41 protein-coding genes, 3 tRNA genes and 1 riboswitch are annotated in these 57024 nt (G+C 58.8%); of the genes, 28 read left to right on the top strand and 16 right to left on the bottom strand.

Annotation, left to right across the window (positions count from 1 at the left end; genetic code table 11):
- Window positions 1-25: 25 nt before the first annotated feature.
- On the top strand, window positions 26-1111 hold the full coding sequence (locus C1719_RS14860) for a CapA family protein (RefSeq protein ID WP_102375803.1): 1086 nt from the start codon (window positions 26-28) through the stop codon (window positions 1109-1111).
- Window positions 1112-1760: 649 nt separating this feature from the next.
- Window positions 1761-2708 carry a LysR family transcriptional regulator gene (locus C1719_RS14855; protein ID WP_102375802.1) on the top strand — a complete coding sequence of 316 codons (948 nt, stop codon included), beginning with the start codon at window positions 1761-1763 and terminating at the stop codon, window positions 2706-2708.
- A 57-nt stretch (window positions 2709-2765) separates the two neighbouring features.
- Here C1719_RS14855 and C1719_RS14850 read toward each other — a convergent pair whose 3' ends face one another.
- The 6 genes from C1719_RS14850 to C1719_RS14820 form a co-directional block, all read right to left on the bottom strand.
- The gene (locus tag C1719_RS14850) at window positions 2766-4610 is read right to left on the bottom strand and encodes an FAD-dependent oxidoreductase (RefSeq protein ID WP_102375801.1); all 1845 of its coding nucleotides are present in this window, start codon (window positions 4608-4610) and stop codon (window positions 2766-2768) included.
- Between the two features lie 384 nt (window positions 4611-4994).
- Window positions 4995-5082, bottom strand: a tRNA-Ser gene (locus C1719_RS14845).
- A gap of 286 nt (window positions 5083-5368) precedes the next feature.
- Entirely contained in the window at window positions 5369-6178 is an 810-nt protein-coding gene (locus C1719_RS14840; RefSeq protein WP_219717878.1) for a response regulator, read from the bottom strand.
- On the bottom strand, window positions 6171-7508 hold the full coding sequence (locus tag C1719_RS14835) for a sensor histidine kinase (RefSeq protein ID WP_180963647.1): 1338 nt from the start codon (window positions 7506-7508) through the stop codon (window positions 6171-6173). The genes C1719_RS14840 and C1719_RS14835 overlap by 8 nt, the downstream gene beginning before the upstream one ends.
- 161 nt (window positions 7509-7669) lie before the next feature.
- Window positions 7670-11614, bottom strand: coding sequence for a S8 family serine peptidase (locus C1719_RS14830; protein ID WP_102375799.1), 3945 nt, complete (start codon window positions 11612-11614; stop codon window positions 7670-7672).
- Window positions 11615-12473: 859 nt separating this feature from the next.
- Window positions 12474-14057, bottom strand: a complete 1584-nt coding sequence (locus C1719_RS14820; RefSeq protein WP_102375797.1) for an FAD-dependent oxidoreductase — start codon at window positions 14055-14057, stop codon at window positions 12474-12476.
- 307 nt (window positions 14058-14364) lie between these two features.
- Here C1719_RS14820 and C1719_RS14815 point away from each other — a divergent pair, with 307 nt between their 5' ends.
- The 8 genes from C1719_RS14815 to C1719_RS14780 all read left to right on the top strand — a co-directional run bounded on the left by C1719_RS14815 (window position 14365) and on the right by C1719_RS14780 (window position 21698).
- Window positions 14365-15348 (top strand): LysR family transcriptional regulator, encoded by a 984-nt coding sequence (locus C1719_RS14815; protein WP_245874563.1) that lies wholly within the window; start codon window positions 14365-14367, stop codon window positions 15346-15348.
- Entirely contained in the window at window positions 15341-15838 is a 498-nt protein-coding gene (locus C1719_RS14810; RefSeq protein ID WP_102375796.1) for a nucleoside deaminase, read from the top strand. The genes C1719_RS14815 and C1719_RS14810 overlap by 8 nt, the downstream gene beginning before the upstream one ends.
- Window positions 15835-16794 (top strand): 4-(cytidine 5'-diphospho)-2-C-methyl-D-erythritol kinase, encoded by a 960-nt coding sequence (gene ispE / locus C1719_RS14805; protein WP_102375795.1) that lies wholly within the window; start codon window positions 15835-15837, stop codon window positions 16792-16794. The genes C1719_RS14810 and ispE overlap by 4 nt, the downstream gene beginning before the upstream one ends.
- A 630-nt stretch (window positions 16795-17424) precedes the next feature.
- A complete protein-coding gene (gene rd / locus C1719_RS14800) occupies window positions 17425-17583 on the top strand; it encodes a rubredoxin (protein ID WP_102375794.1) in 159 nt (52 codons plus the stop codon).
- A gap of 23 nt (window positions 17584-17606) precedes the next feature.
- Window positions 17607-18065, top strand: coding sequence for a rubredoxin-like domain-containing protein (locus tag C1719_RS14795; RefSeq protein ID WP_102375793.1), 459 nt, complete (start codon window positions 17607-17609; stop codon window positions 18063-18065).
- Between the two features lie 2 nt (window positions 18066-18067).
- Entirely contained in the window at window positions 18068-18565 is a 498-nt protein-coding gene (locus C1719_RS16235; protein WP_102375792.1) for a 4Fe-4S dicluster domain-containing protein, read from the top strand.
- Window positions 18566-18728: 163 nt separating this feature from the next.
- Entirely contained in the window at window positions 18729-19283 is a 555-nt protein-coding gene (locus C1719_RS14785; RefSeq protein ID WP_102375791.1) for a LemA family protein, read from the top strand.
- Between the two features lie 138 nt (window positions 19284-19421).
- A complete protein-coding gene (locus C1719_RS14780; RefSeq protein WP_102375790.1) occupies window positions 19422-21698 on the top strand; it encodes a response regulator in 2277 nt (758 codons plus the stop codon).
- A gap of 134 nt (window positions 21699-21832) precedes the next feature.
- On the opposite strand, the gene C1719_RS14775 is transcribed toward C1719_RS14780, so the two are convergent.
- The 3 genes from C1719_RS14775 to C1719_RS14765 all read right to left on the bottom strand — a co-directional run bounded on the left by C1719_RS14775 (window position 21833) and on the right by C1719_RS14765 (window position 24515).
- Complete coding sequence (locus tag C1719_RS14775) at window positions 21833-22819, bottom strand: NADPH:quinone reductase (protein WP_245874562.1); 987 nt, start codon at window positions 22817-22819, stop codon at window positions 21833-21835.
- A 129-nt stretch (window positions 22820-22948) separates the two neighbouring features.
- Complete coding sequence (locus C1719_RS14770) at window positions 22949-24127, bottom strand: GGDEF domain-containing protein (RefSeq protein ID WP_102375789.1); 1179 nt, start codon at window positions 24125-24127, stop codon at window positions 22949-22951.
- Between the two features lie 297 nt (window positions 24128-24424).
- Window positions 24425-24515 (bottom strand) — tRNA-Ser (locus C1719_RS14765).
- A 72-nt stretch (window positions 24516-24587) separates the two neighbouring features.
- Between C1719_RS14765 and C1719_RS14760 the strand changes: the two genes are divergently transcribed.
- The 7 genes from C1719_RS14760 to C1719_RS14730 all read left to right on the top strand — a co-directional run bounded on the left by C1719_RS14760 (window position 24588) and on the right by C1719_RS14730 (window position 31707).
- On the top strand, window positions 24588-26582 hold the full coding sequence (locus tag C1719_RS14760; protein WP_245874584.1) for a DUF2207 domain-containing protein: 1995 nt from the start codon (window positions 24588-24590) through the stop codon (window positions 26580-26582).
- Between the two features lie 357 nt (window positions 26583-26939).
- A complete protein-coding gene (locus tag C1719_RS14755) occupies window positions 26940-28043 on the top strand; it encodes a M23 family metallopeptidase (RefSeq protein ID WP_102375787.1) in 1104 nt (367 codons plus the stop codon).
- 153 nt (window positions 28044-28196) lie between these two features.
- Window positions 28197-28826, top strand: a complete 630-nt coding sequence (locus C1719_RS14750; protein WP_102375786.1) for a TetR/AcrR family transcriptional regulator — start codon at window positions 28197-28199, stop codon at window positions 28824-28826.
- The gene (locus C1719_RS14745) at window positions 28823-29725 is read left to right on the top strand and encodes an ABC transporter ATP-binding protein (RefSeq protein ID WP_102375785.1); all 903 of its coding nucleotides are present in this window, start codon (window positions 28823-28825) and stop codon (window positions 29723-29725) included. Before C1719_RS14750 ends, C1719_RS14745 begins: the two co-directional genes overlap by 4 nt.
- A complete protein-coding gene (locus tag C1719_RS14740) occupies window positions 29718-30515 on the top strand; it encodes a hypothetical protein (protein WP_102375784.1) in 798 nt (265 codons plus the stop codon). Before C1719_RS14745 ends, C1719_RS14740 begins: the two co-directional genes overlap by 8 nt.
- A gap of 251 nt (window positions 30516-30766) precedes the next feature.
- The gene (locus tag C1719_RS14735; protein WP_102376115.1) at window positions 30767-31282 is read left to right on the top strand and encodes a shikimate kinase; all 516 of its coding nucleotides are present in this window, start codon (window positions 30767-30769) and stop codon (window positions 31280-31282) included.
- A 56-nt stretch (window positions 31283-31338) separates the two neighbouring features.
- Window positions 31339-31707 carry a tRNA-binding protein gene (locus tag C1719_RS14730; protein WP_102376114.1) on the top strand — a complete coding sequence of 123 codons (369 nt, stop codon included), beginning with the start codon at window positions 31339-31341 and terminating at the stop codon, window positions 31705-31707.
- A 137-nt stretch (window positions 31708-31844) separates the two neighbouring features.
- On the opposite strand, the gene C1719_RS14725 is transcribed toward C1719_RS14730, so the two are convergent.
- Window positions 31845-32456 (bottom strand): cytidylate kinase-like family protein, encoded by a 612-nt coding sequence (locus C1719_RS14725; protein WP_102375783.1) that lies wholly within the window; start codon window positions 32454-32456, stop codon window positions 31845-31847.
- A gap of 249 nt (window positions 32457-32705) precedes the next feature.
- On the opposite strand from C1719_RS14725, the gene C1719_RS14720 reads away from it, so the two are divergent.
- The 6 genes from C1719_RS14720 to C1719_RS14695 all read left to right on the top strand — a co-directional run bounded on the left by C1719_RS14720 (window position 32706) and on the right by C1719_RS14695 (window position 41086).
- The gene (locus C1719_RS14720) at window positions 32706-34148 is read left to right on the top strand and encodes an MATE family efflux transporter (protein WP_102375782.1); all 1443 of its coding nucleotides are present in this window, start codon (window positions 32706-32708) and stop codon (window positions 34146-34148) included.
- A 475-nt stretch (window positions 34149-34623) separates the two neighbouring features.
- Window positions 34624-37254 carry a molybdopterin-dependent oxidoreductase gene (locus C1719_RS14715; RefSeq protein ID WP_102375781.1) on the top strand — a complete coding sequence of 877 codons (2631 nt, stop codon included), beginning with the start codon at window positions 34624-34626 and terminating at the stop codon, window positions 37252-37254.
- A gap of 17 nt (window positions 37255-37271) precedes the next feature.
- On the top strand, window positions 37272-37832 hold the full coding sequence (locus tag C1719_RS14710; RefSeq protein WP_102375780.1) for a 4Fe-4S dicluster domain-containing protein: 561 nt from the start codon (window positions 37272-37274) through the stop codon (window positions 37830-37832).
- A gap of 135 nt (window positions 37833-37967) precedes the next feature.
- The gene (locus C1719_RS14705; protein ID WP_102375779.1) at window positions 37968-38663 is read left to right on the top strand and encodes a TorD/DmsD family molecular chaperone; all 696 of its coding nucleotides are present in this window, start codon (window positions 37968-37970) and stop codon (window positions 38661-38663) included.
- 73 nt (window positions 38664-38736) lie between these two features.
- Window positions 38737-40392: an ATP-binding protein gene (locus C1719_RS14700; RefSeq protein ID WP_102375778.1), complete on the top strand. Its 1656-nt coding sequence runs from the start codon at window positions 38737-38739 to the stop codon at window positions 40390-40392.
- A gap of 7 nt (window positions 40393-40399) precedes the next feature.
- Window positions 40400-41086, top strand: coding sequence for a response regulator transcription factor (locus tag C1719_RS14695; protein ID WP_219717876.1), 687 nt, complete (start codon window positions 40400-40402; stop codon window positions 41084-41086).
- A 74-nt stretch (window positions 41087-41160) separates the two neighbouring features.
- Here C1719_RS14695 and C1719_RS14690 read toward each other — a convergent pair whose 3' ends face one another.
- Entirely contained in the window at window positions 41161-42663 is a 1503-nt protein-coding gene (locus C1719_RS14690) for an alanine/glycine:cation symporter family protein (RefSeq protein ID WP_281255985.1), read from the bottom strand.
- Between the two features lie 128 nt (window positions 42664-42791).
- Window positions 42792-42887: riboswitch (glycine riboswitch) on the bottom strand.
- 233 nt (window positions 42888-43120) lie between these two features.
- Between C1719_RS14690 and C1719_RS14685 the strand changes: the two genes are divergently transcribed.
- Together C1719_RS14685 and C1719_RS14680 are read left to right on the top strand one after the other, a co-directional pair.
- Complete coding sequence (locus C1719_RS14685; protein ID WP_102376111.1) at window positions 43121-44398, top strand: radical SAM protein; 1278 nt, start codon at window positions 43121-43123, stop codon at window positions 44396-44398.
- A 381-nt stretch (window positions 44399-44779) separates the two neighbouring features.
- On the top strand, window positions 44780-45061 hold the full coding sequence (locus C1719_RS14680; RefSeq protein ID WP_102375777.1) for a twin-arginine translocase TatA/TatE family subunit: 282 nt from the start codon (window positions 44780-44782) through the stop codon (window positions 45059-45061).
- A gap of 115 nt (window positions 45062-45176) precedes the next feature.
- On the opposite strand, the gene C1719_RS15805 is transcribed toward C1719_RS14680, so the two are convergent.
- Window positions 45177-45338 carry a hypothetical protein gene (locus C1719_RS15805; protein ID WP_180963646.1) on the bottom strand — a complete coding sequence of 54 codons (162 nt, stop codon included), beginning with the start codon at window positions 45336-45338 and terminating at the stop codon, window positions 45177-45179.
- Between the two features lie 296 nt (window positions 45339-45634).
- Between C1719_RS15805 and C1719_RS14675 the strand changes: the two genes are divergently transcribed.
- Window positions 45635-47062 carry an MDR family MFS transporter gene (locus C1719_RS14675; RefSeq protein ID WP_102375776.1) on the top strand — a complete coding sequence of 476 codons (1428 nt, stop codon included), beginning with the start codon at window positions 45635-45637 and terminating at the stop codon, window positions 47060-47062.
- Between the two features lie 152 nt (window positions 47063-47214).
- Here C1719_RS14675 and C1719_RS14670 read toward each other — a convergent pair whose 3' ends face one another.
- Complete coding sequence (locus tag C1719_RS14670) at window positions 47215-48822, bottom strand: FAD-dependent oxidoreductase (RefSeq protein ID WP_180963645.1); 1608 nt, start codon at window positions 48820-48822, stop codon at window positions 47215-47217.
- 178 nt (window positions 48823-49000) lie between these two features.
- Here C1719_RS14670 and C1719_RS14665 point away from each other — a divergent pair, with 178 nt between their 5' ends.
- Window positions 49001-50482 (top strand): helix-turn-helix transcriptional regulator, encoded by a 1482-nt coding sequence (locus tag C1719_RS14665; protein ID WP_102375774.1) that lies wholly within the window; start codon window positions 49001-49003, stop codon window positions 50480-50482.
- Between the two features lie 218 nt (window positions 50483-50700).
- The gene (locus tag C1719_RS14660; protein WP_102376110.1) at window positions 50701-52125 is read left to right on the top strand and encodes a helix-turn-helix transcriptional regulator; all 1425 of its coding nucleotides are present in this window, start codon (window positions 50701-50703) and stop codon (window positions 52123-52125) included.
- Between the two features lie 588 nt (window positions 52126-52713).
- On the opposite strand, the gene C1719_RS14655 is transcribed toward C1719_RS14660, so the two are convergent.
- The 3 genes from C1719_RS14655 to C1719_RS14640 form a co-directional block, all read right to left on the bottom strand.
- A tRNA-Arg gene (locus tag C1719_RS14655) sits at window positions 52714-52789 on the bottom strand.
- Between the two features lie 304 nt (window positions 52790-53093).
- Window positions 53094-55121, bottom strand: coding sequence for a Stk1 family PASTA domain-containing Ser/Thr kinase (pknB, locus tag C1719_RS14645; protein WP_102376109.1), 2028 nt, complete (start codon window positions 55119-55121; stop codon window positions 53094-53096).
- Window positions 55122-55199: 78 nt separating this feature from the next.
- Window positions 55200-57024: penicillin-binding transpeptidase domain-containing protein (locus C1719_RS14640; protein WP_180963644.1), on the bottom strand; the 1825-nt coding region annotated here is incomplete at its 5' end.

The raw sequence follows: 57024 nt of genomic DNA, 5'->3' as shown, positions 1-57024 counted from the left end.
AGGGTGTGTATAAGAGACAGGCCCCATGCTGATCGCGCTTGCCGTGCTGCTCGCGCTGGTCGCTGGGGGAGTGGCGGGCGCGTATGCGCTGGTTCAGAGCGCCTCGCCTCAATCGGGTGCGCCTGCAGGAGGCGATTCGCTCGCCGTTTCGGAAGGCTCCTTCGAGCCGCCTGCTGCCTCTGAGGAAGAACCGACGGGCATAACCATCACGTTCGCAGGCGATTGCACGCTCGGAACCGAAGAGAGCTTCGACTACGAGTCGAGCTTCACGGGCTATTACGATGCGCAGGGCCCCGACTATTTCTTCGCCAACGTGAAGAGCATCTTCGAGGCCGACGATCTTACGGTGTCGAACTGCGAGGGTGTGCTCACCGAGGCCACGACGCGCGAAGACAAGGAATATGCCTACAAAGGCGCGCCGCTGTATGCGGAGATCTTCGCGCGCAGCAGCGTGGAGGCGACCACCGTTTCGAACAATCACATCTACGATTACGGATGGAACAGCCGAGGCGACACGCTTGCTGCCCTCGATGCTGCGGGCGTGACCGCTTTCGGTGACGAGATCGTCGCCTATCGGGATGTGAAGGGCGTCAAAGTGGCACTCATCGGCGCGAACATGCTGAGTTTGGGGCTCGGTATCCAAGATCAGGTGGTGGCGAACATCCAAACTGCGCAGAACGAGGGCGCCCAGATCATCATCGTGTTCATGCATTGGGGCGTCATGCGAGAATACAATCCAACTGACGATCAGATAGCCCTTGCGCATAGCGCCATCGACGCGGGCGCCACGGTGGTGGTCGGCTCTCACCAGCACGTTTTACAGGGGTACGAGAAGTACAACGGGCGCTACATCATCTATGGGTTGGGGAACTTCTGCTACGGGGGCAGCCGCACGCTGTTCGACCCCGATTGCTATATCTTCCAGCAGACGTTCACGGTGGCCGAAGGCGGGATCGAGACCGACGATGCGGTCGAAATCATCCCCTGCCTGATCTCGTCGAACAGCGAGCGCAACAACTACCAGCCCACGATCGCCGAGGGCGCCGACAAAGAGCGCATCGAAGCGAAGATCGCCGACAGCAACGCGAGCATCGCCTCGCGGGCAGAGTAGGGCAGCGGCTGGCTACGGCTGGCGCGCCCGATGGCCCTGAGGAGAAAGTCGCGTCGCCTACCGGCGAGTGCCTGGGCGCCGTCTGTCCCGATTGCTGCCGAGCCTTCGATCCTCTGCAGGCGCTTCCCCGAGCTGCGCTGGGCACGCTTGGCGGCGCAATCGTGCGTTCTCGTGAGAAAAACCTTGACTTGGGTACAGGTTTTTTCGGTTTTGTATGCTGTTTCCTGCCTCCGCGGATTGGGATTTTGCTTCGCGAGGACACGCCGATCGGTAATGCCAGAAGAATCCCAGGTCGAAAGCCGGTCGTTTTTTGCCGCCCGAAGTCTCCGAATGCAGCTGAGAACTTCGAGCGTACAAAACCGAAATTATCCGTCCCCAGGTGCCCCTTTTGCTCACGAGCGTCGTTTGGCGAGCGCCTCGGAGTGCCGTTCGCAAAGCGTGCGTATCTGCACCTGGGAGCTCCGTTTCCTGCGTGAGTCGTTTTGGTTTGCGGATGGGCGAAGGAGCGCCGATATTTCTTGACGCTCGCAGCTTGGCGGGTACCAGATAGTTGGTTGAGGTTTGCTCTGGCGAGAAGAAACCCATGCAGTGAGACCCTTTCTCGTATATGATGAACTAGGGGATGTAATCGGCGTTCTTATGGGGAGCTATGGAGACTGCGCATCTTGTAGAGTTCATCGCGTTTACCGACACGCTCAACTATACAAAAGCGGCCGAAGACCTTTTCATTTCTCAGCCTGCCTTGCGTTCGCACGTCAAGGCACTTGAGAGCGAGGTAGGCATCTCGTTCGTTATCAAGAGAAACGGGGTTCTCGAGCTGACGCCTGGCGGCAAGCTGTTCTTGAAGCATGCGCGCGAAATAGTGAAGATGGCGGATACGGCTCTTCTCGAGTGTCGAGCCCTTTCCCAAAATTCGACGGCGCTCTTGGTTGGAACGCTCGGTTATCCGGTGCTCGAGGAGCATATCGGAGCTGCTCGCGATAGCTTGCGTTCCAGATACCCCGAAGCTCAGGTCGACATACGCTTCGGTTATTCGACGCATGCCAATTTGGCGGCTATTGTCGAGGGAAAGGTCGATATGACCATGTATCCTCGGATTAGGGGCGTCGACGAATCGTGCGTTCCAGATGATTTCGGCTTTCCTTCGGAGGTCGAGGTGTTGCGTCTCGGCACCGAGAAGATATATTTCTGGGTCACGAAGAATAATCCGCTTTTTGAAAAACCCGAGATTACCGCCGAAGATCTGCGAGGCCAATCGCTTCTTCTCGGCAATACTGACAACATGGTATCCGCCGGGGGCAAGTTCGTTGATTACTTCAAGGTTGCGGGGGTTGATATCAAGGTCGATCATCAGCCGTTTGCAACTTATACCGACTATATGTTCTCCACTCCTCACAATGGGTTCGGGATGGTCGTGGAGGCTTTGCATCCGACGTTTCGGTCGCGTAAGGATTTCAGGATGTTTTCCGTCGAAGAGTTCACGGTGGCAGCAGATATGCTGCTCATATATGATCCGAGCGCTTTCGATGATATCGGGCAAATGTATGTGAGTGAGTTGGTGCGGCGAATCCAAAGCAGCGAGCTCTGTTCTCGATAAGACGCACCCCGCTCGATGAGGGGGTGCGTCCTTGCGTGCATTTGGAGCGACCGTCAGCTACGAAGCGTCTTTTCCGTCTGCGGTTATGATGGAGCCTGCGGCTATGTATCCTCCGACGAACGATTGGCAAACGTCACCGTACATTCCGCCGAACGGCTTTCCTGCGATATTGCTTTCTCCGTTGGCGCCGCCAGCCGTATGCCATCCCGCATACAGGCCGGGGATGACTTCGCCTTCGACGTTGATGACCTGCATTTTATCGTTGATGCGCAGACCGCATTTTGTCGTGAAGATGTTTCCGCCGATCGCGGCGCCGTAATACGGCGGCTCGTTGATGGGGATCATCCAGCTCGGGTCGTATTTGAAGGTAGGCATGTTGTCTTCCCCCGCGTCGCACGCTTCGTTCCAGGATTTAACGGCGTTGACGAGCAGCCCCTTGTCGAGCCCGAGCGCTTCTTCGAGCTCCTCGACCGTGTCGCATTTCTTGACGGCCCCGTCTTCCACCATCATCTCGAACCCAGTGCGCCAGTCGCGTTGCCACTCGGGTACGCGATCGATGAGCGGGTCGTCGTCTGGAATGATCTTGCCGACCCTGCAAACTCCCTGCTTGAAATAGTTTTCGGAGACGAGATCCTCGTACTTCGAATCAAAACATACGAAGGTGCGGTTGCCTGGCTGCATCATTTCGACAACGGCTTGGTCGGTCAGGCCGAACACATAGGGCGATCCGGATGGGGCGTAGGGGTAGGGTTGATAGGTTGTTCCCAGGTATGGAACGCGGTCGCCCGAACTGTTGAGAAGGAGCCAGGGCTGGCGCACGGCTTGATTCCCATCCTTGTTGACGTGCGCTGTCATCCGGGTTTCGTATTGATCGTAATCCTTCCACCAGACGCCGCCGTCGTAGCAATGCGAAGAATCGTATCCGGACATATCGGCGCCAGCGCCGATGCCCATGCGGATGCATTCACCGGTGTTGCACGGCGGGCAGGGTACGTTTGCGAAGCCGTCGAAGCTCGATGGCAGGTACTTCTTCAGCATGGCGCGGTTCATCTCGAAACCGCCCGCGGTGAGCACGACGGCCTTTCCGGCGTGAAGATAGGATTCACCGTCGGCTGCGGCGACTTTTACGCCGACAACCGCTCCCTGGTCGACGACCAGCGCTTTCGCCTCGGTGCCCAGTCGAATATCGACGCCCTGTTCGGTAGCGAAGTCGGTGAGGTAGTTGAACGTGTGGTCGTTGATCTTGATGGCATTGGTTTTGGTGATCTGACCGTCCCAATGGAGGCTGCGCATGCCCGACGGGGTGCTGTCGGCGGGCGCCCAGGGCACGCCGAGCGTATCGGCCATCCAATCGATGCAGTGCGGCCCCTCGACCGCTTGCACGCGAAGCAAGGCAGGATCGGCGCTTTGCTGCCAAAGGTCGTTCAGATATTCGACGATGGCGTCGGGGTCATAGGGGTAGCTCGGGTACGCCCATTGAGCCTCTTCGGCCAGTTTGTGCCCGCCGAAGTTGACGAAATGGCCCGAATACCGCGAGGCACCACCCGTAGTCTGGTCCTTTTCGAGCATGATGACATCGTATCCATCCATTGCCAGGCGAATGGCAGACGCCATGCCGCCGCCGCCCGAACCGACGACGATCACATCGGCTTCTCCGTCCCATGAGGCCGGGGGCTCAACGGGGTCGATCGGTGCGGCCTCGGCTTCGAATGCCGCTTTTGCGCTGTCTTCTTTGTCGGAGGCTGGAGTCGAATCGGTTTTGTTCGGCGAGGAGCATCCTGCGAACACGGCGCTTGCCGCCGCTAGCGCTCCTGTTGCAGCCGCTCCTTTGAGAAATCCGCGCCTCGATAAAGCGTGGTGGCTGTCGCTTTGCCCGGTACCCTCGTATTCGTTCTCTTTCATGGTGGAACTCCCTTCCTTTTGAGTGCATCCATCCCGGGATGATATTCATGCTACCCGCCAGATAGCGTGTAGAAAGAGAGGGTTGCGGAAGGGTGGAGCGCGGTTTGCGCGCAGGACGACGAAAATCGAAAGGGGGTGAAGGGTTTTCAACCAGGGGCGCTTGCGGCTCTTGGGCTATAATGCGGCTTCGTTAACGCCGTCTTTATGCCGAATGCGGTTTGATTGTTTTCGCCATAGCTGCTGCGACGTAGCCCAGGTTTTGCGACGAACCCATGAGGGCAGCTGCCCATGCGAGACGCCGGCCATCGAAGTTTCGTCTTGGCTAAGACTGCGCAATAACCGCCCTGCAACAAAAAAACGCCCGTGCGGGCGTTATCGTTTTTATGGCGGAGGAAGTAGGATTTGAACCCACGAACGCGTGAACGTTAACAGTTTTCAAGACTGCCGCCTTCAACCACTCGGCCATTCCTCCGTGTTGCCGTCGACTTCCGATTCCATCGTTTGCGGTGCGATTCCCGAAAGGGTTTCGCGCCGATGCTTCGTTGATATCGGATTGCCAAAGCACGTGTAAAGGATGTTAGCGGATTGCCGTGCAGATGGCAATGTTCTTCCGCCGTTCGGACGGGAGGACCCGGGATGCAGCGCGCGGGTTTTCGCCTATGGGCTCGCCGTGAAATTCGGCTGGCATGCGAGTGCGATGGCGGCTCGCTGGGAAGGGGGCGCCGCCGCGGGATCTTTGGCGCCGTATGCCGTTGCAATTACCGCCGCCGCAAGCCCTCTTCCTCGATTCGCCCGATGGAGAATTCGGCCCAGGAGTATGCGGGAAGGTAGTCGTGGCGGTATTCGTTCACGGCGATCGGATCGCCTGCGAGAAATCGGTAGAGGTCGCAGTCAACTGCTTCGGGGTCGATGGCCAGGCTGTTCCAGCTTTTGACCAGGACATCTTCTGCACCCGCCGCCGCAAGCGCGGCACGCAGATCGGCCACGGCTGTTTGGTAGTAGCTGCGCTGGGTGGCTCCATAGGGCTCGTCCTCCCAAAGCGCCGCGCATGCCTCGCGACTCGATATGCCTGCTCCGCGGCGATCGATCAAAAGCGCCATCAGCTCTTTTGCTTTCGACCGCTTGAACGCGAGCGGCTTGCCGTCGACTTTCACTTCGAAGCCGCCGAAGGTGCGCGCCTGTATGCGCGCATGGGCGTGCGGGTGCCGTTCGTAGATGAAGGTGAGCTCGCGGCGAAGCTCTTCCGCGTCGACGGGCTTGAGCAGGTATCCCGTTGCGTGGAGGGCGAAAGCGTCGAGTGCGTAATTCTCGAAGCTCGTCACGAATACGATGTGGACTTCGGGATGCAGGTCTTTGAGGCTTTTGGCGAAGGCGAGGCCGTTTATACCCGGCATCTCGATATCACAGAACGCGACGTCGATCGTATGCGATCGGGCGTAATCGAGGGCTTCGACGGGGGAGAGGAAGCTCTGAAGGCTGCAATCGTCCACCTCGGCTTCGATCGCTCGGGTGAGATCGCCGAGTGCGAGTGGCTCGTCATCGACGGCCATCATGCGCAGGTTAGTCATGGAATGCTCCCGTCAACGGTATGATGATATGGGCGACGGTTCCTTTGCCCGGGTTGCTGGTGATGCGCAGCGAGCCGTTGCAGGTTGCGGCAAGGCGCGTGCGCACGTTGGCGATCCCCACATGCTGTCTCTCGCTTTGGCCGGGCACGAACGTGCCGTTGCCGAGGAAGACATCCGTGTCCTGCTCGTGGTCAAGAGCGAAGCCCACGCCGTCGTCCTCTACGGTTACAACGTAGGAGTTCGGGAGTTTCGTTGTGGAGATGCGGATGGTGCCGCCTTCGGTACGTTTGGTTACGCCGTGCCGGACCGCATTTTCTGCGAGCGGTTGCACGACGAGCGGCGGCAGGGAGAAATCTGTGGGGCCGATGGCGTACTCCACGCGCAGTCGATCGCCGAAGCGCCGCTGTTCGAGTTCGAGATACGTCTGCACGTGGCGAAGCTCGCGTTCGAAGGGAATGGGGTTTTTACTGGTGAGCGATGCCATGTTTTCCCGCAGGAACCGCGAAAAGCTCGTGACCGCACGGGCCGCTTCGGTCGAATCGGTTAGGCAGAGCTCTCGGATGGCGGTAAGCGTGTTGTAGAGGAAGTGCGGCTGTATTTGACTCAGCATGATGTCGCCGCGCGCTTCGGCAAGCTGACGGCTGCGCTCGGCGAGTTCGGCGCGATGCGCGGCTTGGATGTTCATGAACACGATGGTTGTGGCAAGGGCAACGGCGGTGTTCATGAGCGCAAGGCCGAAGATGGCGACCTGTGCTGCTTCGGCAATAAGGGGCAGAAAAACGTATACGGAGAAGGAAAGGAGCTCCTTGGTGCTCAGATGGGATCGATAGCGAAAAACGATCCATGCGTTGCGTGCGTGAAGCACGATAGGTATCACCTGTCCGAACCAGAACCAATCGCCGCGCACGTATCCTGCTTCCGGCGTGACGCTGAAGAACATGCCGTTGACGAGCGAGGCGACGCATCCCGCAAGGTAGACGATGAACAGCGCCGCGGAAAATCGCAGATAGCCGGCGGGTACCGTGGTTCGCCGCCGCAGAAACGAAACGATGTAGCCCGTGAAGCATAAAAACATGGGAGCGGGCATGACCCAGAAGATAAAGTTTCCGATCGTGAGAACGGAAACTTCGACTGCGTCGAGCGGCGGTGCCCACAGCCATGTCGTCATGTCGCCGATTGCCATGACGACGTTCGCAAAGCAGATTCCCGCAAAGCATTGGTTTACCCGATCGCGCCGGTTATCGACGAGCAGCACGTAAATCGCCATCATCGCGCAGAGGACGGCGCTGTATCCGTCAAGCGTGAGGTTGAGCAGCTCCATGCCCTGCATCGCAATCCATCCTTGTCGTAGTTTTTCGCTCCTGACGTAGCGCCGACATGATAGGGAGGTAGGTGCAACAAGAATACAACAAATGCAAACGAAAAGCCCCTGGCGCATCGCTGAGCGCGCCAGGGGCTGGGTTCGTACCCGAGCCTTTGCTCGGTACCTGTTTATCGGTTCATGCGGCGTCGCACGAGGAGCGCTGCGATTCCCGCCAGTGCGGCTAGGCCTGCGCCAGCCAGTGCGAACGCGGCCAAAGAAGCGGTGTCGTCGCCGGTTTTGGCCAGGTCGTAGGTTTTGTTTGCGTCGGGCGTGTCGAGGTCGGTCGGACCGCCGGTTTGGCCGCCTTCCTTTTCGACAAGCCCTTCGATGGCAAGCTTGAGATCGGCTGCCGCTTCATCCACGGCTGCCTGCTCGTCGATGGTGGGGTTGGATTCGAGCAGCGCTTGTGCGCGCAGGTAGGCCTGGTAGAAAACCTCAGCCGATTCTTCGGTGTACTTCGACATGTCTACGGCGCGCGCCTGCTCGTACCAGTACCGCAGGCCTTCGGTGTCGGCGGCATCTCCTGCGGCCTCGTTCGTTTCCGCACCTGTTGCCACGAACGCGTAGCCGTTGTTCTCGGTTGATCCCTGAAGCTTCGAAAGCACATAGAACGTGCCTTTGTAGGCGAGTGCGGACGGTGCGAGAAGAGCCAGATCGGACGCGCGCTTATCGAATGCGGTGGCGGCGTTGGCAAGCGTGCTTCCGAGAACGTAGGTGTCGGCTGAACCGTCGTCGCTTTCGGGGCCGACGAGCATGAATCCGCCTTTGATCGCGCCCGACGCCACGGGCTGGGCTCCCGATCCTGTGTAGAGCTGCGAGAGGTCGAGCACGGTTTCCTCCATGTTTCCGTCGGCATCGATTTCGATGCACTCGGCACCTGATTGCAGCGCACCCTGGTCATTCGAGTTGTAGCCGCTCGATACGAGGAACATGCCGTCGCTGTAGCTGACTTCGGGCGAGAACGCGGTACGCGAAAGGTCGCCGAGATACTCCCATTCGCTCGCGCCATCGAAGCGGAGAACCGACAAGGTGTCTCCGTTGTCTTCGGAGCCGCCGAACGAGTACAGGTACGTGCCGTCGCTTGCGAGCGTGCCGTACGAGGCCCATTCCGTAGTTGCATCGTCCGATGCCGCCCAGATGCAGTTCCATGCTCCGCTCTGATCGAGCGTCCACAGCGCTTCTTTTTCGCCTGTAACGAGTAGGGCAAGCTTGCCGTCGTATGGCGTGGCGGACATGCCGTGCACCCCATCTGCCCCAGGGTTGACCGAATCGATCACCTCTTGGGGCAGATCGATGGTGGTCCAGGAATCGTCATCGATGCTGTAGCGCTCGAACGACGGGTATATTTCGTTCATACGGAACATGCTGACCTGCGGCATGGCGTAGATATCGCCGTTGTAGCCGACGAGTCGCGCCTTGTCCCACTTTTCGATCGCGTGGGGGAGGGCGAGGTTTTTCTCGTAGTAGGTCGTGGTCGCGCTGCGACCGAGCACGGGGAACTCGCGGGCGTATTCGCCGGTGTCGGTGTTGCGCACGCGAACTTCCACCTGGCCTCCCGTGAAATCGCTCGGGAGCTCGGCGGTGATAACCATCTGGCCGCCTTCGCCCGAGTCGACTTTCGTGACGACGGCGGGCGATCCGTCGACTGCTACCTCGAGCTTATCGACGTCGTGGAACCAGTATCCCCAGATTAAAATTGATTTTCCATCTTGGGAACGCTCGATTCCCGTGATGGCGGGCCCGGGATTGTCGATGCCCTTCTGCACGTCGATCGTGCCGTTGGAAAGGCAGAGTCCTTCTTCGAGGTTTGCCGAGGGGCTTGCGGCGGCGCGCACGCGTGCGGCAAGCTCGATGCCGCGCGAGGTGCTGTTCTCGGCGATCACGGCGGCAGCGCCGGTTACCTCGGGGGCTGCCATCGAGGTGCCCTGGGTGTAGGCGTAGGGCGCGGTCGTTGAGCCGATACCTATGGAATCGACGAGGACACTTTCCCCGATAACGCTGGTCAGGCGTTTGCCGGCAGTCATATCGACGTCCATGCAAGTACCCGTGATTATGAGCTGGAAGTTCTCGTAGTCGATCTCGCGCTCGACGCCGTCTGCGCCGACGACGCTGTCGGGAAGCTTGAAGGTCATGCCTCCCCAGCTTCCGTCGACTGCCATGAAGGAGTTGGCAACCTGCGAGAGCATGGCGGCCTGCTTGCCCGCCCCGTCGTCTTTGGTGAATACTCCGATCGAGATTTGAGCCGAGCGATCCTTCCCCTTTTCGAAGGGGGTGGCGAATCGAATGCTCAAATACTCGGCACTGCCTGCTTCGCGAGCGGCGCTGATGTTGATCGCATCGCTCATGACCATCTGGGTTACGGGGTTGCCCACCGCGTTGGTATCGCCAGTGTATTCGAGCATGAGGCTCGTATCGCCGTCGAAAGAGCGCTCGTCGGTCGTCGACGCCGGGTCGCTCGGCTGCTCGTAGGATCCGTCGGGCCTTTGCTTGCATACCTTGAAATTGAGGTCGACTCCCGTGGCTGCATCGCTTTGCGAATCGAAGCTCTCGTAGAGCGTTGGCGCTGAATCGAGTTCGCCGTTGTAGACCTGCTGTGAAACGGGATAGGTCGAGAGGCTCGTTGATCCGGGGGCGGCGAGGTCGGTGGTCTTTTCGCCGTAGTTGCTGTACAACGAGATGTCTCCGTTCGCGTCGATCGAGTTGACCTCGATCACGTAGGGGTTTTCGGAAAGGAGCGATCCCGAGTAAAAGGTCTTGTCGACATCGGTGTGGGAATTGCCGGTTGCAAAGATCGAGATAGCGCCCTTCTGGTCCTTCTTGGCGCCTAAGCCCACTTCAGTGATGGCGGTGTCGACGATGGTGGACGCGCCGCCGCCGATGGCGAACGAGCAGTTGATGGCTACGAGCGGAACGCCTGCGTTCTGGGCGGCTGCTGCGTAGGCGAAGCATGCGACGATGCTGAGGGTGTCGTCGTGGTGCCTGAGCGCCATGATGCGCGCGTTCTGGGATACGCCCGACGTGCCTTCGCCGTTCCACTCCGCAGCGATGATGCCGGCAACGTGCGTGCCGTGGGAGCTGTCGCTGGCGGCTACGGTGGTGCTGTTGCGCTCCCTGGCGGAGAATCCGTGCGCATCGCCGCCGGGGTAGTTTGCGAGCTCGGGGTAGGCGCTGCTGTCCCAGAGTTTGTTTTCGAGGTCGGGGTTGCTGCCGTCGACGCCGGAGTCGAGCACGGCGATGATCGGGCCGGAGCCGCCAACGCCGGCTTGCTGGTTCCAAGCGGGGTAGTTGATGTCTTCGCCTGCGTAGGCGCTTCCGGCCAGTCGGCCGTCGTTGCGTTTGCCCCATTGAAACTCCGTGGCGTCGACGACGCTGCCTACCGCGCGCACGGCGGCCTCCGGGACGGGGGTATCGGCGGCGTCGGCGGCAAGCGGCGCGATTCTGTTGGCGGGGCCGATGTCGTTCGAATTCGCGTCGTCGGAGGAGCCTTCGTCGGTGGTTGCCGAACCGCCGTTGGGATTGGTCATTGCGCCGGCGCCGCCTTCGCCGGCGTTGTCGGCGCTCTCCACGAGGTAGTTGGGCTCGGCCACGAGAACGCCTTCGGTTGCAAGCAGCTCTTCGATCAGCTGCTCGGTGCTTTTCGATTCGTCGCGCACGCAGATGATGACGGCGGACGGTGTGCTTGCTTCATCATCTGCGGAGAATGTGCTGATTCCCGCGGAAGCATTTCTCATCTCGGCGGGTGCGTCTGCCTTGCCGGCAACCTCCGCAACGGCTTCGGATGAAACATCCATGACCGTTTCGGCGCTTGAGAGCATGCTCATAGCATCGTTGGTGGGCGCGGCAATGTCCGACCGCACAAGAGCGAGCGCCTCGTGTTCGATATAGTCGCCCTGGTTGAGCATTTCTCGAATGCGTTCTGGCTGGGTGGCTGCTGTGCTATCGGCACTTGGCGTCGTGTCGCCGAGCGCTACGATGGGCGTCTGGCCCGCCGCGAGAACAAGCGAGAGCCCCAAGCAGATGGCGATTTGCGCGAATCGACCCGATCTGAACGGCCTGTTCGGATTTTTTCCCATAATCCTTGTTCCTTACTGTCTGCCAACTCGATTGATGCATGCGTGCTTTTCGGAGCACATGCAGCGTCATGGAGCCGAGTATAGGGAAGAAGGTGCATCAAACCTGCAACAGCGGGCGGGGGAAGGGCTGCGGTTGCGGTGCGAACTCGCTGATGCGCGGGCATGGCGGCGCATTGCATTCGAGATAGGTGCGCGCACCGGCGGCCTCGCCCCCCCCGGTAGCCTTGCGCACCCTGGGCAGTCTTGCGAACCCCCGGCAGTCTTGCGCGCCCCGGGCAGCCCCGGGAACCTCGCGCATTCCGAACAGCCCCTGGAGCCTTGCCTCTGGGAACATCGTGCCTTCGGGAGCCTTGTCCACGGAGGCATGATGTTCCCGGGTGAGAGGTTCCCGGGTATTGGAGTCCAGCCCGAACCGTGCACCAAATCCTATTTTTTCGCCGTAAACGATCGATCTGAAGGGATTTTGGCGGCTTTCGGGGCTTTTCGGAGGCGTTGTCGAATGGCCGTTTGGCAAGAAGGTTTCGGGCGCTGCTGTGAGCTGGGGTTTCTCGTGCTCCGCAGGGGACGTTTTCTCTGCGGTTTGGGAGGGTTCCTTCAGATCGGTTCTTTTCGGCGAAAAATCGCACTTTGGCGTGCAGCGTGGCCGGTTCGCCATCGAGCATGAAGCGATGCAGCGCTCTCGAGTGTCAGGCGGTGCTCTCGAGTGTCGGGCGACAATCTGGACTTCGGGCCGTCGAGGAAGCGCTCAGGTGAGCCGATTCGACGCTGAGAGCGGATTCCTTCAGATGCAAACCGTCATAGCGTTCGAGAAGTGCGGATCGCCGATCGCTTGGTCGGTGATCCGCACGGGGCTGTTCGTCTACTTGTAGGCGTCGATATCGCTCTTGGTCCACTCGGTAAGCGTTGCCGACTCGCGGTCTTCGGTTGCGGCGGCCGCGCCGGCGATCTTGCCGAACACGAGCGCTTGAATGAGGCCGTTGCCGCTCATGTAGGCCGCACCTCCGCGCGAAGAGAATCCCTCGGTGCATCCGCCTGCGGCGTACAAACCTTTGATGAGGCTTTTATCCGTGCGCAGCACATGCCCCGCCACGTCGGTTGCCATGCCGCCTTGCGTGTGGCGAATCTCACCGGTGATCTTAAGCGCGTAGTACGGCGCATCGAAGCCGGCGGGCAGGTGGGCGCGGTTGAACTTGTCTTCGCCCTTTTCAATTGCCTCCTGGTATTCCGCGATCGTCTTTTCGAGCGTAGCCGCATCCGCTCCGATCGCCGCTGCGAGTTCGGCGGCGCTTCCGGCTTTCATAACGATGCCGGCTTCTTCCCACTCGGGAAATTTCACGCTCTTCTCGACCTGGGTGTCGGTGAAGCAGAGATAGGCGATGTGATCGGTTTGGGCGAGCACGTGCGGAGAGAGTTCGGAATATCCGCCGTACTCGCTCATGAAGCGGTTGCCTTCCTGGTTCACGATGATGCCGCCGTTGTTGGCAATTCCCTGTTCAAGCGTCTGGTCGTTGTCAACGCCATGGAATGCATGTCCTTGGTAGGCTCCCATGTTTTGAAGTTCGGCGCCAAGTTCCTGCGCCCAAAGGATGCCCTCGCCCGTGGCTCCGGGGGCAACCATCTTGAAGGCGTCGACTGCTTCGGGACAGTACTGTGCGAGCATGTCGGGGTTGTTGGCGAATCCGCTTGATGCCAAAACGGTGTTCTTCGCAATGAAGGCGACCTCGTCCCTGCCGTTTTTACCGTACGCTCCTACGACGGCGTCCTCGTCATCGGCGAGCACGAGGCCGAGGATCTCGCAGGAGAGCATTTGGGTGATGGCGCTGTTTTCGCCCATGCTTGCGATCAGGGCATCGGTGAGGCCTTTTCCGGCATCGTTGGTCGTATGCATGCGATGGGCGGTTTGCCCGTAGTACAGTGCGGCATCGATGGTCCATACAGCGCCGTGCGATTCAGTCCACTCGACGATGTCTTTCGACTGCTCGGTCACGGTGTATACGAGATCGGGGCGCACGCTGTAGTTGTTCGGGCGCATGATGTCCATGACGCAGGCGCCGATGCTGTCGCTTTCGCCCATGTCGGTTTGCTGCTTGGTTCCGACTGCGGGAATCTTGCCGCTCGAGAGCATGGTGGCGCCGCCGAGCACGCTCATCTTCTCGCAAAGTACGACGTTTGCACCCTGTTCGGCCGCGCTGAGCGCCGCGCAGATGCCCGCGCCGCCTCCGCCGATCACGAGTACGTCGGTTTCGGTCTGCTGCATGTTTGCGACATCGCTTTGGCGCTTGGCGTATTTATATGCTGCGGATTCCTGCGATGAGCCGGCCGCGGGTTTTTCTCCGGCCTCCTTATCCGATGGGGCGCATGACGAAAGTGCTCCGGCGGATGCGACGGTTACCGATCCGATGGCCAATCCCTTGAGCAGGTCCCTACGAGTAAGATTTCCCATGGCAATCTCCCTTCCTTGTGCGTTGTTGTGCGGTGCGAGTTCCTCGGCTCGCGTTATTCGGCACTATACGTTCGGAGAATCGAAGCGAAAAGAAACTCTTTGGCGCCTCTATACGTCAACTCGGAATTTACGTTTCGGTATAAGGCCACGTCAGGAGATCTGTTCCGGGTATCGTTCTCGACATGCGTCCTTGTGCATCAGACATGTGGTCTTGTGAATGCAGGCGTTTTGCCTATACTGAGCCCATGGGATGGCCGCACGGCAGTTCGTTTCGGCTGGCTTGCGGCAATGGGATGAACCGATGGCCATGGGGGTGGAAACTGTGGCGAAGTTCCGTATGGATACCGATCAGAAACGCTACTTTTGCACGCTTAGCTCTGCCGGCAATATCACGCAGGCGGCGAACGCGCTGTATTTGTCACGGCAGGGCCTCTCGAAAAGCATGAGGGCCCTTGAGGCGCAGATCGGCGCGCAGCTGTTTGTTCGGGGGAAGAAGGGCGTCGAGCTGACGGAGGCGGGCCGCATCCTTTTGCGCTACCTTCGCGAGGAAGACCGGCTGTGGGATGCGTGCGTTGCAGATGTTCGGGATGCCGAAAAGACGGCGCCTGAGCTGGTGCGGGTTGGGTTGCTCAGCATGTACGTCGGCTACGATCAGAAGCGCGATCTCCTGGCAAGCTTTCAGGGCGATGCGAGCATCAGAATCGAAATCGTCGACGGGGATCACGATGCCTTTTGGGATGCCATTGCCGAGGGCGAGATGGAGTTCGCTTTCACCGTCAAGCCGCCTGATGACTTCGGCCTTCCGACAATCAAGCTTTGCGACGACAGCCTTTCCGTCCTGCTGAGCGTGAACGATCCGCTCGCTCGGAAGAAGTGCATCGATTTCGAGACCGATTTGCGGGGTAAAACCGTAATCCAGACGAGCCCCTATAAGGGTCGGCTGTACGAAACGGCGTTCAGGAATCACGGCATTAAGTGCGAGTTGCTGTTGCACGATAAGAACCTGATGCTTGCACAGGTATCTACAAGCGAGGATTGCTTCATCATCCAAACGCACTATGCAAAAGCGCTGGTAACCGATCAGGTGTGCATGCGCCTGCTCGTGAATGCCCCGATCGAGATGGATTCGATGTTCGTGTTCAGGCCCGACTTGAGCGAAACGGGGCGGGTCGTGGCAAGACGGCTGCTCGAGCGGTATGGCAAGGAAGCGGAGCTCGATGCGTTCTTCGAGACGGGCGAAGAGCAGGCAGAGTGCGGGCGGGAGATCGTCTATAATAGTTGCCATGACTGACGAAGAGTACATGGGGCTTGCGATCGAGCAGGCCCGCAAGGCCGAAAGCCTCGACGAGGTTCCGATCGGGGCCATCGTCGTCTACCACCCCATCGATCCTGCCACGCGCAAGCCGCTGGCCGAACCGCGCGTGATCGCTTCGGCGTGCAATCTTCGCGAAAGCACGCAGGATCCCGCAGGTCATGCGGAGTTCTTGGCCATGAAAGCGGCGGCGGAAGAGCTTGGCGTGTGGAGGCTCACCGGCTGCACCGTGTACGTGACGCTTGAGCCGTGCATCATGTGCGCGGGGCTCATGCATCAAGCCAGAATCGACCGTTGCGTGTTCGGCGCGCCCGATCCGAAGGCGGGGGCTGTGGGAACGTTGTATCGAATCAACGAAGACGAGCGTCTCAACCACGTCTTCGAAGTTTTAGCGGGGGTCCGTGAAGAGGAATGCGCGGATCTGTTGAGCACGTTTTTTTCAAACAAAAGGAAGAAAAAGAAAGCATGAACGAAAACGCACCCATGGTAGTGTCCGATCCGCTGGCCGCTTTCGAGCGCGAGGGTATGGTGAAGCTCGTCGCGCCGGCGAAAACCAACTTGTTTCTCAATATCGGAGAGAAGCGTCCCGATGGATACCACGAGGCCACGACGGTCATGCATGCGCTCACGCTGCACGACGTGCTCCATATGGACTGCATCGCGCAAGGTGGTGGAGGTTTGCAGATCGAGGTATCTTGCCACGCGCGCGAGGGTTTGGAGCAGTTGAGCATCGCTTCAGAGGACAACATCGTGCACAAGGCGATCGCTCTGCTTGCCTGCAAGCTCGGCCGCTCGGAAAACGAATTGATTTCCGTGCGCATCGAAAAGCACATTCCCCACGAGGCGGGGTTAGGCGGGGGATCGTCCGATGCCGCCGCCGCCTTGGTCGGCGCCGCAAAGCTCTGGGGCGTCGATGCCGATGCGCCGGAAATTCGCGAGGCCGCATGCGAGCTGGGTGCCGATGTGGCGTTCTTCCTTCACGGAGGATGCGCGTGTCTGACGGGTGCGGGAGAGGTGTTTCACCATACGCTCGATCCCATGAAAAAAGCTGCGGTTCTCGTGAAGCCCGAAGGCGGCGTGTCTACTTCGGCGGCGTATATCGCGTTCGATGCCGATCCTGTTGCACTTGATGCTGCAGACCAAGAGGCCGCGCTTGCGGCGGTTTGCGCTGAAGACGTCCCGCTGCGCAACAACCTTGCGGCCGCTTCGGAATCCCTTTTGCCCGGGCTTGCGGAGATGCTTGCGTGGTTGGCCGATCAGGAGGGCGTCGAGGGCTCGCTCATGTCGGGAAGCGGGTCGGCTGCATTCGCCGTTTGCGCAACGTTCGACGATGCATGTCGAATCGTCGCCGCAGCGCGCAATCGCGGGTGGTGGGCGCGAACGACCGCATTCAGCTCGGCGCGTGCGGCGGTGATCCCCCGGTAGCGAGCGTTTGGCTTCGTTGCGGGCCCGCCCCGAACTCGGCCGACCTGCGGCCGCTCCTCGTTTGGACGGGTTGATACACCAACGTTCGGGATGCTGCCTCGGCGGCGCTTGTTTGGGATGAGTTTGACGATCGATGCGCCTGAATTGCACAGTTTTTGCCAGATTCATACATGCCTGTTGGGGGACGTTCTTCCGAATTGGCGCTCGAAGCTTTTTGATCAGGCGAAACGGTTTCCTCCCAATTCCGTGAATGCGAATCGGAGGACATTTCGGCGCTAGGTGCCACCGCAAATGTATGAATCTGGCAAAAACTGTGCAGATCGGACTCGTTTTGTCGCTAAACCAGGATTGACCCGCCTTCGGAGACAGGTGCCAGGATTGGTCCGCCTTCGGGGGGTAATCGCCAGGATCGGCCCGCCCTTGCGAGGCGGACGCCGGGATCGGCATGGCCCCGTGAAGCAGACGTTCTGCGCTGCTGGATCGCCCGTAAAAGGCATTCTTTCCTTATTGATATTAATTCTCAATAAGCCTATAATGGGCAAATCGGTAAATGCGTGAGGAAGTTCGCCTGCGAAGAGGTTCGCTCCGCGCCCGTGCGGGCGGCGCGCAATGAGGACGAGAGAGGTTCACATGAAAAGATACGTTTGCTCTGTTTGCGGATACGTGTACGACGAGGAAGCGGGCGATCCCGATAACGGCATTGCTCCCGGCACGAAGTGGGAAGATCTGCCCGAGGATTGGGCATGCCCCCTGTGCGGCGCCGGTAAGGAAAATTTCGAGGAAGAATAAACTCACCCGATCAGGAGATCATCATGGATGCTATGAAGGAGCTCTCCCGAGGGGAGCTGAGTTCTCTATGCTCTAATCTTGCAAAAGCCTGCGAAAAACAGCAGCTTTTCGACCAGCAGAAGCAGTTCCTCGAGCTAGCCGATTACTATGCGAAGCATGCCGAGCCCGCTGATGCGGCGAATATGGAGGCGATCGAGGCCATCGTGCGCGGGGATCTCGATTCGGGGTTCGGCCCCGCTTTCGAGCAAGCCCACGCCGACCATGACCGCGGTGCACTCCGAGCGCTCACCTGGTCGCAGAAAGCGACGACGCTGCTCGATTCGCTGCTGAAGCGATATGCGAGCAAAGGCGACGCTCTCATCGAGGGTACGAGCGTATGGGTGTGCGAGATCTGCGGGTTCATTTTCGTAGGCGACAATCCGCCTGACGTGTGCCCCATCTGCAAAGTGCCCAAATCGAAAATCGTGAAAGTCAGGGGGTAGTCATGTACGCACCTGAAACCTATGCTTCGCGCAACATCAAGCTGTGCACCAAGGATTGCCTGTGCCTGTTCGTTTGCCCGACTGGGGCAACCGACACCGAAAACGGGCAGGTCGATGCTTCGAAATGCCTCAGCGGGTGCCGCTTGTGCGTGGATGCGTGCCCCTCGCATGCGCTTTCTCTCATGTATCGGAGCTATCCGACGCCGCAAGAGAAGACCGATGCGGTCGTCGGGCAGCTCAAGGGGATTGCCAAAAGCAAGACCGAACTTGAGGCTGCGGCGAAAGCCCTTGCCGAATCGGCGGAAAGCTCCGAGCAGCGCGCGCTTGCAAAAGCCATTGCGATGTCGGCTCGCATTTCAGCCGAAGACCTCTATCGGGAATCGCGCTATATGATTCCCCAGGGCGATGAAGCGAAAGCGCTTCTTGCGGGAATGCTTGCAGAAGAGCAGGGCGAAGACTTTCTGCGGGAGACCGTCGAAAAGCTGCTCGAGACGCTGTAGATCGATCGGTCCGAACGGCGGGAAGCCCGCGCAAGCCGCGACGGGCGAACGCCTAGGTTACGGGAGGTTGACGAATTTCTCCCAGACGCGCTTGAGCTCTGTGCGTCTGGGAAGGTGGTTGCGTGCATGCTAAAATAGTGCCACCCAACCATTAAGGAGAACCATGGAAATCGCATTGATCATCATTTTGGCGATCGTCGTCATCCTCGTGATCGCGGTTATCGCCCTGTACAACAACCTCGTGAAGCTGCGCAACATGGTTGACAACGCATGGGCGCAGATCGACGTTCAGCTGCAGCGAAGGCTCGATCTCATTCCCAATCTCGTCGAAACGGTCAAAGGCTACGCATCGCACGAGCAGGGAACGCTCGAGCAGGTTACCGCCGCGCGCAGCGCCGTCATGAGCGCGACGAGCCGCGAGGGAAAGATGCAGGCCGACAACATGCTGACCGGCGCGCTGAAGAGCCTGTTTGCCGTTGCCGAGGCCTATCCCGACCTCAAGGCGAACGTCAACTTCCAGCAGCTGCAAAGCGAGCTTTCGAACACCGAGGACAAGATTTCGTACATGCGTCAAAGCTACAACGATACGGTGATGAAGTACAACACGTCCATCCAGACGTTCCCGGCCGTCCTCTTCGCTGGGATGATGGGCTTCAGCGCCCGCGATAGCTTCGATGCCGTTGCAGGCGCCGAGACCGCTCCGCAGGTTCGATTCTAAGCCTGCAGGGAACAACCAGCGGCTGCTTTCATCGAATGACCTGATCCGTGCAGGTAACGGATACGATTCGTTACCTCGATTGCCTGATTAACGAGGTATTATATTCAGAAAAGTCAGAGATGAAAGCAGCCGCATCGCATGGAGCATTTCACCGGTTCTCGCACGTCGGATGAGCGTTGGGAGATATCCAGAACGCTTTCCGCCATCACCGCCGTCCTTCTCGCCCTTCTGCTTGTTGGGTTTTACGGTATGACTCTATTCAACATGCGGGAGATCGGAAAGCAGATCGTCCTGATCAAAGAGCACCCCTACCCGGTCACCGTAGCTGCGGGGCAGGTTGAGACCGCGCTCATGCAGTTGCAGACCATTTCGGAGCGCGTGAAATACGTGAGAACCGATCAAGCCATCGCCGGGGTGGAAAGCTCGTATGAAACCATCGATAGCCGCATCAGAGACAAGCTGCAGCTCATTTCCGATAAAGCCCTCTTTACTGACAATGATGTCGAAGCGATGCAGGGGGAATACGAAGAGCTCGTCCTGCTCAAAAACGAGCTCCTTGCCATGTCGGGCAATTCTGAGATCTCGGATTCGGATATTGCCACGTATGTCGACGAGCAGATAAACCCGCTGATCAATCAGCTTCTGCGGCAAAACGATGCGATTCTCGACAATGCATCGCAATCGTTCGATACGCTGTACGAAGTAGCCGATCAGGTGATCTTCAGAACCATTGTGGCCTCTTCGGTGCTGATGGCGGCGGTGCTCGGAGCGCTGGTGTTCTATCTGGCGCAGCTTAGCAAGAAGCGCAAGCAACGCGAGCGGCTGCAGCGCAACCTCGAGACGGCGCTTTCGGTTGCCCAGGAGGCGAACGCTGCTAAATCGCAGTTTCTATCGAACATGTCGCACGATATCCGAACGCCGCTCAACGCCATTATCGGACTCACGGCGATTGCTGGAACCCATCTTGACGATACCGCACGGGTGAGGGAATGCCTGAGCAAGATCACCGTATCGTCGAAGCATTTGCTCGGCCTTATCAACGATGTGCTCGACATGAGCATGATCGAAAACGGCCGCATCTCACTCAACAACGAGGCGTTTTCGTTTCCCGAGCTCATCAACGGGTTTGTGACCATCATCCAGCCGCAAGCGAAGGCGAAGCAGCTCGGTCTCGATGTCGTTGTCGGCAACGTTGACAAGGAAACCATGATCGGCGATTCGATGCGCATCAACCAGATATTGCTCAATCTGGTTGGAAACGCGATCAAATACACGCCGGCGGGCGGCAACGTGCGCGTGAAGATAGCGGAGCTGCCCGACGGGCGGGAAACCTACCGCCGTCTCAGGTTCGTGGTGGAAGACGACGGGATCGGCATGTCGAGAGAATTTGCCGATAGGATATTCGATCCGTTCGAGCGCGAGCGAAACTCGACGACGAGCAGAGTTGAGGGGACGGGCTTGGGCATGTCCATCACGAAGAGCATCGTCGACATGATGGGGGGCACGATTGCCGTAGAAAGCGAGCTGGGCATCGGTTCGAAGTTTACCGTCGAGCTGCCGCTTGAGATAATCGATATCGATGAGGAGTTCGAGGCTATCGACCTTGCCGAAGCCAAGGTGCTGCTGGTTGACGACGATGCGGATATCTGCGAAAGCACCGTTGAGATGCTCGCGGCAATCGGGATCGCCGGCGATTGCACGCAATCGGGCGAAAATGCCGTCGAACTTGTTGTTGGCGCCCACAAAGCAGGCCGTGATTACCACACGATCATCGTCGACTGGATCATGCCTGGCATGGACGGCCTGGCGACCATTCGATGCATCCGGAAGGAGATCGGGGGTGAAACTCCCATCGTGCTGCTGAGCGCCTACGATTGGGCAGAAATCGAAGACGAAGCGCTTGAGGCGGGCGTGACGGCTTTCTTGTCGAAGCCGCTGTTCAAATCGAAACTCTACCATGCGATGAGAAGCGTATGCGGCGAAGACGGACACTTTGAACGCGCTCCCGAACACCAACAGGCGCTCGATTGCGCGGGCAAGCGCGTGCTTCTCGTAGAGGACAACGAACTCAATATGGAGATTGCGCAAGAGGTGATCGAACAGGCTGGCGCAATCGTCGAGTGCGCATGGGACGGCGTCGAAGCAGTCGAAAAGGTCAAGCGGGCACCAGAGGGGTATTACCAGCTCGTTTTCATGGATGTTCAGATGCCAAGGATGGACGGACTTGCGGCTTCGCGGGCCATTTGCGAAGAAGCGCGGGCGAGCGGTAAAAAGCGCCCCCCGATCGTTGCCATGTCGGCAAACGCGTTCACCGAAGATCGCCGCCGCGCAAACGAAGCGGGTATGGACGGCTATGCGACCAAGCCGATCGACTTCGCCGAGATCAATCGCATTCTTAAAAAATACCTGTCGTAGGGAAGCAGGGCGGGCATCGCATGAGCCGGTTCGTGCGATGCGGGCTGCCGGCAAGCCGGCCGGGTGCCGGCAGGCTTGCAACCTCGATGCAAACAGCGTGTCGAAAGACGCGTTTCCGTGTGTTGTCCGATGCGCTAGCCGTGCGTTATCTCAAGGATTGTTTTGCCGTTCTTGCCCCGTTGGCCGATGCTGCGATGCGCGGCTGCCGCCTCGTCGAGCGGAAAGGTTTGATCGATGGCTATCTCCATCCCGCTTTCGAGGCCGGCGGCAAGGGCGTGCATGACGGCGGCAGTTTCCCGTTCGCTCATGTTGGCGATGCCCATTCCGAGGATCGCGGCGTCTTTCGCCATGGTTGCACGCGGGTCGAATTCGATGACGCCTCTGCTGCCGACGACGACGATTCGCCCGCGCTTCGATATCATGGTCAGGTCTTTCATGAGGTTGATATGCGCATTCGTCTCTACGACGGCATCGATGCCCCGTCCGTTGGTCGCGTCGATGATATCGTCGGCATATCCCTCTTCCCGATGGTTGAAAACGCGATGCGCACCGAGCCGGGAGACAAGCGCTTTTCCTTCGGAATCGCCTGCGGTGCCGAATACGATGGCGCCTCGCCTGCGTGCGAGCTGAACGGCTAGCGTTCCAACGCCGCCGCTGGCCCCGTGCACGAGCACGATTTCTCCGGGCTTGATGTCGGCGCGCACGAACAGGGCATCTCCCGCGGCCAATCCGGGCGTTCCGATTCCCGCTCCCTGCTCGAACAGCAGAGAATCAGGAAGCTTTTGCACGGCGGCGGCATCGCATGCCACGTACTGAGCATAGGTTCCCGTGTTGCGTTTCGCCAGCGAAGCGGCTACGAAAACGCGATCGCCCGCGTCGATGCCGCCGACATCTTCGCCGACGGCATCGATAATTCCCGCTCCGTCGGTTCCTGGCGTGTAGGGCAGTGCGGGAAGGCGGGGATAGTCGCCTGCTCGGATATACGATTCGACTGGGTTTACCCCGGCGGCAAACAGCTTGACGCGCACTTCGCCGCGCTGCGGATCGGGTACGGGAATCGATTGCGGTTCCAGCACGGTTTCGTCGCCGAATTTCGTAACGACGATAGCTTGCATGTTCATGGGTGCTCCTTTGGATCTTCAGATGAGCCGATCATAGCGGAGCAAGGCTGCCAAGCTGAATCTTGCGGGAAAGTCGGCACTGAGGCGTTTCCTAAGAGTTGCCGAATGCCAATGTTCGCTTGCGGCGATTTACGCAGACGGTTCTGCTTCCTGGTTGCGCGGGCGGTTTTTTTGCCCCCGATGCTCCCGCTTCATTTCGTACATGTGCACATCGGCGCGGCGGACCAGGTTGGATAGCGCTTCGCCCGGTTTCCTGATGGCGAATCCGCAGGAAAGGGAGAGGCGCATATCGTTGCCGAGCGCGGTTTCGGCAAGCTTGTCTTCGAGCTCGCTCATGAGGTGATGCGCGCGATCTTCGTCGAGTTCCCTGCAGAGGACGGCGAACTCGTCTCCGCCGATGCGGTAGACGGTACCGGTGCGTTCGAACAGCTGCTCGATCAGCTTGGCTGCTGCGCAGAGGTACTCGTCGCCGAAAGAGTGGCCGAACCGATCGTTCATCAGCTTAAGGCGATCGAGGTCGATGACGAATGCACCTGCGATCGCGGCGCCTTCCGCTTCCCAGTTCGAGATATCGATGTCGAATGCGTTTCTATTGCGAAGCGATGTCAGATAGTCGGTGTTGGAAAGGTCTTTGTAGGCGGGATTCGAAATCCTGCGGAATAGAAACCGCGCGAAGACGATAGCCGCAAGGCCGAAGACGATCCCGATGAGGGGCGTCCCGATTCGAACCATGCGAAACGCCTGGTACTGCGCTTCCGCATCGAATTCAATGCCGATCGCGCCGATCACCTCGCCGTTTTCATGGATGGGATAGTACGATACGAACACGTAGCCCCAGCCTGTATCTTTGATGTCGTTGGGATACACCCGTTCGTCGGCGAGCGCACGATCGAGCTCGCCCGTGATTTCTTCCTCGATCGCATCGCCGGGAAAGCGGAAATCCTCGCTTTCGCTTGGTAGCCCGTCTATGACGTAGATGAGCTCGCCGTCGTCGGTCCGTTTCGCCGTGTACAGATAGCGCACGCCTGTCGATTCCCGTACCGTCTCGAGCTGCTCTTTGGTCTGTCGGTAGCTTTCCGATTCTGCATCGTCGCCCGATTCGATCGTTTCGAACGTTGACTTGTCGAGCTTGTCCTCGATGAACGAATAGATGCTGTCGGTTCGGGCTTTCAGCATGTCGATCATGTTGTTGTAGGTGATCGAGTACGTAAAAGAGAATACGCAGATAAACGAGAGCGCTACGAGTACGGCGACGATGATCGACACCTGGAGATCAACCCTGCTGCTATGATTGCCGAATCGCGGCATAACGTCCACCTGTCTGGTTAATTATAAGTAAAACAATACTATATGAAAACGATTGCGGATATAGGCATGTTCGGGATATCGGGCAGGTGGGTCGGTGCTTCTCCCGTCGGTGCGGATGCGGGAAAACCTGGAAGGGGGTTTCGATCGGAGGTTTGGCGGGCGCGCGCATGCTGCCGAATCGGTGACGCTGTTCCGTTGAAACGCGTATCGGCGTGCGGCTAGTGTACAATGCTCAAGAGCTGTACGTGAAAAAAGACGACGCCCGCAGCAGGTGCGAGCGTCGTTTGCGATTCGAAGTGGCGGAGAGCCGGGGATTCGAACCCCGGACACGCTTGTGGCGTGTACTCGCTTAGCAGGCGAGCACCTTCGGCCTCTCGGTCAGCTCTCCGCGAAATAAAGGTGCGGTTTGCAATGATACCGTTTGGACCCTCATCTGGCAAGGAGGATGAACGTGCAAAACATGAGCCGTCCGCAAATGGGAGCGAGGTTTTTACCTGCTGCTCTGGCGGTTTTCGTACTGTGCTTGGTTGCCGCGATCGCCGTAATCTCCGCAACGCCCGCACAGGCGCATGCGAAAAGCTATACATGCCCCAAGGTAGACATTTCCGCCAACGTGTCCACCGACGGTTCTCTCGACGTTGTCGAGCAGCGGACGTTCGACTTCGACGGCAGCTTCACGGCGGTATGGTGGACGTTCGACAGCGTTCCCGACAACGGATCGCTCAAGGTGAACGGCGTGAGCCTTACCAAAGTCGATGCTGACGGCATGCCAACGGGCGAAACCGTCCAGCTCGGTGAAACCTCCTTCAATCTCGATTGGCGCGACGCCGGTGGTCCCGGCACCGATTCGTACTCGGTCGATTCTCCCAAGAATTCCGTGTACGTGTTCTTCCATGCTTCGGACGAGAGGATGGTCATCACGCTCGATTACACCATCGAAAACGGAGTCGTTGCGTACAAGGATGTAGCCGATGCGTATTGGAAGTACATCGGCGACCAGTGGGAGGTTGCCTCCGAGAACGTAACGATGACGCTTTCGCTGCCCGTGCCGCAGGACGTTTCGGTCGTTGCGGGCGAGAACGTGCGCGCATGGGGGCACGGTCCGCTCGACGGAACGCTGGCCATCAACGCCGACGGCACGATCGTCTATAAGAATCCTCAGGTGAACCCCGGCCAATACGCCGAGGCGCGTGTGGCGTTTCCCGTGGAATGGCTTGCAAACCTCAAGGGCGAGGGGTCGCTTGCCGCAAGGGATCAAAACCACCTCGATACCATTCTCAAGGAAGAGCAGGCTTGGTCCGATCAGGCGAATCGAGATCGATTGTTCTCGCTTGCCTTCGTTATCGCATGCGGCATCATCGCGGTGTTGCTGATCGCCTGGGCGCTGCGTGCGTACTTCAAATACGGGCGCGAGCACAAGCCCCAGTTTACCGAAGAATACTGGCGCGACGTTCCGTCTTCTCATGACCATCCGGTAGTGATGGCCCGCCTGTGGCGGTGGAATCGCGAGAGCAACGACGATCTGACGGCAACGCTCATGTACCTTTCGCATAAGGGAGCGATCCAGATCAACAAGGGAAGCTACGAGCAGCCCGCATCGTTCGGGCGCACGAAGACCGTCGACGACTATTACCTAACGCGCGTTCCCGCCGTGGCGGACGCGCTGACCGATCCGATCGACAAGATGGCCATGGACATCCTGTTCAACAAGGTTGCCAAGGGCGCCGATTCGCTGTGGTTCGGCACCATTCAGCAGTACGGAAAGGAAAACCCCGAGGAGTTCGTCGATGCGCTGAAAACATGGCAGGGCATCGTGACCGCTGCCGTGAACAGGCGCGATTTCTTCGAAGCAAAAGGGGAGCGCTATCAGTGGCTCATCCTTGGCGTGGCGATCGCGTTCGGCGTTCTGGGGGTTGGCGCATCGGTGCTCATGGAGAACTTCATTCCCCTCGTTTTCGTGGTTCCCACCGTGATCGCCCTTTTGGTGATTGCGAACTACATGCCGCGAAGGAGCCAGGAGGGAAGCACCCTCGATGCGAAGTGCAAGGCGCTTCGGAATTGGCTGAAAGATTTCTCTGCGCTCGACGAGCGCCCCCCGACCGATGTGAAGGTGTGGGGCGAATTCATGGTGTATGCGTTTATCTTCGGCATTGCGAGCGAGGTCATCAAGGCGCTGCAGCTGAAGGTTCCCGAACTGTTCCAGGATGACGGCATGATGTATTCGAGCGGATATGTTCCGTGGTGGTTCTGGTACAGCACGTCGCACGGGGTTCACGGTACGGCAATGCCGGCGGCAAGCACTCTGTTCCAGTCATCGCTGGCCAACACCGTGAGCACTGCGCAAGCTGCGATGTCGGCGGCTGAGGGCAGCTTCAGCAGCGGCGGTGGTTTCGGCGGAGGCTTTTCGGGCGGCGGAGGCGGCGGCTTCGGCGGCGGAGGCGGCGGCGCCAGGTAGGTTATGCCAGAGCGGACTGCGGCGGCGTGCTGGAAAACGCTTTGCTGCAGTTCGCTTTTTCTCTTCGCGGCGGCAGTCGTGCGGCTCGATACCCGCTTCCGGCGCGGCATTCGCGTTCTTGATTTCTATAGGTTTTGTTAATATGTTACTTAGATTATTACATTCAGTAGCATATTACATTATAGTGGGTTTTCGGTTTCGGGCGCTATCGAGCCGGCTGCGTGCGGGAGCTGTTGGGAGCATGCGAGCTGCAGACGATGGGCCTGACCGGCCAAGCCGCGCCGATGGGTTCGGCTTGGCAATCGGACCGCCAAGCGATTGCGGGCATCATGCAAGATGCCCTGATTCGAGGTATATATGAGAACAACATTCGGGAAGCGCGCGGCACGATTGGCGCTCGGCTTCGTTCTCTGCACGGCAATGGCCGCCTTCGGCTTCGTCGCACCTGCTCCTACGGCTTATGCTGCGACGAGCGCCGAGAAGAAGGCCGAGGCGGAAGCGCTCATGAAGTCAATCGATGAGCTGCAGACGTCGCTCAACGAGGCAAACGATGAGTACGATCGCGCAACTGAGGAATACGAAACGGCGAAGGCTGCTGCCGACAGGGCGGCTATCCGCCTGCGGGAAGCGAACAAGCTTGTCGAGCATTTCCAGGAGCGGCTTGCCCAATGCGCGACGAACATGTACAAGAGCGGCGGTTCGGCTTCGATGCTCGATGTGCTGCTCGGAGCTTCGTCGTTCGACGAAGCAGTAACGCTTTGGGATTCTTTCGGGAAGATAAGCGAACAGGAAGCCGCCTTGGTTCAGGAGAGCAAAGACGCGCAAGCCGAAGCTGAAGCTGCCGAAAAGGATCTGGCCGAGCAAGAAGCGATTGCCGAGCAAGAAGCCGAAAACGCGAAGGCGGCCCGCGACGAGATCGCCGCTGCGAAAGAGGACATGGATGCCCAGCTCGAGCAAGTGAACGAAGAGCTCGTTATGCTCAAGGCGAAAGAGGAATCGGAAAGCCTGGCTGCCGACGAGGCCTTGCGGCGACTCCAGGAGGCGGATGCGCTGGTCGGTGGATCTGGAAGCACGATCGCGGGATGGTCTCACCCGATCCCCTCGGGCGCTCCGGTGACGAACGAATTCGGATGGGCGGGCGCGTGGGATGGCGAATACCATAACGGCATCGACCTCGGTGCCCCAACGGGTACGCCCATTGTGGCTGCTGCACCGGGCACCGTGTCGTACGTTGGCGACTACGGCTCTGGAGGCAAAGCAGTCAAGATCAATCACGGAAGCGGTCTTGTGACCATCTACATGCACATGAGCAGCCAGGCCGCCACGATGGGCCAGCGGGTTTCGGCGGGCGATGTCATCGGCTACGTGGGGTCCACCGGATACTCGACGGGTCCGCATCTCCATTTCCAGATCGAGCTTGACGGCACGCCTGTCAACCCGCGCCACTTCATCCACTTCTAAGAGTTTTATCCGCAGCGCATTAAGATTCGATAAAGGGGTCTTCTAAAAACCAGTCAATGGCATACCATGGGCTTGTATCCCGATTGACCGTTCGGTTAATCAGTGGCGATAGCGAAGCTTGATCAGCTTCGCGAACTGGTAAAAGGAAGGCCTATGGGCGATCAATTCAAGAAATTCGAAAGCTTACCCGAAGAGCGTCAGGAGGCCATAATCAGTGCTGCCGTCGAAACGTTCGGGAGCAATGATTACAAGAGCGCCTCGACCGAGGACATAGCGCGCAAGGCGGGTATCTCGAAGGGGCTTTTGTTCTTCTACTTCAAGAACAAGCGCGATCTGTACCTGTATCTCATGGAGCGGTTGATGGAGAAGGTCGAAGGCTTTGTGATCGATGACGATTACTGGGAAATCGACGACTTCTTCGAGCTGTTCCGCTACGCGGCCGAGCGCAAACGCGACACGCTGGAAAGGTTTCCGTACATGCTCGAGTTTTCGGTTCGCGCGTTCTATCCCCAGCACAAGGATATCAAGCACACGATGAACGATTGGACGCAGCGACAGATCGACTATATGTTCGAGCGTTATTTCTCTCACGTGAACTTCGGCAAATTTCGCGATGACGTCGATCCCAAGTACGTGGTCAACATGATCGTCTGGATGGCAGACGGCTATCTGCATCAGCAGCTTGCCCTGCGCAAGCGCATCGACGTCGATGCGCTGATGGACGAGTTCGCCGTGTGGTGCAATATGTTCAAGCAGTATGCCTACAAGGAGGAATACTTATGAATCCCGTTATCGAGTTGCGCGATGTGACGAAGGATTACGGCGGCGGGCGAGGCGTATTCGACGTTTCGCTTGCAGTCGAGCAGGGCGAGGTGTTCGGATTCCTCGGTCCGAACGGAGCGGGCAAAACGGTGACGATGCGAAACCTCATGGGGTTTATCAAGCCGGGGTCGGGAGCGGTCTCCATCAATGGCATGGACTGCTTCGACGACCGTGCGAAGATTCAGCGTGATCTGGGGTATCTCCCCGGCGAGATCGCCATCATGGACGAGATGACGGGAACGAAGTTCCTTGAATTCATGGCCGGCATGAAAAAGATTCGCGATCTGCGCCGCATGCGCGAGCTTATCGAGCTGTTCGAGCTCGATCCATCGCGCAAGATCCGCAAGATGTCGAAGGGTACCAAGCAGAAGGTGGGTCTCGTGTGCGCGTTCATGGGAAGCCCCGGCATCGTTCTCCTCGACGAACCGACGAGCGGTCTCGATCCGCTTATGCAAAGCAGGTTCATCGATTTGGTGCTCGAAGAGAAGAGGCGCGGTGCGACCATCATGCTGTCGTCTCACCTGTTCGAGGAGGTGGAGCGCACGTGCGATCGCGTGGCGTTCATCAGGGCGGGCAGGATCGCGGCCATCGAAACGATGGATGACGTGCGCAAATCTCGCAAGCGCGTGTTCTCGGTAGCGTTTTCGAGCGAGGCAGAGCAAAGCCGCTACCTGGCGTCGCATGCCGAGGCTCGCGCCTCGGGGTCGGCAATCGAGGTCGTGGTGTCGGGATTGATGGACGGTTTCGTAAAGGACCTTGCAACATACGGAGTCGCCGACCTGTCGGCGCGAGAGCAATCGCTTGAGGAATTGTTTCTTCATCTCTATGGAATGGATGGGAAAGGGGCTGGCAATGAATAGAACCCTGTTCGGGAAGGAACTCAAATCGAACCTGTTCGTTTCCGGGATCATCGTCGCTGTCGTGGCCATGTACATCGTTGTTATCGTGAGCATGTTCGATCCGAAGCTGGGCGAGAGCCTCGATCTCATGATGCAGAGCATGCCCGAGCTGTTCGCGGCGTTCGGCATGGCGACGCAGGGCGCGACGATGCTCGATTTCCTGTTGAATTACCTGTACGGGTTTCTGCTCGTGCTGATGCCGTTCGTGCTTGCGCTCATCATGGTGAACAAACTCGTCGTTCGCCCCATCGATCAGGGAACGATGGCCTATTTGCTGGCCACCCCGAACAGCAGGGCCAGGATTGCATCGACGTTGGCGGGGGTTCTTGTTGCGATGCTTGCGATCGTCATGGTGCTCATGACCGTGATTGAAATCGGATCGTCGGAAGCGATGTTCGCCGGAGAGCTCGATGTGGGCGGGATGTTGCAGGCGAACGCGGGCCTGTTCGGTTTATGGCTGTTCATGGCGGGACTCTGCTTTCTTTCCGCCTGCCTGTTTTCAAACGCGGGCGTCGCACTGTGGGCGGGCGGCGGACTGGTCATCCTTTCGTATCTGATTCAAGCGGTATCGCAGGTGGGCGATAAGTTCGAGTTCTTGAGGAACGTCACGCCGCTTACGCTTTTCGATTCGTACGGCTTGGCGGCTGGCGAGATGGCTGCCGTGGGCGGGGCGATGGCGCTTTATGCGGCGGGAATCGCGTTCTTCCTTGCGGGGATTGCGGTGTTTTGTCGCCGCGATCTGTCGCTTTAGCGGAACAGCCGCATTGCTTGGCGGATCCCTGTCGGATCGTGCCGACCGATAGGGGTCCGCGTTGCGTGGCGCCTTGCGCGCGAAGCGCGGGCCGCCGTGTGTTTCAGACCCATAACGGAGCGCGACTCGCGGCCGTGGCGCTGCTATAATCGAAACCCTGCGACGGATGATGCCGCAGCGCGCATGCGCGCTTGCCGAAAGACCGCTCAAGCGGCATGGAAGCACGCGTCTGGTCAACCGAAGGGAACGTTATGGCGGAAGAGAGAAAAGACAACATCATTCTGATCGGCATGCCCGGTGCGGGCAAGTCGACGCTCGGGATCGTGCTGGCTAAGATACTGAATTACGATTTCATCGATGCGGATCTGGTTATCCAGAACCAGTGCGACAAAACGCTTCAGAAGCTCATCGACGCATGTGGCCCCGAGGGATTCATCGAGGTGGAGAACCAGATCCTCAAAGACATCGAGGCCACTAAGAGCATCATTGCAACTGGAGGATCGGCGGTGTATTCCGAGGATGCCATGAACCATCTTTCTTCGATCGGACGCGTGGTCTATCTGCAGATCTCGTTCGAGGAACTCGTCAATCGGCTGCATGATCTTCAGGAGCGCGGCGTGGTGCTTAAAGGCGGCATCGGCATGAGTCTGCGCGATTTGTACGACGAGCGCAAACCGCTCTACGAGCAGTATGCCAACATAACGGTCAACGTCGATCATCTGTCCATCACGGCGGCGGCGCGCAAGGTCGCCGACGCACTTAAATAAACGCGCATGAAAAAGCATTTGACCGGGCGAGTCGCGCCCCGATGAAGGAGAAAGCTATGACCGACCATATCAAGACCGCTCCCGTAAAGCCAAACATCACGATCGACGACCTTGATAAGATCGATATTCGCGTGGGTACGATCGTGCTTGTCGAGGATGTCGAGAAATCGAAGAAGCTCATCAAGATGACGGTGGACTTCGGGGATTTCACCCGTACGATCCTGTCGGGAATGAAGGAAGAACGCGAAGATCCGAAGGCTGAGATCGAAGGCAAGCAGGCTCTGTTCGTTGTCAACATGGCGCCGCGCAAGATGGCGGGCGAGGTGTCGGAGGGCATGATTTACGACATCGGATACGAGGATGGCATCGTTCCCGTGCTCGCCGTGCCCGAAAGCGAAGTTCCCAACGGGGTCAGGCTGGGCTAATCCCGCGAAAGGGCTGCGGCAGTCTTGGTTGTTTCGCCCTTTGGGTTCAACGGCAAGCGCCCGAAGCGTCGCGAGCGGTATCGCGAGCGGGCTTCGGGCGCTTCTTCTGTTGCGGGCAGCTGGGTTTCGGAGGCTGATTACAGCGCAGGGCGTATCCGGTCGATGTAGGCGCGGATGACCGCTACCGCGTCGTCGGCGGTGAGCTTCCCGCTGTTTACGCAAAGATCGTAATTGGTCGCTTCTCCCCATTTCTTGTCGGTGAAGTAGCGGTAGTAGTGCGCGCGATCCTTGTCGATTCGGGCGATGCGCGCCTTGGCCTCGCTTTCGCTCAGGTTGTTGCGTCGCATGACGCGCGCGATGCGGTTTTCCATCGGAGCGCTCACGTATATGCTGATAAGTCCCGGATAGGCGGAGAGGATCGAATCGGCGGAACGGCCCACGATGACGCAGGGACCCTCGTCTGCCGCCGAGCGGATCGAGTCGATTTCCGCCGCATGGATGGCCGAGGCGATGGGCTGGTCAAGATCGGCTCCCGTAAGAAAGCGGTTCGGCGTGAAGAGGAATCGATTGAGCACCTTTTCGTCATGCGCCTCGACGACATCGTCGGGAAAGCCGCATTTCTGCACGATGCGGTTGATGAGTTCTTTGTCGTAATAAGCGATCCCCAGCGTAGACGCGAGGGTTTCGCCGATTTCGCGGCCGCCGCTTCCGTATTCGCGGCTGATCGAAATGATGAGGTTGTCGTTCATAGTGCGTCTCTCTTTCCGTTTGTCCGACAGCTTCGGCGTTCAGCCGTGCAGCTCTTTACTGTGCCTTGCGAACATTGTACCGTTATCTTCGAAATGCGGTATCCGCAATGCACTTAATCGGATTCGTGTGCTAGGATAGCTCCTTACGCATTGGCGGCACGGATTCGCTTCGGCGCGTTTGCCGCCGCAGCCTGCGACTGCCGTCGCCCACCGCCGAGAACAACCGAAACCACCGAAGCAGAGGATCACATGTCGGACGCAACGAGCATGAAGGAAAACGAAAAGCAATCGCCCGATCGCTTGGGCACTATGAAGATAGGGAAGCTCCTTCTCGAGTTTTCCATACCCGCAATCATATCGATGATATTCAACTCGCTGTACAACGTCGTCGACACGGCGTTTCTCGGCCATGCTGTCGGCGATGTGGGAATTGCGGTTACCACGCTTGCCCTTCCCGTCATGACCATCCTCATGGGATTTTCGATGCTTGCCGGTCAGGGCGGCAATGCGCTTACGGCCATCCAGCTTGGCGAGGGACGGCGCGATCTTGCCGAAAAAACGCTCGGCAATTCGGCGATGCTGCTGATCGTCATCGCAGTCGTCGTCGCCCTCTCGGCGGTTTTCGCCATCGATCCGATTCTCGCTTTGGTGGGAACCGATGCCGAACTCTACGCGCCTACGAAGGCGTTCGTGCAGATCATCTGCTTCGGGTTCATCTTCCAATCGCTCGGCATGGGTCTCAATAACTTCTTGCGCACGGCGGGCAAGCCGAACCTTGCGCTCTACACCATGGTATTCGGCACGACTATGTGCATCGTGCTCAACTTCTTCTTCGTCATGCTGTTCGGATGGGGCGTCGAGGGAAGCGCGGTCGCGACCATTCTCGGCCAGGCTTGCGGCATGGTGCCGGTTCTCTGGTATTTCATACTTAACAAGAACGCGGCGTTTCGCCTGCGCCGCTCGTGCATGGTGCCTGACATTCGCCTGTGCGGCAAAATCCTTTCGCTCGGTCTTGCCTCGTTTGTCATGCAGGTAGCCGCTACCGCTGTAACGGTGGTGCTCAACCAGCTGCTTGCCAAATACGGCGCGATGGACCCGTTGGGAACGAAGGGTGCGCTTGCCGCGATCGGTACGGCGAACAAGGCCATCATGTTCGCCATCATGCCGGTCATCGGCCTCATCATGGGGTCGCAGCCCATCATCGGCTACAACTACGGCGCCAAGCAGTGGCAGCGCGTGCTCGATACGGTGAAGTGGGCAAGCGTGTGGGCGACCGGGCTCATGATCTTCTTCTGGGTGCTCGTGCACGTGATCCCCGGCCCTATCATCGGGATCTTCGGCGTTTCGGGCGATCTCGAGGAGTTCGCGATCACGGTGCTCAAACTCGATACGCTCGTGCTCCCCATCGTCGGGTTCCAGATCGTGGGCTCGAGCTACTTCCAATCGAGCGGGCAGCCGTTCAAATCGGCGATTCTCGAGATGACGCGCCAGGTTATCTATCTCATTCCGCTCTACCTCATCTTCCCGATGGTGCTGCCTGCGCTCGGCATATCGCCGCTCGTGGCGATCGTGCTCGCCGTGCCCACCGCCGACCTTCTCTCGTGTGTGACTACGGCGTTCTTCGTGGCGGTCGAGGTGAAGAAGCTGAGAAGGCTGCGCGATGCGAAGGCGGTCGAGCCCGCTGTCGCGTAAAACGCTTCGTTCTGCACACTTTTTGCCAGATTACGACATGCGTGATGTTTGCAATCGTTTTCCGGGATTACGGCCAAGCTTGTGATCTGGGGAAACGATTTGCCGTAATCATATAGGCATGCAACGGGTGCGCGATCGGCATCCATATGGACGTCAAAATGTATGAATCTGGCAATTTCTGTGCAATTTAGCGCGCTTTGCCGTCGAGCGGGGCGGAATGCAGGCTCCATACTGCGCTGTCCGCTGCTGTTTGGGGATGCGCTACGAGGGGCGGTGTACAGTCGATTGCTCGGCTTGCCAAGCGCCATACCCTTAATTTTTCTTAATCATGTTTCATCAATCTTAAGCGCCGTTTGGATTGAAAGCCCTTCGCAACAAACTCATAATTACTTTCCGTAAGCGGCCTTTCTGCTCCGACAAGTGGCTTTTAAGGCCGTGCGAGACGAGAGAACACGACATATAAGGGAGAGGAATTATGGGGAAGATTCTCGATTCCACCATCGGCGGCAATCTGAGCCGAAGGAAGTTCCTGGCGCTGTCTGCGGGAGCTGCAGCGCTCGCCGGTCTTGGCGTGTCAGGTTGCAGTCCGAAGCAGGAAAGCGCTTCGACCGTTACCGAGCATTCCGAGCCGATCGACGCCGAGGAGGGCGCAACATGGGTTACCGCCGCGTGTTGGCACAACTGCGGCGGACGTTGCCTGAACAAGGCGCTCGTGAAAGACGGCGTGGTGCTGCGGCAGAAGACCGATGACACGCACGAAGACAGCCCCGACTACCCGCAGCAGCGCGCGTGCCAGCGCGGTCGTTCGCAGCGCATGCAGGTATTCGGCGCCGACCGCCTGAAATACCCCATGAAGCGCAAGAATTGGAGCCCCGAAGAGCCCCACGGCGAACTTCGCGGCGAAGACGAGTGGGAGCGTATCAGCTGGGACGAGGCCTACGAGCTTGTCGCAACCGAAATCAAGAAGATCTACGACGAATACGGCCCCGAGTCGGTGTTCGTGCTCGGCGGTTCCGAAGTTCCCCGCGTGTTCCAGCTTATGGGCGGCTATACGCCTCGCTGGGGTCAGGTTTCGTGGGGCGCGTGGCCCGATGCCTACGCAATGGTCATGGGAAGCCCTGGATACTCGTCTGACGCTCCCGACCGTTTGACGCTGCGCAAGCAGAAGCTCGTGATCCTCTGGGGCGCGAACCCCGCAAATTCGAGTGCGGGCAATCCCACCTACAACTACCTGCAGGCGAAGAAGGCCGGCACGAAGTTCGTCGTCATCGATCCGCGCTACAACGAGACCGCCGAAGCTCTTGACGCCCAGTGGATTCCGATTCGCCCCTCAACCGATACGGCCATGATCCTCGGCATGATCAACCATATCATTTCGCAGGGTCTGCACGATCAAGAGTACCTTGATAAATACTGCGTCGGCTTCGATAAAGACCACATGCCAAGCGGCGATTATCCCGAGTACACCTACAAGCCGCTCGAGCGCAACGAGTTCACCTTCGCCTCCGAGCCTGCCGATCCCTCCCAGAACTTCTACGATTACGTGATGGGCGAGGGCGCGTTTGCCGCCGAGGGTGCAAAGACTCCGGAATGGGCGGCTGAGATATGCGGCGTCGATGCCGAAACGATCAAGCAGCTGGCCGAAGAGTACGCCACCACCAAGCCCGCAACCATCTTCGCAGGCGGCGCTCCCGCCCGCATCAACGAAGGCGAGTGCCTTCCGCATGCGATGCTCACGCTCGGCATGGTATGCGGCCAGATCGGCCGCGACGGCGCATCGGTAAGCGGCACCATGCACAACTCCGCATCGAATGGCGGCGGCGCGCTGGTTTCTTCGGGCGGTGCGGGCGTTAAGGTCGAGCTTCCGGCGAATCCGTATCCTCAGAAGCAGTACGCCCTCAACAACGGCGAGATGTGGAACGCCATTCTCAACGGAACCCATACCATGTACAAGGGCGAGACGCGCGACGTCAACATTCAGATGATCTACCAGGGCATGGGCGGCGCGCTCAACCAGCGTCAGGCTATGACGCAGGGCATCGAGGCCCATAAGAAGGTCGAGTTCGTCTTGACGATGAACTACGTGCTGAACACGAGTGCGAAGTACTCCGATATCGTTTTGCCGGTCACGACCGAGTGGGAGCGTCCCGGTACGTTGCTCACCGGCAACCGCGAGATCCTCATCTACGGCCAGCACATCACCGACCCGCTATACGAGGCGAAAAGCGATCAGGAGATCGCTATCGGCATCGCCGAGAAGCTTGGCTTCAAGGCCGAAGAAGTTTACGACATCGATGAGACGCAGCAGCTGTTCAACAAGCTGGCCGGGTGCACGGTGCTCGGGTCCGATGGCAAAACCAAGGAGCCGTTGCTCACCATCACCGAGGACGATATCAAGGAAATGGGTGTTGCCGGAGAGCCGCAGGAAGGCAGAATCACGCTGCAAGAGTTCAAGGAGCGTGGCATCTATCAGGTCGAACGTAGCGATGGCGACGCGTATGCGAACCTTCCCTTCGCGAAGTTCATCGAAGATCCCGAAGCCAACCCGGTTGCCACCGCCAGCGGCAAGTTCGAGATCTGCTGCCAGTCGCTTTCGAGCTACATCGATCATGTTGGCTTCAGCGAGAAGGATCCGTTGCCGAAATACGTTCGCGTTACCGAAGGCTACGAGGACGGCGTTGAGAACGGTCGCCCATTCCAGCTGCTCACCCAGCACTATCAGCGCCGCTCGCACCACGTGTTCGACAATGTGAACTGGCTGCGCGAGGCTTGGCCGCAGGAGCTGTGGATCAACGCTTCCGATGCTGCCGAGCTCGGTATCGAAAACGACGATCCGGTACGGCTTTCGAGCCCCTACGGCTCGGTTGTGCGTCCGGCTTTTGTGACCCAGCGCATCATGCCGAAGACGATCGGGCTGGGCGAAGGCGCTTGGGCGCAGCTCAACGAAGATGGCGACGATATCGCCGGTGCCACGAACACGCTCTCCTCTCCGATTCCGACCGGGCAGGGGCATACCGGGTTCAATTCGAACAACTGCGTCATCGAAAAGTACACAGGCGAGCTTGACCCCGACTGCGAATGGCCGCAGCGAGTCATCTTCGAATAGTCGGAAGGGAGTAAACCATGGCACAAATGGGATTCTATTTCGATCAGACCGCCTGCATCGGTTGCAAGACGTGTCAGATCGCTTGCAGGGATAAGAACGCCCTGTACAACGTCGGCGAGATTTTCCGCACCGTCGAAACGACCGAAGTGGGAGAATTCCCTTCGGTGAGGTACTACAGCACTTCTGTTTCTTGCAACCATTGCGCATCGCCTGCTTGCGTGGCCAACTGCCCGACGGGCGCGATGTACAAGGACGAGGAGACCGGAGTCGTGCTTCATGACGACGAGATGTGCATCGGCTGCGAAACCTGCGTTTCGTCATGCCCCTACGGCGAGCCGGTGTACATGGAGGACGAGGGCATCGTGCGCAAGTGCGATTCGTGCTACCTGCTTCGTGAAAAGGGCGAGAGTCCTGCCTGCGTGGCGGCTTGCCCGATGCGCTGCCTCGATTTCGGCGATCTCGAAGAGCTGAAGGCGAAATACGGCGACGATCTTGTTTCCGATATCAACGGATTGCCCGATTCGTCGGAGACCACGCCGAGTTTGCTGATCAACGCCCGCGATATTGCGGTGAAGTAGCAAGGCGCAGATCTTGCGGCCCCCGACCCGTCCGTGCTGTATCATTGCATGGGGTCGGGGGCCTTGCTGCATACTGCCGATGCGCGGACGCGCGAATGCGTTCGCGCTTTGATGACACAACCTGTGGGGTGAAAGATGATGGATGACATCACGATAAAGACGGCGCTTGTCGCTCGAACCTATCTCTACCGCATTTTCCAGATGACGCTCGGGGATGATCCGACGGAGGAACTGCTTTCCACGATGTTCTCCGATACAACCGAGGAGGCGCTCGACTGTTTCGGGGGCGCCGAATCCGACGTTTACGCCCGCGCATGCGCTGATTTAGGGCAATGCAGAGCGGCATACGAGCAGGATCGGGCATCGTATCTCGAAGCGGCGAAGCGCGACTACATGCATGTGCTCGTCGGGCCGCACGAGCTGAAGGCCCCGCCGTGGGAGTGCGTCTATCTCACGAACGAGCGGGTGCTGTTCCAGGAGGCGACGCTTAAGGTACGCGAAGCGTACCGCGGCGAGAACATGCTGCCCTCCCAATACCCTCACGTGTCCGACGATCACATCGCCATCGAGCTCGATTTCATGGTGAAGCTGAGCGAAAAAGTCCAGGCGGCGTTCGAGGCGGGCGATACCGCAGAATACCGAAGGCTGCTCAAGGCGCAGCGGACGTTTCTGACGGAGCATCCCCTTGCCTGGATTGATCGGTATGCGGCCGATCTTGGCGAGGATGCACCCGGCTCGCTTTACAGCTGCATCGGCATGCTGTGCGCAGCGTTTCTGCCAATCGATGTTGAGGTGATCGGCGAGCTGCTCGAGGGAAGCGAAGGGGAGTAGGCTGCACCGCGCCCGCTGAAGCGATGTGGGTGCGGGTGCAAGCGTTTGCGAGGAACGGGGGCGAGCGAATCCGATGAAGAAGATGAAGCTTCGAGGCAAGACGACGATCGTCTTGATCGTGCTGCTGGTCGTGTCCGTTGCCCTCAACGTTGTATGGAGCGACTCTACTCAGCGCGAGCAGGCCGAAGCCGAAATGCTCGAAAAGGCCCGTATCCTTTCTTACGAGATGGATGCGGTATGGGAATTCATGGATATGAACCAGGCGCGCATCGACACCGATTCCGACGGATCGTACAACTTCAAGGGGCTCTACTGCGCCATCGCAGGCAAGAGCATCGCCAAGATTCTCGAGCGCGATACCAATTACGTCATCCGCTATACGAACCTCGAACCGCGCAAAAAGGCTTCGATGTCTGATGATTACGAATCAGAAGCGATCAGGCTGTTCAACGACGGTTCCGCCGTTGAAAAGTACGGAATCGAAACCTACAACGGCCAAGAGGTTTTTCGTTACGTGACGCCCATCTATCTGGAGGAGTCGTGTCTCGATTGTCACGGTGACCCCGCGGGCGAACTCGATGTCACGGGATATCCCAAAGAAGGCATGGAGGTCGGCGATCTTATCGGCGTGACGAGCATTATCATGCCCATCGATATCTACATGGCGGGCATCCAGGAAAACGTAACGCGTCAGGTCGGGTACTTCTCGTTTATCATCGTCATGGTCATTCTGGCCGTCTACGTGCTTATCACGCGCCTGATCACGAGGCCGTTGTCTGAGGTGGAAAACGCGGTCGGTCAAATCGAGAACGGCAATTTCGAAGTCAACCTCGAAGGCATCAAGGGCAACGGCGAAATCAAGGATCTGGCCGTGAAGTTCGATATCATGGCCGAACAGTTGCGTGCGCTGTACGGAAACCTCGAGGGTCAGGTAGAGTTGAGGACGGCTCAGCTCGAATCGGCGAACGAGCTTCTCGAGAAGCAGCGCAGCCAGCTCGCTCGGGTGAACGAGGAACTGCAGGCTGAGAACCAGTACAAATCCGATTTCCTTGCCATCATGAGCCATGAGCTGCGCACGCCGCTCACCTCGATCATCGCGTTCACCGAAATATGGCAGCAGGCGAATGTCGATAGGTCCGAGGATGAAACCGCGGCGGTCAAGGAAGTGAAGGAAAACGGTCAACTGCTGCTGCAGATGGTGAACAACATCCTCGAAATGGCCCGAGTCGAAGCGGGCAGAAACGAGCTTTCGGTCGAGCCGTTCGACATGATGGATCTTATCGGCCTTGTCGAACGGAGCATCGGCTTTTTGGCCGAGCAGCGCAACATCTCGCTGGCGACGGTCGTTCATCAAGACGTGCCGATCATCACGGCGGATTGGGAGAAGATTCGCCGTATCGTCGAGAATCTTGCCTCTAATGCAATAAAGTTCACGCGCAAGGGGGGAAGCGTTAGCATCGAGGTGAGCTATCACGAAGAGACGGAGCGTCTTTCCATCGCGGTATCCGATACCGGCATCGGCATCAAGGAAGAGGATCTCTCGCTTATATTCGAGCGGTTTACGCAAAGCGACAAGTCGTCGTATCGCCGTTACGGGGGCAGCGGCCTCGGGCTCGCTGTTGTGAAGGAGCTCGTTGAAATGCACGGCGGAGCCGTCGAGGTGCGGAGTGTATACAAACAGGGAAGCACCTTTACCGTTTGGATTCCGACGGGAAACGATAGGAGGTAGGTTGGGCATGGCGAAGATAATGCTTGCCGACGATGAACCGAGCATGCAAAACCTTATCCGGCGCATTGTGCAAGGAGGCGGCTACGGGTTCTGCTGTGCAGCCGATGGCGAAGAGGCGATCGACGTGTACCAGCGCGAGCAACCCGATCTCGTTATCCTCGACGTCATGATGCCGAAGCTCGACGGATTTCAGGTGTGTCAGGAGCTGCGCGGCAGGGGAGCCATCGTGCCCATCGTGTTCTTGACGGCGAAGGGGGACATTACCGACAAAGGAACGGGCTTCAACGTGGGCGGCGACGACTATCTCGTGAAACCGTTCGATCCCGATGAGCTGTTGCTTCGCATCGATGCGCACCTCAAGCGCAACGAGCGCATTATGCCCAAACAGCAGGAAGACTGCGTCATGCTGGGCGATTTGGAATTCGATACCAAGCGCTACCGCGTTACCATCGAAGGAAAGCGGATCGATTTTACTCCCAAGGAGTTCCAGATACTCTTTCTGCTCGCAAGCCATCCTGGCGAGGCATTCACTCGAGAGCAGCTCATCGAGGCGGTGTGGGGAGAGGAGTTCGTGGGCGAAACGTCGAGCCTACCCGTTTTCATTCGCAAGATCAGGGAGAAGATCGAGAAGGATCCATCGCACCCCGAATATTTGCAAACCGCATGGCGTTCGGGCTATCGGTTCGGGGGCTAACGATGCGCGGTGCCCGTTTCCAGGCGCCGCGCATCGTGATCGGTTTCGCGCTTTCGAGTGCCGTTTCGCGCTTTCTAGCGATCGGTCAATGCGTCGATCGGCGGGATATCCCAGTTGTCATCGGCAAGACGCGGCTCCATGTGATCCTCGTCGCCAGCCGATTTGAGGCGGCTGAAGTAATCCTTCGTCTCCTTCACCACCACGCCCGATAGCGCGATGAGCGCGATCATGTTCGGGATGGCCATCAGCCCGTTGAAGATGTCGGCGATGGTCCACACGGCGGCAACCGTCATGTAGGGGCCGATGAACACGGCAGCAATGTAGAGCCAGCGATACACCTTGACCGATTTCATGTTGCCGTTGCTGAAGTACTCAAGGCAGCGCTCGCCATAGTAATCCCAGCCCAGGATGGTCGTGAATCCAAAGAGCACGAGGCAGGCCATGAGCACGAACGAAACGACTTCGCCGGGAATGAACGGCAAGCCCGCCTGGAACGCCGCGCTCGTGACAGCGGCGCCTTCGAGGCCGGGGATCTGGTAGGCGCCCGTCATGACGAGGGCGAGGCCGGTCATCGAGCAGACCACGATGGTGTCGAGGAAGGTGCCGGTCATGGAAACGAGGCCCTGGCGCACCGGCTCCTTGGTCTGAGCGGCTGCTGCGGCGATCGGGGCGGAGCCAAGACCCGCTTCGTTCGAGAAGATACCGCGTGCGATGCCTTTCTGCATGGCGACGATGATCGCGCCGAGCATGCCGCCGGCGACGGCCTGCAGGCCGAAGGCGCTTTCGATGATGGTGACGAACGCTCCGGGCAGCTTGTCGAGGTTCGTGAGGATGAGCACGAGCGAGAATCCGACGTAAAGCACGACCATTGCGGGAATGACGCGCTCCGATACTTTGGCGATGCGTTTCAGCCCGCCGATGACCACAAGGCCTACGAGCACGGCGAGCACAAGCGAGCCGATGACAGTGGCGATGGAGTAGTCCATGCCGAGAATGCTGACGGTCATCGACTTGTTGGGATCGAAGAAGCCGGTGATGGCTCCTGAAATGGAGTTGACCTGCGTAAACGTACCAATGCCGAACAAGCCTACGCACATGCCGAAGAACGCGAAGATCTTCGCGAGCCAGCGCCAGTTCTTGCCCATGCCGCGCTCGATGTAATAGAAGGGTCCGCCGAGCACATGCCCGGTCTTCTTATCGACGCTGCGGTACTTGACGGCGAGCAGGCCTTCGGAAAATTTGGTTGCCATGCCGAACAGCGCTGCCAGCCACATCCAGAACATAGCACCGGGCCCGCCTGCCACGATAGCCGTGGCAACGCCGACGATGTTGCCGGTTCCGATGGTGGCTGAAAGTGCGGTGCACAGCGCGCCGAAGCTCGTGACTTCGCCTTCGCCTCCCGTTTCGTTCTTTACCATGTAGCGCAGCGCTCGGGGGAGCTGGCGGAACTGGACGCCGCGCAAGCGCACCGTTAGGAGGATGCCGCCGAACAGGATGAGCACCATGAGCGGTATGCCCCAGATAAAGTCGTCGATAGCGACGAGCGCCGAGTTGATCGTGTCGAAAAAGCCTTCCACTGGTTTTCCTTCCTTCATGCATATATGTTGCTGCACCAGGCGAAACCCGAAGATATTCAATTGGCCTAGGAAAACAAGGGAAAGCGCGAACGCGTGAACGCACGAAGCGAATGCACGCGACAAGCTAAAAGCTTTGCTCTGTCCTTTGGCCTGAGAGTTTCGGCTTTTCAGCCTTGCCCCTTCGGCATCCGATCTGGTGGTCGGAATTCTCCAGAGGCCCCTTCTCGCCCTGTCTCATTCGATTCAGGACGTATCAACGGGGTGACGCTATATAATTGTGCAGGCGAATTGTAGCAGGTAAACGATTAGTTGTGAACGCTTATTTAATCATTTCGGGGTGAATGCCTCCAGCTGTCATGCAATCGCCCGCTCGGGCCGCATTTCGGTCGCGTGATGGTTTACCATGGAAAAAGGCGCTTATCGGGTGCTGTAGGTGGGTGGCGTCAGGAGCTATCGCATGAATCTGTCTGAATACAAAACCGCGTTTGACGAGGTGGCTGCTGATTACGAGCGAACCGTTTCGGATTTCGGCCTCGCCTTCGAGGGGGAGGAGTCGCAGCCTCGGCGTTCGCGCTTCGGGAATGCGGCGTGGGCATGCGAGAATTGCGGCAAGAGCTTGCGCGGGGGAAACGGATGGGTATCGCCCGGCTGCCTGGCTTGCCGGACCGGCGAGAGGACCGTTACCTTCTTCATTTCCCTCAAGTGCCCGAAGAATTGCTATTTCTGTTTCAATCCCAATCAGGAAGACTACGAGTTGTATCGCCGAGAGTGCCGCGATGCGGTTGGCGAGCTCGAGCAGGCTCATGCGGCGGGTGCCGCGTTCGATTGCATCGCTTTGACCGGAGGCGAGCCGCTCCTGCATTTCGATGAAACGCGTGCGTTTTTCGAGAAAGCTCGCGATCTGTATCCGAATGCGCATACCCGTCTGTATACGAGCGGTTTCGAGCTTGACGCTGCGAGAATGGATGCTCTTCGCGAGAGCGGCTTGCGCGAGATCAGGTTCAGCATCAAGCTCGAAGACAGCGAAGCCGAGCGTCGCGCGGTGGAAGAGCGCATGCGGATCGCCGTCGATCATATTCCCGATGTCATGGTGGAGATGCCCGTCATACCCGGTACGCTCGACGAGATGAGGGAGCTGCTCGAGAAGCTTGCAGCATGGGGTCTCAAGGGCATCAATCTCTTGGAGTTTTGCTTTCCGCTCGGCAATGCCGAAGCTTTCAAGGAGCGCGGTTTCACGCTGCGCAAGCAGCCGTTCGATGTTCTGTACAACTACTGGTATGCGGGTGGGATTCCCGTCGCCGGCAGCGAAGCGGAGGCGCTTGAGCTTTTGCGGTACGCAAAGGAGCGCGGTCTCGATATCGGCGTTCACTATTGCTCATCCGACAATAAGAATACCGGACAGCTGTACCAGCAGAACAGCGTGTTGCCGCGCATGCAGGCGGCAACGGGACGCTATCGGGCGTATCGATTCGATGGGGACGATTATCTTATCAAGTGCGCTAAGGCATTCGGAACGGATGTTGCGCGCGTAGGCGAGGCGCTTGAAAAGCTCGCACAGATCCAGGGGGGAATCGAGTGGTCGGTCGAAAACGGGGTGATCGCGTTTCCGGATAGGCTCATCGACGACGTGCGTGCCTGTGTGCCCGATGTGGAGATTGGCGTAAGCCTCAACGTGCTCGAGCCGGCTTTCGAGGGTGCGAATATGCGCGAAGTGGGTATCGTTTCGGGTTCGTAAGCCGTATGGGCGCTTCGTTTGGCCGCCGCTGGGGTTCGGGCTCTCTTTATCCATATGCAAAAATGATCGGGATCCTGTGGAGCCGGAGTGGGGTCTTCGTGAGACGCTATACATATGTATGTATAGGCACGTACAATAAGCGCAGATCAGGAACCCTACTCAATTTGCACGACAAGAAATCGAACCTCGAACTTTGAAAATCAGTAGTTTTCAGGATAGGCGAAACGGAGCTTTCAGGGCACTATACTCCACATGCTCGGTCAAGCGATCGGGCACGAGCCGAAAGCGATGTGAGCGATAAGCATCGACTAAGCAAATCGAAATTGCAGCAACGAAAACAAAGGCGCGGCTGCGAAAGAGAAAGTGTTTGGAGGCACAAAAATGAAAATTCTCGGCATGGGTGTTCCCGAGCTCCTTATTATCCTGGCAGTCGTGTTGCTCATCTTCGGGCCGAAGCATCTTCCGAAGCTCGGTGCTGCAGTTGGGTCGACGGTGAAGAACCTTCGCGAAGGTCTCGGCAGCGACAAGAAGATCGAAGAAGCCGAAGACGAGATCATCGAGATGGAAGAAGAGGAGGAGCTTGAAGAGGCTCCTGCGAAGAAAACCGTCAAAGCAACGACTACCAAAAAAGTTGCAGCCAAGAAAGCCGTGGTTGCCGACTAACGTTTGAAAACCCTCCTTATGGTTAGTCCCGCACCCTCGCGGGACAATATCAGCCGATGCGCCCGCACTGCATCCCTTCCCTCCCTCAGTGCCGGCGCATCGGTTTCTTTTTTTCTTAGCCCAATTGAGTGACTGCTGATTTTTCCCAATGCGATTCGATAGCTGCTGATCTGCCTTTCTCGCCGATGCGCATGCTTTTTCCCGACAGGAGTTTCTCGATCTGATCGATGAAAGCGCGTGAAGGCTTCTTGCGGGCACGGGCGTTGTCTTGTTTCATGGAGACGGGTCGCATTGGGGCTTGCGGCTGTTGACCCGCCTCGTGGGTACCGCTACAATTCCTCGCTGCTATGACATCGTTTGAGCTTATTGCAGCATATCGGCGCGACCGCGTCCGCGATTCGTTCGCGGGAGAGCCGCTTGTGCTCGTTGCCGTATGCGAGCACCCCTTGTCCTCGATGCTTATCTGAGGAAACCTTCCGTTTATCCAGCCTATACGTTTCTGCGCACCTGCCGTGTGCGGCGCTTTGTCGCCCGCGGTTGTTTGCGCTTCTGCATTTCCGGAGGTTTTCTTTCATGTCCCATAGTTCAAACCAATCGCCCGCCGCCGTTCCGAGTGTGACGAAGGAGCAGATCGTCATAGTCGGCGTGGTGGTGTTCGGTGCGTTTCTCGCTCTGCTCAACCAGACCGTCATGTCGCCTGCGCTTCCCATCATCATGGCCGATTTCGGCATCGATGCGACGACGGCCCAATGGATCATGTCGGTCTATCCGCTTGTCAGCGGAATCATGGTGCCTGTCTCGGGCTTTCTGATCGACCGCTTCCCCACGCGTTCGCTGTTTTTCGCGTCGATCATCGTGTTCATGGGAGGCACGCTCGCGTGCGCTCTGGCTCCCGGTTTCGAGGTTTTGCTGCTCGGGCGCGTGCTGCAAGCTGCAGGTTCGGGCGTGCTGCTGCCGCTTGTGGCTGTCGTGCCGATGATCGTGTTTCCGAAGGAGCGGCGCGGAACGGCTATGGGGCTGGCTGGCATTGTTATGGCGGCGGGGCCTGCGGTTGGTCCCGTGGTTGGCGGCGCCATCATCGATTCCTTCGGATGGCGTGCGGTGCTTGGATGCATCGTTCCGCTTGCGGCGATCGTTCTCGTGTGCGGCATCGTGATGCTCGAAAACGTCGGCGAGCTGAAGCATCCGCGGCTCGACATCGTTTCCGTTGTTCTATCGACTGTGGCGTTCGGCGGGTTGCTCTACGGATTTTCCAACGCCTCGTCGTTCGGCTGGGTGAGCGTTGCGGTTTTGGCTCCCGTTGCGGCGGGCGTGCTGGCGCTTGTCGCGTTTGTTCGGAGGCAGAATCGGCTCGAGGAGCCGCTGCTTCGCATCCAGACCCTCAAGACGCCCGATTTCCGCATCGCGGCCATAGTGGTGACGCTCATCAACGCATCGGCGCTCGTCACCAACACCACGCTGCCCATCCTGCTGCAGACTGCCCTGGGGGCAAGCGCTATGGATACCGGGCTTGTGATGCTGCCCGCTGCACTTGCGGGACTCGTCGTGAGCCCGCTTTCCGGCATTGCGTTCGACAGGTTCGGACCGCGTGCCATGTCCATTGCGGGGATGGCGATGATGGTTGGATCGATGCTCGCGCTTTCGCAGGTGGGCACCGGCGCTTCTTTGGCAGTCGTTGCGGCGCTGTGCGCGGTGCAGGCGTGCGGACAGGGACTTGCCAACATGCCGGTCAACACGTGGGGCGTGAATGCGCTGCAAAACGACCTGATCGCGCACGGAAACGCCATCGCCAATACGGGCCGTCAGGTTGCGGGAGGCTTGGCTACGGCGCTCATCGTCACGCTTATGACCAGCGTTACCGCGTCCAATGCGGCAAACGGGCTTCAGGTGTCCACCGCGCAAGGGGTGGGTGCGGCGTACCTTGCGTGCGCGAGTATCGCGGCGGTCGCACTTGTACTGTGCATTGCCAAAGTGCGCAGCCCCAAGAAGAAACAAGCGTAGGATCGGCCTCTTATCCAAGGTTAGCGTTTAACCTTGGATAAGCGAGCTTGTAGTACAGGGACGCGCCGCATGCGGCGCGAGAAGGAAAGCGGCCATTCGGATATGGGGCCACCGCTGAAGCGACGGCCCCCGATAGCTTGCTGCAAGCGGTTTTACGCCTTCACTGCCTTTGCAGCTTCTTCACCTGCGATCAGACCTGATCCAACTGCGAAACCGTTAGCAGATCCTGCCGCATAGTAGGGAGATGTGAACAGATCCGCATCGGCACCGGCCACGAACAACCCGTCGATGACCTTGTTGTCGGGATCAACTGCCTGGCAGCGGGCATTGCACTTGATTCCTCCGAGCGAGAGCCATCCTGCGGGCATCGACTCGACGATGTAGAACGGACCCTCCTTTACGGGCGTCAGGTACTTCGCGTCTTTGAAGAACAGCTCGTCAGCACCTTTGTCGCAGTATTCATTGTACTGGGCGACGGTTTGCTCGAGGTTCGAAAGCCCGAAGTGCTCGGCGAGCTCGGCAAGCGTGTCAGCCTTGAAGGCCCAGCCTTCGTCAACCGCCTTATCGAACTGCTCGCGAATGTCGCTTGCCACGATATCGGCGAACATGCCCTTCATGCGCTCGTCGCCGAGAAACGTCGGCAAGGGCTCGGTTTCCCAGCGCTTCATGAAGGCCTCGTCGCATACCGCGTAGTAATACGATTCCCGCACGAGCGGCTCGCAACAGAACATCGTTTTCTCGCACATGACTCCCTCGTTTACGAAGCGCTCGCCGCTTCCATCGAGAAGGATGCCGCCGAATACGGGAAGGCGCATGGCTTCGTTGGTTCCCGAAGTGGGTCTGAACGAGTAGGTGGGGGATGCCTTCGTGTTCGCACCGCCGTACTCGTTCATCGAGATGCTGAAGCACTTCCCAAGTTGGGCTCCTGCCGACATGGCCATGTTGATGCCTGCGCCTGTGTTGAGCATGTTGCCCATGCAGACGATCTTCGCACCTGCGAAATGCTTGGCGGTTTCCTCTTCGCTTCCCAAGAAGCCTCCCGTTGCGAGGATGACGGCCTTGGCTTTGATGTCGATGACGTCTTTACCCGATACGCACTGCACGCCCGCCACCTTGCCATTTTCGATGATGATGCTTTCAGCTGTGGTGTTGAACAGGCATTCGACTCCCGCTTCGTCGACGATCTTGGTGAAGTATTCGGCACGTTCTTCGCCGGCGACGCCGTACACGCAGCCTCCGCGCACCATCATCGCGTCCGCTTTGGTGCTGTTGGTGAAATCGACGTTGAACGGCATGCCTGCATCAACGAATACGTCGACCGCCTTGCCCGACGCTTCGATGATGGCTCGGAGCGCCTTGTTGTTCGATTGGTAGTTCGTGCCCGTGTTTACATAGTCCATGAATTCTTCGATGGTGAGCGGTTCGGGACTCGGATCCTGCAGCGATGATCCGACTGCGAACGCTGCCGAGGTTCGCGTATTGGTCGTTCCATCCATGGATGCGGCGGCGTCTATGGCGATGACCGAGCAGCCTCCCGTCGCCGCGCCATAGGCGGCAAGCAGGCCGGCGGCGCCAAGGCCCGCAACGACGACGTCGGCTTCTTTGGTCTGAGTCGCCTCTTTTAAAGACGGCTCCTCCGCCGTTGCCTCCGCCGGGCTTTCCGCGCTCGGGCTGCAAGCGGAAAGCATTCCCGCTCCCAGCACTCCTGCGGCTGCAACGCTCGAGCCGAGAAGAAAATTCCTTCGAGTGAGTTCTTTCATCGTTTCTCCCTTCCTTGAAAACAGGTATGCGGTTTCATTCCGCATGTCGAAGACCTTACGAAGCAGGGGCTTTGCCTGAATCAGATTTAAAATCTGATTTCTCGCGATGCGTCATCGTTACAATCGTATTCTCTCGAAATTGCTATGATGATAGCTGTCGGATACGGAAGGGAGGCCGATGGCTGCGGGGGGAAGCAAAGCTCAGGGCTCTGGTGGGGGCTGGTTCGTCGCGGCGACGATCGGCTTGGCCCTGTGCATCGCCGGCACCGAATATGAGCGCTATACGGCGTTATGGGTATTCGAAACCCGATCCGTTGCGGAACTTGCATCGATCGTCTTGTTCATCGCGGCGGTTCTCGCCGTGCTCGTGAATCGGACGCTTCGGCGAAAAGAGCGCTTCTATCGAAACAAGCCGTTTCTTGCAGTGTTTGCCGCGGTTCAGACGGCGGGCCTTGCGGGTCGCTGTGCACAGGCGATGGGGATCGCATTCAGCGAGCCGATTTCGATCGCCGTCTCCGTGGCGATGCATTGTGCGAGCATTTTGTTCGTCGTGTACGCCGAATTCTTTCTCGATGTCGGCGTTCGAAAGGCGGTGAGCGCTTTTGCGTTCGGCATTGCGGGCGCAGGCGTGCTGCAGATTCTCGTTCTCGCCTTCGAGTGGCAGGTGGCCGTCGGGGCGCTTGTGCTGTTCGTTCCCGGTTCGGTGGGGCTGCTTATGTGGTCGGACGCCCAGTACCTCGATGGCATGCGCGAGGTCGAGCGCGAGGACATCGCGGCCGAAGTGCGCGACAGCGAAGGCTTCGCCCGTGATTTTCCCTTCTGGGAATACTGCATCAGCATCGCGCTGCTGGAAGTTCTGCTCATCGCCTTGCACAGCACGGTTATGGTGACGCAGGACAGCGGCGATGCTTCGTTCGTTATTCAGGTGACGTCGGGCATCGGCACGCTTATCGCCGGTGCCGTTTTCTATGCGCTGGTTCGATACCTTCAGGAGACCGAGTTCCTTGAGCTGCTGCGCATTCTCGTGTTGCCGCTCGTGCTTGTCGGGCTTTACGTTTCGGCATTGTTCGGAGCATCGGGCGTCCCCCTCTACCTTGTCCCGCTTGCCGTGGCGTATTCCATTCTGCTTCTGTTCGTATGGACGGTGCCCCGCAACTACCGCAAGGGGAACACCCCGTTCGTTTTTACGTGCATCGCCTATTTCTCCTATCGCGCGGGTTGGGCGCTCGGCGTTTACGGAATCATGATTCTGCCCGATCGCTTCGGAGATCTGCTGGGAACGGCCATCGTCCTCGTCGTGTTCAGCGTGCTGCTGATTTCGAGCGCTGTCCGCCTTCTGCAGTTCCGACGCAACAGCGCGCGACGCATCGACAAGGCGAAGGAGGCCGCTGAGCTGCAGGCGAATACGGATATAGCTTTCGCCGAAGCATGCGCGCGCGTTTCCCGCCGGTATCAGCTGACGCCTCGCGAGGGCGAGGTGCTGGTCCTTCTCGCAAGGGGCCGAAACGCTCGGCATATCGCGGAGGCGCTTGTGATTTCCGATGGAACCGCCCGCACCCACATCATGCACATCTACCAGAAGATGGAGCTCAACTCGCAGCAGGTGCTCATGGATATCGTCGATGCCGAGCTGAGGGAAGTGATGAGGGAGGTTCAGTGAGGTCGGGTTTTGCGCTTTGCGGTTTGGCAAGGTAGCCGGAATTGGGGTCGCAAGGCGCAAAGGATTCGGGCGCGTAGCGCGAATAGGCGTTTCGGGTGTTTCATGGGCGCCGCTAAACGTGGAGCCGTTGTCGGTTTGCCGCCAAGCGCTCTGATGCGAAACCAACTCCTGTTATCATGATTTCCGAGGACGAACGCGATGCAGGCAGGAGGGATGCAATGAATCAACCAGCGCAAGCAGCTGGGAATCTGTCGCTGCGCCGCATCATTGGGTTCGCCTGCAATCAGGGGTTCGTATTCTTTCTTTTCTACATGGGCTCGAACCGGGCCATTCCTATGGGGTCGTTCAAGTTCGAGCGCGCCGAGCTGTTCGGGACGCTTTTGTTCATGGTGGTCGGCTTTGTTCTTCTCAGACTCGTAACGCCGAGCTTCCGCAACAAGATCCTCGCCCGTCCGATGCTGCTTGTGTATGCGGCGATGGGCGTGGCCGGCTCGTTCATTCCGCTGTTCCTCGGGTCGCCGTCGGCTTACTGGCTTCCCTTCGAGGGTGCGCTGATCGGCCTTCCGTGCGCGCTGCTGCTCGCCGCGTGGGGAAGGGAGTTCGGCGAGACCACAACCAAGGTATCGGCACCTGAGGTGTTCGTCGCTTCGGCGGTAGGCGCTCTTGTCGGTCTCATCGTGTCGCTTATCCCGATCGAGGGGTCGTCGCTGGTGCTCCACCTGCTTCCCTTCGGAAGTGCTGCGGCGCTCATGATGGCGCCGAAGCCCGCTGGCAGCGTTTCGCCGTCGGCCCGCATCGAGGCGGCTGCAGGATCGGAGGCCGCAAAGGATACGGTGCTGCTATCGGCGAAGATTATGGCGGGCACGGCTCTGTTCGGCATGGCGGCGGGCTTCATGGAAACGTTCAACACCGATCCGGGCACTGCAGCTATGGCGTCGTATCCGGTAAGCCTCCTCTTGTTCGGCGCTTTCGCACTGGGTACGCTGTCGCTTCTGCGCTCCGACGGGTTCGGCCGCGGAGCTTCGCTTAACAAGGCGTATCGCTTGGCGCTGTTCATCATGATGACTGGCTACCTGCTCATTCCCGTCCCTCAGTTCGCCGAGTCGCTCGTGCCTGGCGAGGCCATCGTTTTGGCGGGCTATCTGGGGCTTTCTGCCGTGCTCATCTCTCTGTTCCTCGTGCTCGCGAAGCTGACGGGCTCCGATGCGGCGATGTCGTTCTCGCGGGGGTTTGTGGCGCTGTTCGCAGGCGAGCTTATCGGCGTGGCGATCGCGAACGCGTTCGACTACGCGCAGCCCGGCTACGTGACGCCGTATTCGGTTGTGGTGTTCGCCGGCATCCTTGTTTTGTTCTCCTACGTGTTCTTGTTCACCGAGCGCGATTTCGGGAGTCTATCCGAAATCGTGACGAAAACCGACTCCCTCGAAGACTCTTGCGCCGCGATTGCCAGGGAGTACGGCTTGTCCGACCGCGAGGGGGAGATTCTTCCCTTCGCCCTTAAGGGTCGCACGAGCGAACGCATCTCCCAGGAACTGCATATATCGAAGAGCACGGTCGATACCCATCTGCGCCGCATCTACGCCAAGGCGGGCGTTCACAGCCGCCAAGAGCTCATCGACTTGAGCGAGGAGAAACGCGGGTAGGCTTTCGGTTGAGCGCGGGTATGGTGCTGGGTATGTACGCGCGGCGCTTTATGGGATGCGTTTGCTTGCCAGGGGCGCTGCGGCGAAGGTCTGCGCGCGCGATTGCCCTGCGCGGGTCGCGCACGTTCGCTTGGAGTAAACCGTGCGTATTGCGCAGATTGCGCGAACTGCGCAAATTGCGAGCCGGATCGCCTATTTTCGCCGAAAAGAACCGATCTGAAGCCCTATGGAATATCCTATTTTTCGAGTGTCGAAAGCGTTGTTTTTCGTCGTAGGAACCCCCAGCTCACAGGGTCGGTTTCCTTGTGTTTTCCCGGTGGATCGCCAGGAGGTGCGCAAAACGCCTTTCCGTTCGGCGAATCACCTTCAGATCGGTCTTTTTCGGCGAAAATTCAAGGTTTGGCCTATAAAACCAGGATTTGCCCTACGGCGGGCTCATCTGCGCGATTGCGCAAGAGAACTGTGCCGAAAGGCCTGACGCGAAGGCGAGTCGTGTCGAAAGGAGCAACGCGAAGGGTAAACTAAGGGTAATCAACCCTTAACTCGAAAAACAGGCCAGTCGCTTTATGCGGCTGGCCTGCGAGTTTCTGGTGCCCCCGATAGGATTCGAACCTACGGCACTCGGTTTAGGAAACCGATGCTCTATCCCCTGAGCTACGGAGGCATTGTGCGAGAAGTATTCTACCATTAACCGTACGATTGCGGGAGATGGTCGAAGATGAACACATCGCACGAAGCGGAAACGCGAAGCGGGCTGCAATGAAGGCGCAACACAGCGGCGGCGCGAATCAGCCTGCACGAAAGGCTGCGATAGAGGGCGTCGGGCCGGGTGGTTTGCGGCCAAGCGCGCAACCGTCCAAGCGCAGAATCCGATCGTCTGCGCGATCGTCGTGCGGGCGGTGCCTCAACGAAAAAGGCGAACCGCATCGCGATTCGCCTTTCAGGTGCTCTGTCTTTGCTTTTGCTCGTTACTGCCCCGCTGTTGGAGTGGTGTTGCCGTCTGTTCCACCGCCATCGGGATCGGACGGCGTCGGAGGCGCTGCCTTGGCTTTGAACGTTACGGTGACGGCGATATCGTTGGTTACATTTTCCACGGTGAACGTGTTGTTCGACGAGAGCGAATAGCTTTTGCCGTTGGTATCGGTTATCGAGGAGACTTCGTAGCCGTCGTTGATGCTGACGGTGAACGTGACGCTCTTTCCGCTGTCAACGTTCATCGATCCAGGGCTGACGCTGCCGCCGTTGCCGCTGGTCGAAGCCGAAACGGAGTAGCTCGACGGTGCGGGTTTCCCGGTGCTGACGGTAATGTTGACGGTAGTGTCCTTCGCAACGCTCGATCCTTGGCTCGGGTTCTGGCTGATGACGAGACCTTCTTCTACGCTATCGCTTGTCGCGGTACTCGTTGTTACCTTGAGCCCTGCGCGCTCGAGCTCCGCTCGGGCATCGCTTTCGCTGTATCCCCGCACATCGGGCACCTCGACGTTGCCCTTGCCGAGCGATACGATATAGGTGACGGTGTCGCCTTTCGCCGCTTTCTCGCCGGCTACGGGGTCTTGGCTGATGATATGGTCTTTCTCGATATCGTCGCTGTTCGAGGGCGTGCCGGCCTTGCCTTCGAGCCCGGCTTCCTTCAGCAGCTTTTCGGCTTCTTCGCGCGTTTTGTTCTTAAGATCGGGAACCGTGACTTCTTCAGCTCCCTTGGATACCACCAGGTTGACAGTCGAGCCCTTCTCGCGTTTCGTTCCGGCTTCCGGATCGGTGTTCACCACGTTGCCCGACGCTATCTCGTCATCGAAGATCTCGGTGGTCTTGCCGACTTTGAACCCGGCATCCTCGAGGATCTGCGTGGCTTCGGCGACGGATTTGTCCTTCACATTGGGGATGGGATCGCCCGAGGCGAACACGCCCGAGAAGGCGAGCACGGCAGCGGCGATCACCACGATCGCCGCAACGGCCGCCACGGCGATGCCGATGGTCTTCTTGTTGTTCTTGGGTTTTCCGGTGTCGGACGCGCGGTAGTTCGATTGCGTGGTGACGGGTTTCACGCCTGCACCGTTGTTGAGGCCGGGCATAACGGCCGTCCCGTCGGCCATTGCAGCGCCTGCGCCCATGCCTGCGCCCACCATGCCGCCGATGACGGCGGTCTCTGCGGCGCCGAAGCCGCTGCCGAGCGCCACGGGGCGTCCGGCGAGATAATCGTTCAACGCCTGCTTCATATCGTTTGCCGTGGCGAAGCGCTCGAGCGGGTTCTTCGCAAGCGCCTTCATGATGATGGCCTCAAGCGTGGGATCGATATCGGGGTTGATCTCATGCGGGAAAGCGGGCAGATCGTTGACCTGCTTCATAGCTACGCTGACCGCATCGGGGCCGTCGAAGGGGAGTCGTCCGGTTGCGGCCTCGTACAGTACGATGCCGAGCGAATAGATGTCGCTTGTGGCGGTAAGCTCTTTGCCCTGCGCCTGTTCGGGTGAGATGTAGTGCGCCGTGCCGAGAACCGAGGAGGTTTGGGTTTTCACGGAGTTCTTCGCACGGGCGATGCCGAAATCCATGACCTTCACGTTGCCGTCGGGTTGGACCATGATGTTCTGCGGCTTGATATCGCGGTGGATGATGTCGAGCTTGTGCGCCACGCTCAATGCCTGGCATACCTGCGAGCCGATTTCGGCTACTTTGCGCTGGTTGATGGCGCCGCGCTCGTTGATGGCGGTCTTCAAATCGCTGCCGCGAACGTATTCCATGACGATGTAGTACGTATCGTCGTCATGTCCCCAGTCGTAAACGTTTACGATATAGGGGCTCTGCAAGTTGGCCGCCGCCGCGGCCTCCTGCTTGAACCGCTGGGTGAAGCTCGGGTCGGCTGCATATTGGGGCAGCATCGTTTTGACGGCGACGAGTCGGCCGAGCACGTTATCCTGTGCACGGTACACTTCGGCCATGCCGCCGATACCGATGCGTTCGGTTATCTGGTAGCGGTTATTGAAAACCTTGCCTATCATGGTTCCGGTCACGTTTTAGCTCCTCTTGGTCACATGCGTTCGGCGATTGGTCGTATTATCGCCAACAGCATACCGTATTTACAAAAGGCCTTGCACTTCCAAAGCCGTTCTTAACACATTTTGCGCTTTCAGCGCGGCATCCCTCTCCGAGCTCTCCTCTATCACGATAGCGACGACGACGCGCGGATTGTCGGCGGGCGCAAACCCGATGAACCAGCTGTCGTCGAGCTCCTTGCCCGTCTCCGCCGTACCCGTTTTGCCGGCTACGTCGATGCCCGAGATGGCGGCTGCGGTGCCGGTGCCCTCCTGCACGACGCCCACCATGATGTCGGTTACGCGGTTGGCGATCTCCTTGGAGATCGGGCGCGAGTATTCTTTCGAGGAAGCCGTGAAGCTCTTCTCGCCGTTGGCGTTGTAGATGCTGTCGACGATATAGGGCGTTTGGATGGAGCCGTCGTTGGCTATCGCGCTGGCAACCATGGCCATTTGAAGGGCGGAAGCCTGAGGCCCCGGCTCGCTTTTCTGCGCTGCGTCGCCTCCCGTGACAGGCTGCCCGTCGGCGGCCCAAGCCGTTTCCCATTCGGACATCTCGGCGGGATCGGCCATCACCGATTCGACAAGCGGCAGATCGAATGAGATGAGGTCGTTGAAACCGTATCCTTCGGCGGCGGAAACGAGTTTGTCAGCTCCGATCTGGACGCCGACTTGGCCGAACACCACGTTCGAAGACACTTCGGTAGCGCGGGCGAGCGTGATGTCGCCGTAATCGATGTCGCCGTAGTTCGACACCTTGGCGCCGCCGATGTCCATGCTCGAAGGCGAGCTGTACACGCTATCCTCGGTTGCCACGCCGTCGCTCAGCGCAGTTGCGAGGGTGAGCACCTTGAACGTGGATCCCGGTGCGTAGAGCGCTTGGGTGGCGCGGTTGATGAGCGCGCTCGATCCCGAAGAATCGCCCTGCTCGAGCAGGGTCTCCACATCGGCCGCATCGTAGGTGGGTGCCGATGCCATGCCGAGCACCGCACCCGTTTCAGGGTCGAGCACCACGCATGCGCCGGCAGAATCGCCGAGGGCGTCTTGCGCCGCCTGCTGGATTTTGGAATTGAGCGTGAGCGTCACGTCGTTTCCGGGTGTGTTGATGCCGCTTGCGGCGTTGATCACGTCGGTTAAGGTGGCGAAATTCTGCTGCCCCTTGAGCGTTGAGTTATAGGCGGCTTCGATGCCGCTTGTGCCGTATTGCTGCGAATAGTAGCCGACGATATGGCTTGCGAGCGTGCCCGCCGGGTAGACGCGATCGTACGTGCCGTTGTCGTTTTTCACGCTTTGGGCCAAGACGACGCCGTCGTAGGTCGAGATGGTGCCGCGTTCGGTTTGCGCTTCGCGCGCCATGGTGTGGTTGTTGCCGGGAAGGTTCTTGTAGTAGTCGGCCTGCACGACCATGATGACGGTAAGGCTGGCAACGAGCAGTGCGAACATCACGGCGAAAATGCGCATGCAATTGGTGAGGCGCTTTCCGAGCGATACGCGCCCGAGTACGCTGTTCGGGTTGAACGAGGCGGTGCCTGTTTTCATCTCGGTGCCCACGCCCGTGCCCTCGTCGCCGCATCGGAGCAGAAACCCGACGATGATGAAGCCCGCCAGAAGCGAAGAGCCGCCTTGGCTTACGAAGGGCAACGTGATGCCGGTGAGCGGGATGAGGCGCGTGATGCCGCCGACGATGATGAACGCCTGCAGCACGATGATCGAGGTGAGGCCCACGGCGATGAACGAGCTCACATCGCTTTTGGCGCGTGCAGCAGTGACGATGCCGCGGATAGCGAAGCACAGATACAGAAGAAGGATGCCCGCAGCACCCAAAAGCCCCGTCTCTTCGGATATGGCGGTGAAGATGAAGTCGCTCTCG

This window comes from Raoultibacter massiliensis (assembly GCF_900199545.1).
GTDB classification, from domain to species: Bacteria; Actinomycetota; Coriobacteriia; order Coriobacteriales; family Eggerthellaceae; genus Raoultibacter; species Raoultibacter massiliensis.
The sequence above is the reverse complement of the archived record's forward strand: the minus strand, read 5'-3'. Positions and strand labels throughout refer to the sequence as shown.

Bases quoted from the DNA above. Each gene is read 5' to 3' on its own strand.
- C1719_RS14850 (WP_102375801.1), bottom strand. From the start codon at position 4,610: ATGAAAGAGAACGAATACGAGGGTACCGGGCAAAGCGACAGCCACCAC.
- C1719_RS14795 (WP_102375793.1), top strand. From the start codon at position 17,607: ATGGATGCTATGAAGGAGCTCTCCCGAGGGGAGCTGAGTTCTCTATGC.
- C1719_RS14815 (WP_245874563.1), top strand. From the start codon at position 14,365: ATGGGGGTGGAAACTGTGGCGAAGTTCCGTATGGATACCGATCAGAAA.
- C1719_RS16235 (WP_102375792.1), top strand. From the start codon at position 18,068: ATGTACGCACCTGAAACCTATGCTTCGCGCAACATCAAGCTGTGCACC.
- C1719_RS14705 (WP_102375779.1), top strand. From the start codon at position 37,968: ATGATGGATGACATCACGATAAAGACGGCGCTTGTCGCTCGAACCTAT.
- C1719_RS14725 (WP_102375783.1), bottom strand. From the start codon at position 32,456: ATGAACGACAACCTCATCATTTCGATCAGCCGCGAATACGGAAGCGGC.
- C1719_RS14755 (WP_102375787.1), top strand. From the start codon at position 26,940: ATGAGAACAACATTCGGGAAGCGCGCGGCACGATTGGCGCTCGGCTTC.
- C1719_RS14860 (WP_102375803.1), top strand. From the start codon at position 26: ATGCTGATCGCGCTTGCCGTGCTGCTCGCGCTGGTCGCTGGGGGAGTG.
- C1719_RS14670 (WP_180963645.1), bottom strand. From the start codon at position 48,822: ATGAAAGAACTCACTCGAAGGAATTTTCTTCTCGGCTCGAGCGTTGCA.
- C1719_RS14775 (WP_245874562.1), bottom strand. From the start codon at position 22,819: ATGAACATGCAAGCTATCGTCGTTACGAAATTCGGCGACGAAACCGTG.
- ispE (WP_102375795.1), top strand. From the start codon at position 15,835: ATGAACGAAAACGCACCCATGGTAGTGTCCGATCCGCTGGCCGCTTTC.
- C1719_RS14730 (WP_102376114.1), top strand. From the start codon at position 31,339: ATGACCGACCATATCAAGACCGCTCCCGTAAAGCCAAACATCACGATC.
- C1719_RS14780 (WP_102375790.1), top strand. From the start codon at position 19,422: ATGGAGCATTTCACCGGTTCTCGCACGTCGGATGAGCGTTGGGAGATA.
- C1719_RS14700 (WP_102375778.1), top strand. From the start codon at position 38,737: ATGAAGAAGATGAAGCTTCGAGGCAAGACGACGATCGTCTTGATCGTG.
- C1719_RS14810 (WP_102375796.1), top strand. From the start codon at position 15,341: ATGACTGACGAAGAGTACATGGGGCTTGCGATCGAGCAGGCCCGCAAG.
- C1719_RS14680 (WP_102375777.1), top strand. From the start codon at position 44,780: ATGAAAATTCTCGGCATGGGTGTTCCCGAGCTCCTTATTATCCTGGCA.
- rd (WP_102375794.1), top strand. From the start codon at position 17,425: ATGAAAAGATACGTTTGCTCTGTTTGCGGATACGTGTACGACGAGGAA.
- C1719_RS14665 (WP_102375774.1), top strand. From the start codon at position 49,001: ATGGCTGCGGGGGGAAGCAAAGCTCAGGGCTCTGGTGGGGGCTGGTTC.
- C1719_RS14660 (WP_102376110.1), top strand. From the start codon at position 50,701: ATGAATCAACCAGCGCAAGCAGCTGGGAATCTGTCGCTGCGCCGCATC.
- C1719_RS14770 (WP_102375789.1), bottom strand. From the start codon at position 24,127: ATGCCGCGATTCGGCAATCATAGCAGCAGGGTTGATCTCCAGGTGTCG.
- C1719_RS14750 (WP_102375786.1), top strand. From the start codon at position 28,197: ATGGGCGATCAATTCAAGAAATTCGAAAGCTTACCCGAAGAGCGTCAG.
- C1719_RS14740 (WP_102375784.1), top strand. From the start codon at position 29,718: ATGAATAGAACCCTGTTCGGGAAGGAACTCAAATCGAACCTGTTCGTT.
- C1719_RS14785 (WP_102375791.1), top strand. From the start codon at position 18,729: ATGGAAATCGCATTGATCATCATTTTGGCGATCGTCGTCATCCTCGTG.
- C1719_RS15805 (WP_180963646.1), bottom strand. From the start codon at position 45,338: ATGAAACAAGACAACGCCCGTGCCCGCAAGAAGCCTTCACGCGCTTTC.
- C1719_RS14685 (WP_102376111.1), top strand. From the start codon at position 43,121: ATGAATCTGTCTGAATACAAAACCGCGTTTGACGAGGTGGCTGCTGAT.
- C1719_RS14745 (WP_102375785.1), top strand. From the start codon at position 28,823: ATGAATCCCGTTATCGAGTTGCGCGATGTGACGAAGGATTACGGCGGC.
- C1719_RS14720 (WP_102375782.1), top strand. From the start codon at position 32,706: ATGTCGGACGCAACGAGCATGAAGGAAAACGAAAAGCAATCGCCCGAT.
- C1719_RS14830 (WP_102375799.1), bottom strand. From the start codon at position 11,614: ATGGGAAAAAATCCGAACAGGCCGTTCAGATCGGGTCGATTCGCGCAA.
- C1719_RS14675 (WP_102375776.1), top strand. From the start codon at position 45,635: ATGTCCCATAGTTCAAACCAATCGCCCGCCGCCGTTCCGAGTGTGACG.
- C1719_RS14855 (WP_102375802.1), top strand. From the start codon at position 1,761: ATGGAGACTGCGCATCTTGTAGAGTTCATCGCGTTTACCGACACGCTC.
- C1719_RS14760 (WP_245874584.1), top strand. From the start codon at position 24,588: ATGAGCCGTCCGCAAATGGGAGCGAGGTTTTTACCTGCTGCTCTGGCG.
- C1719_RS14710 (WP_102375780.1), top strand. From the start codon at position 37,272: ATGGCACAAATGGGATTCTATTTCGATCAGACCGCCTGCATCGGTTGC.
- C1719_RS14820 (WP_102375797.1), bottom strand. From the start codon at position 14,057: ATGGGAAATCTTACTCGTAGGGACCTGCTCAAGGGATTGGCCATCGGA.
- C1719_RS14695 (WP_219717876.1), top strand. From the start codon at position 40,400: ATGGCGAAGATAATGCTTGCCGACGATGAACCGAGCATGCAAAACCTT.
- pknB (WP_102376109.1), bottom strand. From the start codon at position 55,121: ATGATAGGCAAGGTTTTCAATAACCGCTACCAGATAACCGAACGCATC.
- C1719_RS14715 (WP_102375781.1), top strand. From the start codon at position 34,624: ATGGGGAAGATTCTCGATTCCACCATCGGCGGCAATCTGAGCCGAAGG.
- C1719_RS14835 (WP_180963647.1), bottom strand. From the start codon at position 7,508: ATGCAGGGCATGGAGCTGCTCAACCTCACGCTTGACGGATACAGCGCC.
- C1719_RS14735 (WP_102376115.1), top strand. From the start codon at position 30,767: ATGGCGGAAGAGAGAAAAGACAACATCATTCTGATCGGCATGCCCGGT.
- C1719_RS14840 (WP_219717878.1), bottom strand. From the start codon at position 6,178: ATGACTAACCTGCGCATGATGGCCGTCGATGACGAGCCACTCGCACTC.